Source organism: Alistipes sp. AM16-43 (genome assembly GCF_003435745.1).
GTDB lineage: Bacteria > Bacteroidota > Bacteroidia > Bacteroidales > Rikenellaceae > Alistipes > Alistipes onderdonkii.
Map to the genome: position 1 here is coordinate 16645 of NZ_QTUQ01000010.1, position 48789 is coordinate 65433.

Below are 48789 nucleotides of genomic sequence, written 5' to 3' on the forward strand. Positions count from 1 at the left end.
GTGGTGGTGCTGGCCGAAACGCTCGAAGGCGGCACGGTCGAGTTCCTCCTGGGCCGACGGGTCGGCTACGGAGATGATCAGGCGTGCGCGCTCCTGCAGCGTCTTGCCGTAGAGGTCTACGGCCCCGTGCTCGGTTACGAACCAGTGGATGTGGTTGCGGGTCGTGACGACGCCTGCGCCTGGCGACAGTACGGGGGCGATCTTCGAGATGCCTTTGTTGGTCACCGAAGGCATGGCAATGATGGCCTTGCCGCCCTTCGACAGCGATGCGCCGTATACGAAGTCGATCTGTCCGCCGACACCCGAATAGAACTTCGTGCCCAGCGAGTCCGCGCATACCTGGCCGGTAATGTCGACCTGCAGCGCCGAATTGATGGCCGTCACGCGGTCGTTCTTCGAAATGATATAGGGGTCGTTCGTGTAGCCCACGTCCATCATCAGCACGGCAGGGTTGTCGTCGATGAAGTCGTAGACGCGCTGCGAACCCATCAGGAACGTCGATACCATCTTGCCCTTGTCGATGTTCTTGGCTTCGCCGTTGATGACGCCGCTCTCCACGAGCGGGAGTACGCCGTCGGCGAACATTTCGGTGTGGATACCCAGGTTCTTGTGGTTGCCCAGCTGCGCCAGTACGGCGTTCGGGATGGCGCCGATGCCCATCTGGAGTGTCGCACCGTCCTCGATCAGGGCGGCGCAGTGTTTGCCGATGGCTTCTTCGGTGGCGTTCGGCTGCGTGAAGTGCGCCTCCATCAGCGGTTTGTCATCCTGTACGAAGATGTCGATCTTCGAGGAGTGGATCATGGCCTGCCCGAATGCGCGGGGGACATATTTGTTTACGACGGCGATCACGTGCTCGGCGGTCTCCACGGCGGCCAGCGTTGCGTCGACCGACGTGCCGAGCGATACGAAGCCGTGCTTGTCGGGCGTCGACACCTGGATCATCGCCACATTGCAGGGTACTGCGCCGCAGCGGTAGAGGCGCTGCGTCTCGCTCAGGAAAATCGGAATATAGTCGGCATAGCCGCTCTGGGTGACTTTGCGGACGTTGCCGCCCACGAAGAACGAATCGAGCTGGAATACGCCTTCGAACTTCTCGTCGGCATAGGGTGCCGGGCCTTCGGTGTGCAGGTGGTGGATGTGGACATCCTTCAGTTCGCCGGCCTCGCCGCGTGCGCACATGGCGTTGATCAGGCATTGGGGGGCCGAAGCCACGGAGCTCAGGTGGATGTGGTCGCCCGATTTGATAACCTTGACGGCCTCTTCGGCGGTCGTAAATTTGATCTGGGTAGTCATTTTTACTTTAAGTTTGTATTTTGGTTTTGGTTAGCGTTTCCTTTCGCCGATTTTTCGCGGACAAAGTTCCTGATGGCCTTGTCTGTGTAAGTCCAGAAAATCGGTACGTTACGCATCGTGATGATGTTCAGCGTATTCAGGGCAAGGCCCATGCTGATGTCCACGCGATCGAGCGTGTCGATACCCGGGGCAATGTTGTAGAACATGACGACGACGTGTTCGGGTTGTCCTCCGCGCATCATGTAGACCCGGCCGTAGTGGTCGGACGAAGGATAGGCCGCGCCTTTGGCATAGGCGGCCGTGCCGTTGCGCTCGCCGCCCATATAGAGGCGGAACCCCCCGTAGAGGGGTGTGATGTCGAAACGGAGCATCACGTTGCCCGTGATGTTGTCCCCGGCGCAGATGACGTTCGAAATGCGGAAGTCGTTTACGAACGAGGGGGTACTGATCTCCGAGGGCTGGTGCCCGCGGGCGAATTTCTCGACGGCTTCATTGCGCAGGGATTCGAAATGCCGCGCTTCCCGGCGGAGTTTTTTCTTCTGGGCCTTTTGCAGCGCCTTCTGTTCCTTTGCGGTGCTACCCTCCCCGGGTTGCATGGCCGATGCCGCTCCGCACAGCGTGCAGAGCGACAGCAGCAAAACGGTCAGACGTTTCAGCATGGCGTTGCTATTTGCGTTTCACCTCTACCTGTTCGTATCCCTCGACGATGTCGCCGACACGGATGTCGTTGAACGATTCGATGTTCAGGCCGCAGTCCTGGCCGGCCGCAACCTCCTTGACGTCGTCCTTGAAGCGCTTGAGCGAACCCAGCTTGCCGGTGTAGATCACGATACCGTCGCGGATGACGCGGATCGGGGTGTTGCGCTGGAGCTTGCCTTCGCGGACGATACAGCCGGCCACGGTGCCGACCTTCGATATCTTGAAGATCTCCAGTACCTCGACCGAAGCGACGATCTCCTCCTTCATCACGGGTTCGAGCATGCCCTCGATGGCATCCTTGATGTCGTTGATCGCATCGTAGATGATCGAGTAGAGGCGGATTTCGATCTCCTCCTTCTCGGCCAGCTTGCGCGCCGCAGCCGACGGGCGTACCTGAAAGCCGACGATGATGGCGTTCGAAGCGGCGGCCAGCAGCACGTCCGACTCCGAGATCTGTCCCACGGCGGCGTGGATGACGTTGACCTGCACGGTCTCCTTCGAGAGCTTGATGAGCGAGCCCGACATGGCTTCGATCGAGCCGTCCACGTCGCCCTTGACGATGATGTTGAGCTCCTTGAACGATCCGATGGCGATACGGCGGCCGATCTCGTCAAGCGTCACGTGCTTCTGGGTCATGATGCCCTGCATGCGCTGCAACTGCTCGCGTTTGTTGGCGATTTCGCGTGCCGAGCGGTCGTCCTCCATCACGTTGAACGTATCGCCGGCCTGCGGCGCGCCGTTCAGTCCCAGCACCTGTACCGGCGTCGAGGGGCCGGCGGATTCGACCTTCTTGCCGTTCTCGTTGAACATGGCCTTTACGCGGCCCGTGTAGGTGCCCGACAGGATCACGTCGCCCACGTGGAGCGTACCGCTCTGCACGAGGATCGTCGAGACGTACCCGCGGCCCTTGTCGAGCGTCGATTCGATGACCGTGCCCTGCGCCTTCTTGTCGGGGTTGGCCTTCAGGTCGAGCATCTCGGCTTCGAGCAGCACCTTTTCGAGCAGTTTGTCGAGGTTCAGGCCTTTCTTGGCCGAAACTTCCTGATCCTGGTATTTACCGCCCCACGACTCCACCAGATAGTTCATCTGCGAGAGCTGCTCCTTGATGTGGTCGGGGTTGGCATTGGGCTTGTCGATCTTGTTGATGGCGAAGACCATCGGCACGCCTGCGGCCTGCGCATGGTTGATGGCCTCGATCGTCTGCGGCATGACGCTGTCGTCGGCCGCCACGATGATGATCGCGACGTCCGTTACGGCGGCACCGCGGGCACGCATGGCCGTGAAGGCTTCGTGGCCCGGCGTATCGAGGAACGTGATTTTCTGGCCGTTGAGCTCGACGCTGTACGCACCGATGTGCTGCGTGATACCTCCGGCCTCGCCTTCGATGACGTTGGTTTTGCGGATGTTGTCCAGCAGCGAGGTCTTACCGTGGTCGACGTGTCCCATGACCGTGACGATCGGCGGACGGGGCACGAGGTCTTCCTCCTTGTCTTCGCCCTCGTCGTTGATGGCCTCCTGGATCTCGACCGAGACGAATTCGACCTTGTAGCCGAACTCCTCGGCGACCACGACGAGCGCTTCGGCGTCGAGGCGCTGGTTGATGGAGACCATCAGTCCCAGGTTCATGCAGGCCGTGATGACCTGCGTGGGCGACACGTTCATCATCGTCGCCAACTCGCTCACGGTCACGAACTCCGTGACTTTGAGGGTCGAGCGTTCCTGTTCCTCGCGTTCGAACTCTTCGTTCATACGCTCGGCAACGGCGTCGCGTTTATCCTTGCGGTATTTGGCACTCTTGCTTTTGGCACCCTTGGCCGTCAGGCGTGCCAGGGTGTCCTTTACCTGCTTCGAAACCTCCTCGTCGCTCACTTCGGGGCGTACGATCGGCTTGGGTGCGGCCTTGCCTTTGTTTTTGTTGCGACGGCCTTCGCCCGGTTTGGGCTGGTTCTGGGCGCCGGGACGGTTTTGCCCGCCCTGTCCGGGACGGTTCTGGCCGCCCTGGCCCCCTTGTCCACCCTGCTTGTTGCCGCCGCCCTGCGCATTGCCCCTCGGGGCCTTGCTGACGTCGACTTTCTCCTTTTGCAGGCGCTTGCGCTTGTGCTTGCCGCCGGCCACGAATCCCGACACGTCCATCGTACCGAGTACCTGCGGCCCGGTGAGGGTCACGGTCTCCGGACGGAAGATGTTGTCCTTGGGTGCGGCCGGTTCCGGCGCGGGTGCCGGAGCTTCTGCGGGTTTGGTCTCCGGTTGTCCGGGAGCCTGCGCTGCGGATGCCGGCGTGGCCGGTGCTGCGGGTTTTGCAGGTTCAGCGGGCGCAGCTTGTGCTGCGGGCGCCGGCGTGGCCGGTGCGGCGTGGCTTGCCTGTGTAGCCGGGGCTGGCTGTGCCGGACGGGCTTCCGGGCTTGCAGGCATGGCAGGTGCGGGCTGTGCGGCAGCTTTGGGCGCCTGGGCAGGTGCCGGTGCAGCGGGTGCCGCAGGATGCTGTGCGGCGGGTTTTTCAGCTTCTGCCTTCGGGGCGGGGGCAGCCTTGGGTTTGGGCGACAGGTCGATCTTGCCGAGGAACTTCGGCTGCTGGATTTCGTCCTTGACGCTGATTACGTTGCTTTTGATGACCACCTCTTTTTCCTCCTCGCGCTCCTGCTTCTTAGCTTCTTCGAGGGTGATGGTCGTCTGCTTCAGGGAGATACGCTCGCGGATCGACTCGCGTGCATTGCCTGCGGCGCGGTTCGCCCCGAACTCCTTCTCCAGGACGGCATAAGTCTCCGCGTCGACCAGCGTATTGGGCGACCCGTCGCTCTTGATGCCCTTCTTCTGCAGGAAGTCCGTGATGGTATTCAGTCCCACCTTGAACTCCTTTGCAACCTGAATGAGCCTTAATTTTCTTTCGTTACCCATATCTTGTGTTTTCCTTTCTTGCTTATGTTACTCTTCAAATTCGGCCTTCAGGATTTCGACGACCTTCTGTGCCTGTTCCAGCTCCAGGTCGGCACGCGCGGCGATCTCCTCTACGGGCAGTTCCAGCACGCTCTTGGCCGTGTCGCAGCCGACGTTCTTCAGAGCGTCGATGATCCATCCGTCGATCTCGTCGGCGAATTCGGTGAGGGCCACGTCCTCTTCTTCGACCTCGCGGTATACGTCAATGTCGTACCCGGTGAGCATCTTCGAGAGGCGGATGTTCAGGCCGCCCTTGCCGATGGCCAGCGACACCTGGTCGGGCTTGAGGTAGACCGAAGCGGTCATTTTCTCCTCGTCGATGGTGATGCTCGAAATCTTGGCGGGATTCAGCGCACGCTGGATCATCAGCGACGGGTTGGCCGTGTAGTTCACCACGTCGATGTTTTCGTTGCGCAGCTCCTTGACGATCGAGTAGATGCGCGAACCCTTCATGCCTACGCATGCGCCTACCGGGTCGATGCGTTCGTCGTAGGACTCCACGGCGACTTTGGCGCGCTCGCCCGGGATGCGGACGATCTTCTTGATGGTGATCAGCCCGTCGAAGATCTCGGGAACCTCCTGCTCGAAGAGGCGTTCGAGGAACTGGTTGGCCGTGCGCGAAAGGATGATACGCGGCTGGTTATTGTTCATCTCGACCGACTTGACGATGGCCTTGATGGTATCGCCCTTGCGGTAGAAGTCGTTGGGAATCTGCTCCGCCTTGGGCAGGATCAGTTCGTTCTCCTCGTCGTCGAGGATCAGCACCTCCTTTTTCCACACCTGGTAAACTTCGCCGGTGACAATCTCGCCGACCTTCTCCGAATACTTCTCGTAGAGGCTGGCCTTCTCCAGGTCGAGGATGCGCGATGCCAGGTTTTGGCGCAGCGACAACACGGTGCGGCGGCCGAACGAGGCGAGTTTGATCTCGTCGGCATATTCGTCGCCGATCTCGTAGGTCGGGTCGATGGCCTTGACCTCCGACACGGCGATCTGCGTATTGGGATTCTCGACTGCGCCGTCCTCGACGACGGTGCGGTTGCGCCAGATTTCGAGGTCGCCCTTCTCGGGGTTGATGATGACGTCGAAATTCTCGTCCGTTTCGTACTGTTTCTGCAGTGCGTGGCGGAAAACGTCCTCCAGCACACCGATCATCGTGCTCTTGTCGATGTTCTTCAGCTCTTTGAACTCGGCAAAGTTGCTGATAAGATTGAGATTGTCCATTGTGTCGTTTATCTTGTTTTCAGTTTATGCTTGTTTTTGCCTGCGGCTCCCCGCCGTTTGTCCGGGGTTGTCCGGCGCGAGTGCCTATTTGAAATCCAGCCACTCCCGCGCGGACTTGATTTCGCCGAAGCCGTAACGGCGCGTCACCGTCACCAGTTGCTTGCGTTTTTTGCCTTCGACGGCCTGCTTCTCCTCGTAGGAGAGGGTGATGCCCTGGTCGTCGGCCGCGTCGAGTTTCGCCAGCACCTTGATGCCCGAGGTGAGCAGCACCTCGACCGTGCTGCCGACCAGCTTGCGGTACTGGCGCAGGCACTTGAGCTCCGACCCGATGCCGGCCGAAGCCACCGTCAGCGAGAAATCCTCCTCGTCGCGATCCAATTCCTCCTCGATCGAGCGGCTGAGCCTGACGCAGGCGTCGATGGCCACCGAGGTGTCGCTGTCGATGAGCAGCTCGATATCGTTGCCGGGCGTGCAGGTGCATCCCACGACGTACATGTCCGTCCCCTGCAGGTTGCGCTCCGCCGCCTCGATTATCTTTTTTGTGTCGATCATAGCTGAATACCGGTCGTGAATATGTATAAAATAAGGGGACTCCCCGTCCCCTTACCACTTGCTTTGTCTTTCGACATTGCAAATATAGTGAAAATTTCTAATATACCAATATTTATACGGAAATTTTACTCCTCTTTCGATACGCTTTCATAGGGCTTGATGATGCCGCGCTTCGATTCGCGGATGAATTTCACCAGCTCGTCGCGTTCCTTGCTTTGGGGTACCTGCTTCTCGACCTCCTCGCACCCCGACATGTAGTTCAGGCCGCTCTGGAAGAGGATGCGGCAGGCGTCGTGGATCTCGCCGATGCGCTCGGGGGTGAAGCCGCGGCGCGAGAGCCCGATCTTGTTGATGCCCGCGAAGCGCATCGTGTCGTTGCGTACGATGACGAACGGAGGGGCGTCCTGCCCCAGCAGCGCCCCGCCCTGGATCATGGCGTGGTCGCCGATGCGCGTCCACTGGTGTATGGCGGCATGGCCGCCGATCACCACCCAGTCGCCGATCTCGACCTCGCCGGCCAGCGACACGCGGTTGGCGATGACGCAGTTACTGCCGACCACGTCGTCGTGGGCGATGTGGACGTAGGCCATGAGCAGGTTGTGGTCGCCCACGACCGTCTTGCCGCGCGACGCCGTGCCGCGGCTGATGGTCACATACTCGCGGATGTCGTTGTAGTCGCCGATCTCGGCCGTCGTGACCTCGCCTGCGAATTTCAGATCCTGCGGCAGGCAGGAGACGGAGGCTGCGGTATGTATCCTGCACCCTTTGCCGATGCGCGCCCCGTCGTGGATCACGGCGCCGGGCCCGATCCAGCAGTCGTCGCCGATCACGACGTCGCCGGCGATATAGGCGAAAGGTTCCACCGTGACATTGTTCCCGATTTTGGCGTCGGGATGGATGTATGCCAGATTGCTGATCATCGCTTACTTGTTGTTTTTGTTTTTAACGACCTGGGCCATCAGTACGGCTTCGCAGGCGAGGGTTTCGCCTACAAAGGCCTTTGCCTCCACGACGGCCACGCCGCGGCGGATCGGCTCCATGAGGTGGATTTCGAACTGGAGCGTGTCACCGGGGACGACCTTGCGCTTGAACTTGACGCCGTCGATCTTCATGAAATAGGTCGAGTAGTTCTCCGGGTCGGGCACGTCGCCCAGCACGAGGATGCCGCTGCACTGGGCCATCGCCTCGACGATCAGCACGCCCGGCATGACGGGCTCTTCGGGGAAATGCCCCACGAAGAAGGGTTCGTTCATTGTGACGTTCTTGATACCGGCCACGTCCGTCGCGTCGCGGTGGAAGATGCGGTCGACCAGCAGGAACGGCGGACGGTGGGGCAGCATGTGGCGGATGTCGTTGATGTCGTGGAGCGGCGGCTTGCGGCAGTCGTACTGGAAACGGGGTTTTTCGCCGGCCCGGCGGATGGTGTGCTTGAGCTGCTTCATGAACTCGGTGTTGGCGAAATGCCCGGGGCGGGTGGCCCAGACGCGGCCTTTGATGCGGACGCCCAGCAGTGCGAAGTCGCCCAGCAGGTCGAGCAGCTTGTGGCGCGCCAGTTCGTTGTTGCAGCGCAGTTCGAGGTTGTTGAGGTAGCCCGCCTTGATCTCGATGTCGGGCTTGTTGAAGATCTTTTTCAGGTGTTCCAGCTGGTCGGCCGGGACAGGGTTTTCGACCACGACGATGGCGTTGTCCAGGTCGCCGCCCTTGATGAGGTTCATTTTGATGAGCGGCTCCAGTTCGTGCAGGAAGACGAACGTGCGGCAGGGCGAGATTTTCTCGGCGTAGTTGTCACCCGGGTTGAAGGTGGCGTACTGGTTGCCGATGACCTTCGAGTTGTAGTCCACGTGCACCGAGACCGAAAACTCGTCGTCGGGATAGAGGATGATGGCCACGCCCTTCTCGGGGATCGTGTAGACCATCTTTTCGGTCACGTGGTAGAATTTGCGTTCGGCGTCCTGGTCGGCGACGCCCGTTTCGGTGATGGCCTTGGCATAGGCGCAGGCCGAACCGTCCATGATGGGGGTCTCGGGGGCGTCGATGTCGATCACGGCGTTGTCCACGCCCAGCGTCCAGAGCGCCGACATGATATGTTCGATGGTGCTTACGCGGTGGCCGCCGCTCTCGATGGTCGTGCCGCGCGAAGTGTCTACGACGTAGTCGCAGAGTGCGGGTATTATGGGTTGCCCTTCGAGGTCGGTGCGGCGGAATACGATCCCCGTGTCGACTTCGGCGGGATTGACGGTCATGGTTACCTTGACGCCCGTGTGGAGGCCCTTGCCGGAGAATGAGATCGGGGCCTTCAGCGTTTGTTGTTTTGTTGACATAAGCAGTGTTTCCGATTATTTACGCGCAAAGATAAAAATTTTTTCTTAATAAAAAGTACCTATGCGGTTATTATAAAAAGTAAGGGTTTATAGCGACATCACCGCGGGCGTGGGTGGATATTTCGGAAAAAAACAGTATTTTTGTGCGGAAAAAACAGGAAACACGCCATGCCGACGCCGGAACCGGAAAAACGAGTCAAACGCCCCCGCCTGCGCCTGCCTTTCGAGAAACGGAAGCAGGATGCCGGTTCGTGGACGTACGACCACCGCATCGGGTTGTGCGTGACGCTCATCGCCTACCTGGTGCTGATGATCGCCTTCGTTTCGTCGAAGATCGTCGTCGGCCGCAAGCCCCATACCCAGGGGATGTATATCGACCTGCAGACGCTGGCCGAGCTGGAACAGGAGCGCGACAGGCTGGAACGGCTGGCGCGCGAACGGCAGGAGAAAGACCCGATCGACTGGCGGAGCATCCAGAACCAGGTTTCGAACGAAAACGCGCTGAACGAAAAGCTCAGGGACGACCGCGGTACCAATGCCGCGGCGCTCAACGATGCCGCAGCTGCGGCCGAGGAGCGCATGCGTGCCAACCGCGAGGCTTACGAACAGGGGCTCGCCGAGGAGCGCGCCATCCGCCAGCGCCGCGGCGCCGGGGAGGATTCCGAGCACCAGGATCGCAAGGTCAAGGGGCGCGTCACGGTTTCCTTTTCGCTGACCGACCCGGTGCGGACGTCCCGCTACCTGGCCGTCCCGGCCTACAAATGCGAAGGCGGCGGCGAAGTGGTGGTCGAGATTACGGTCAACCGTGCGGGCGACGTGACGAACGCCCGGGTGGTCGAAGGCGGGGACGAGTGCATGCGCTCTTCGGCGCTCGGTTCGGCCCGCAGGTCGCGTTTCAACATCGACGACTCCGCCCCGGCACGCCAGCAAGGGACGATTACGTATATTTTTATCCCCCAATAAGTTCTTTTTGCCCCGCAGAGGCGTGATGTTTGCCGGATTTTTTTTATCTTTGTTGCCGATCGAAATTCAGGCATGCGTAAAATCGCGATCATACTGTCGGGCTTGCTGTGTTGCCTGTTCTACGAAACGGGCGGCAGGGAGATTCCTGCGTCCGGTGCGGAGCATGCCGCCGTCACGATTTCGGTCGACCGCGCTTCCCACGACCAATGGCGTTGCGAGCGCGAGTACAATGCCGACCTGAATTTGCCCCGCGCGGCGGGGGAAGTATCTCCTGCCCCGGTCGTGCCCGTTTCCCAACGCGGCGGATCCGAAACCGGCCAGAACGCCGACCGTTTTGCGGCGAACCGGTTCGAGGCGGGTGTCGTGAAAGTAACCTCGGAATTCAAATCTTCTGACCTGTCCGTCGGCCTGCATGCCGTAGACTACTACGTCTACCGCCTGCGCCGGCTCATTATTTAGCGTGTTGTATTTTACCGGTTTACAAAGGAAATACAAACGATTAATAATGAAAAAGATATGGATAGGAATAAAATTTGCGAGGCGATGTACGCCTTGCCCGGGGGCGTTGTGGTAAAACGCCGTAAGTCCCAGTTGCGCGCTGCCGTGCTGTTCATTGCCGGCGTTGCGTTGGTGGTAGTGAACAATATGTACGGGGCGGAGCTCACGAACAACATGCGTTCGGCGATCGTTTTCATCGGCGGGCTGCTGATCCTCTCGGGGATGGTCATGGCTGCGATCCGGCTCTTCGGCTCGGGGGGCGTGCCCTTCCACAAGGACAAGCATTGCTACCTCGTTTTCGAGGAGCTCTACTTCGACCGGGGCGTCCGTGCCGATGTGGTGCAGTCGGTTGAGAACGGCGCCGTAGACCGGCTGCTCGGCCTGGCACGCGCGAATGTCCCGGCGCTCACGGTGGCCCTCTACCGTACGCCCGACAACCGTTTTGCAGCCATGCAGGCGTTCGAGTACGCCGACCTGGAGTACAAGCCCCTGACCAGGCTGAACATAGTAGATAAAGCATAACGTAACATAAACGGAGAAGAATGATAGACATCAGTGGTGAAAACGTAGTATTGGTAGGCGCGTTGCTGCTCTTCGTGGCGGTGATGGCCGGTAAGGTCGCGTATCGTTTCGGGGCCCCCGCGCTGTTGCTGTTCCTCGGGGTGGGCATGTTGTTCGGTTTGAATTTCATCTCGTACCGTTCGGTCGAGATGACCCAGTTCGTGGGTATGATCGCCTTGTGTATTATCCTCTTCACGGGCGGTATGGACACGAAGTTCTCGGAGATAAAACCCATCATCGGCCCGGGCGTCGTACTGGCTACGGTCGGCGTGGTCATGACGGCGTTCGTGCTGGCCGGTTTCGTGTGGCTGGTGGCTCCGTGGCTGGGGATCGAAATACCGTTCGCGCTGGCACTGCTGCTGGCCTCCACGATGTCCTCGACCGACTCGGCGTCGGTTTTCTCCATCCTGCGAAGCAAGAAACAGGGGCTCAAGCAAAATCTGCGCCCGCTGCTGGAGCTGGAGAGCGGTTCGAACGACCCGATGGCATACATGATGACCATCCTGCTCATCAGTGTCGTGTCGAATACCTCGTCCGGCGTCGGCCTGGGCATGAGCGTAGTCTTTTTCGTGGTGCAGATGGTCGTGGGCGCCCTGTCCGGGTACCTGATCGGGCGGCTGGCCGTATGGACGATCAACCGCATCAACCTGGTCAACCATTCGCTCTACTCGGTGCTCCTGCTGGCATTCATCTTCTTCTCGTTCGCCTTCACCGACCTGATCAAGGGCAACGGCTACCTGGCCGTCTACCTTTCGGGTCTGGTTATCGGTAACCACAAGCTCCAGCAGAAACGGCCGCTGACGGTTTTCTTCGACGGGTTCACGTGGCTCATGCAGATCGTGATGTTCCTCACGCTGGGCCTGTTCGTGAACAGCAACGAACTGCTCGAACCCCGGGTGCTGATCCTCGGCGGGCTGGTGGGGGCGTTCATGATCCTTGTGGCGCGTCCGCTGACGGTCTTCGCTTGCCTGCTCCCGTTCCGCAAGTTTACGACCAAGGCACGGCTTTACGTGTCGTGGGTCGGGTTGCGCGGCGCTGTGCCTATCCTCTTCGCCATCTATCCGCTGATGGCGCATGTGGAGAATGCCGGGCTGCTGTTCAACGTGGTTTTCCTGGGGACGATCATTTCGCTGCTGGTGCAGGGCACTACGGTGAGCGGCATGGCCAACCTGCTGGGGCTGGCCTATGAGGAGCGCGAGTCGGCCTTCAGCGTCGACATGCACCAGGACATGAAGTCGGCGCTTACGGAGGTCGAGGTCAACGAGACGATGCTCGAAAGCGGGCATACGCTCAAGGACATCACCCTCCCCGAGAATACGCTGGTGATGATGGTCTGCCGCGACGGCGAGTATTTCGTGCCGCAGGGTAAGACGGAACTCAAGCTGGGCGACAAGCTGCTGGTCATTTCCGACCGCAGCGAGGAGCTGGCAACCACCTATAAGGACATGGGCATCGACGATGTCATGAAGTTAGGGTAGGCTTCCCGCGGAGGAGGGTTCCTGTTCCGTCGGGAATTCAGGAGCCGTTCCGCAAATCCCTTCCGGAGGGACAGGTATGTCCGGTATCCGGTGACTTGGAGCCTGCCGGACACAGGCAGATCCCGGCGAGCGAATCGCCGGGATTTTGTTTCGCTTTGCCGGACGAAAAGCCGGACGGCGATTTGCACCGTCCGGGATTTTTTCCTATATTCGATGTGCCGTATCGGGGGCTGCCCCGATTTCCGTACCTCTATGAAAACCGAACGAATGAAAATAGGGCTGTTTGCCGCGCAGCTCGTCTTGCCCGCCCTGCCGGGCCTTTATGTCATCCTGTTCCGTCCCGGGGTGTCGCTGCTTACGCCCCGGATGCTTGTCCCCTCCATGCTGTGCATCAACCTGCTGGCCCTCCTCTTGGGGTGGCGCAGGCTCGGATGGTCGCGCAACGAACGGCTCGATGCAGCCATGCTGCTGGTGATGTTCGCCCTGTTTCCCTGGCTGGAATACCGGGTGCTGCCCGTCGGGGCGTTCGAGGGAAATTTGTGGGCGCAGGTCGGGTGTTACTGCGCGGGACAGGCGATCGGGTATGTCTCGGTCGTGCTGGCGCCTGACTGGTTGGGAAGGCTCAGACAGCGGCGTTATGAAGAGCGGGTCTTGTCGGGGCGGGAAAAGTTCCGATCCCGCAAGGAGGTGCTGGAACAGCGGGCCGAAGCGCAGGAGGCGCAGCGCAGGGCGAAAGAGTTGCGCAGGGCGAAGAAATAAAAACATCCCGGACATTCGTAGTTCGGGATGTTTGTTTTCGGGGCGTATGCCGGAGCCGTTTCCCCGGCTGTCAATCTGCCAATCCATCGGTTTGTCCGTCCGTCAACTCATCAGTCCGCCGGCCCGCCAGTCCTTCGGTCTGCCAGTTTGCCCGCCCGTCAGCCCATTGGTTCGTCTGTCTGTCTGTCTGTCTGTCTGTCTGTCCGCCGGCTCATTAGTCTGTAAGCTCGTCAGCCCGTCAGTCCGCTGCTCCGCCCGCAGGGAGGGCGGAATCGCGGCCTGCTGCCGTTTTACAGGGAGCGCCGGATGTTGAGCATCCAGGGGTTCTCGATGTTGCGGATGCCTTTCTGGAAGATCAGCTGCGCCAGCGTCAGCCCCATCTGGCGGAAGTCGGTCGAGAGGGTGGTGATCCCGCCCGCGAGGATCTCCTTGAGCGGCGTGTCGTTGTACGAAATGATGCCGAATTCGCGGCCGGGCGTCATCTGCTGCCGCTCGGCCTGCTTGAGCAGCGTCACCAGGTCGCGGTCGCTGACGAGGATGAACAGGTCGCCTTCGCGGATTTCGCGGTCGCGGATCGAGGCGAGGTATTCGTGCCCGAACCCGTGTTCCGCACAGAAGCGCACCAGTCCGTCGTAGCGCTCCTGCGGCTCCTTTTTTTCGTGCTGCACCATCAGCAGCCGTTCGTATTTGCGGATATGCCGCAGCCCGTGGCAGAGCGCCTCGTAGGTGTCCTTTTCGAAGTTTTGCGCAACGGACGAATACCTGCCCAGCAGTTCGGGGTGGAAGTGGTCGAGCAGGAACACCCGCCCCGAGAGGCTTTCGAGCAGCGGCGCGATGCCGGTGAACTTGCCCGGCATGATGATATAGGTGGTGTATTTGCCGTTGGCGTCGGTCACCAGCGCGTCGAAGACCCTGCGGTTGTAGTTGTGGAAATAGAGGTCTACGCTTACGCCTTTGCCGACGTGCTCCATGAACGAGTTGTAGAGGTCTTCCTTGAATTCGTTGAATTCGTTGAAGAGCAGGAAAATATTCTGTTCCGAGGGGATTCGCGCCGAGGCGATGTAGTAGCCCACGCCGGGCGTCGAGGCGATGATGCCGCGCGATTTGAGTTCGCTCAGCCCGGCGAACACGGTGTCGCGCGAGAGACGGTAGTTCTCGCGGAATTCGTTGATCGAGGGTATCCAGTCCCCCTTCTGGAGCTTCCCTTCGGCGATGCCGTCGATGACGAAGTTGACGACCTGTTTGTATTTCGATTCGTTGTTTTTCATGGCTTTGCACACGCAATGTCGTGCAAATATACATAAAATCGGGTAATATCGGTACGAACCGGTACGAAAAATAAAAAAAAACATACCAGTTCGTACCAGTATGACGAAATTTTGTTTATATTTGCCCGAAAGATCGTACAGCGCAATGGAGAAAGGGATTGTTTTCAGCATCGAGGAGTTCGCCATACACGACGGGCCGGGTATCCGCACCACCGTTTTCCTGAAAGGGTGCCCGCTTCGCTGTGCCTGGTGCCACAATCCCGAGGGCATTTCCCCCGAGCCGCAGTATATGGATCGCCGCGACGGCCGCACGATGTGCGGGTACGCGATCTGCTCGGGGGAGCTGGCCGGCAAACTGCTGCGCAACAAGGCGGTATACGCCATGAACCGCGGCGGTGTGACGCTCACGGGCGGCGAGCCGCTCCTGCAGGCCGCATTTGCGGCAGAGGTGCTTGCCGCGTTGCAGGCCGCGGGGGTGCATACGGCCGTCGAGACGAGCGGCTATGCCGCGCCGGATGTTTTCCGCCGGGTGGCGGGGCACGCCGATCTGGTGCTGTTCGACGTGAAGCACGCCGACCCGGTGCAGCACCGCCGCTGGACGGGGGTGGACAATGCCCCCATCCTGCGCAACCTGGCATGGCTGTGCACTTCGGGCCGGCCGTTCGTCGTCCGCATCCCGCTGATCCCCGGGGTGAACGATACGCGGGAGAACATGTTGCAGACCTGCCTGCTGATTAAGGATGCCCCGGGGCTGGAGCGGGTCGAGATCCTGCGCTACCACAAGACCGCCGGGGCGAAGTACGCCATGATCGGCCGGACGTATGCCCCCGGTTTCGATACCGGGGCGGAGCCCCGTGTCCACGACGTTTTCAGCGACTACAATCTTAAAACACTCATACAATGAATCCCAGAATCGAAAACCTGCGCGGCTATATCCTCCGCAAAGAGCACCATGTCCTGCGCCGTACCCCGGCCCGGCTCGGGCTGGACAACCTCAATATCGGGTTTGCAGCGGCCGGAATGCCGCCCGTGAGGCGCTCGGCGGAGATGCTCGCCGCCCTGATGCGTGCCGAACAGCCCGTGATCCTGCCGGGCGAGAAGATCGTATTCACCCGCACCGTTACCGAAGTGCCCGAAATCTTCACCCCGCAGGAGTGGGACGGGATCAAGGCGTCGCACTACATCCACGAGCGCGGGACGGTCTGCAACATATCGCCCGACTACGAAACCACCATCCGCCTTGGGCTCGATGCCCGGAAGGCCGAAATCGCTTCCCGCCTGACGGACGATTCGCTCGACCAGGAACAGCGTATCTTCCTGGGGTCGGTGGCGCTCTGCATCGAGGCCGTGCAGGAGCTTACGGGGCGTTACGCCGTCCATGCCCGCGAGGCGGGGCAGGCGGATACAGCCCAAGTGCTCGAGGCCGTGCGTACGCGCGGCGCCCGGTCGCTGCGCGAGGCGCTGCAACTGCTGCGCATCCTCCATTTCGCGATCTGGGAGGCTGGCAATTACCACAATACGCTGGGGCGTTTCGACCAGTACATGTACCCCTATTTCCGCCATGACATCGACAGCGGCGTGCTGACCGAGGAGGAGGCGTTCGACCTGGTGGAAGAGTTCTTCCTCGCATGCAACAAGGACAGCGACCTCTATCCCGGTATGCAGCAGGGCGACAACGGCCAGAGCATGGTGCTGGGCGGCCGCGCCGCAAACGGCGACTACCTTTTCAACCGCCTCTCGGAGATGTGCCTGCGGGCCAGCTGCGAACTGGAGCTGATCGACCCCAAGATCAACATCCGCGTCGACGCGGATACGCCCGACGAAATCTTCTTCCTGGGGTCGCAGCTCACCCGCAAGGGGCTGGGATTCCCGCAGTACAGCAACGACGACGTGATCGTCCCGGGGCTCATGAAGAAAGGGTACTCGGAGCAGGACGCCCGCAATTATGTCGTGGCCGCCTGCTGGGAGTTCATCATCCCCAACCATGCGATGGACATCCCCAACATCGACGCCGTGTCGCTCATCGGCTGCGTGCGCGAGGTGTTGCCCGAACTGGAGCAATGCCCCGATTATGCGGCCTTCTACGGCCGTGTAGAGCGGAAGATCGCCGAAAAGGCCGACGCCATCTGCCGCAAGCACCGCAACCTCTACATCGCCCCCGCACCGATGATGTCGCTGTTGATGGACGGCACCATAGAACGGGCGCAGGACATTTCGCTCGGCTCGCGCTACAACAACTACGGCCTGCACGGCACGGGCATTGCCACGGCGGCCGACTCGCTGGCGGCGCTGCGCAAATTCTACTTCGAGGAGCGCCGTTTCGATGCCCCGACGCTGCTCTCGGCGCTGGAGGACGACTTCCGCGGCGCACCCGAATTACAACGCCTGCTGCGCCGGGAGGCTCCCAAGATGGGGCAGGACGACGACTATGCCGACTCCATCGGGCGCGACCTGCTCGCATCGTTCGCACGTGCGCTCGAAGGGCGCCGCAACGAGCGGGGCGGCATCTACCGCGCCGGCACCGGTACGGCCATGTACTATGTTTTCCATGCCGCAGGCCTCGGTGCCACGCCCGACGGCCGCAGTGCCGGGGAGATGATCCCCGCCAACTATTCGCCGAGCCTGTTCATCGACCAGCGCGGGCCCGTATCGGTCATCAAATCCTTCACCAAACCGCGTCTGGAGGATGTGGTCAACGGCGGGCCGCTGACCCTCGAGTTCGACCAGTCGGTCTTCAACAACGAGGAGAGCGTCCGCAAACTGGGCATGCTCGTCAAGACCTACATCGCCCTGGGCGGCCACCAGTTGCAGCTCAATACCGTCAGCCGCGAAAAGCTGCTCGACGCCAAGGTGCATCCCGAGCGGCACCGCAACCTGATCGTGCGCGTCTGGGGCTGGAGCGGCTATTTCGTCGAACTGGACGAATGTTACCAGAACCATGTGATCAACCGGATCGAATTCGGCCTCTGAACCGTCGTGAACCGAAACTGAAAACCAACTAATCCGACCTGATATGAAAACATCCGTTAAAGGCTTCATGTTTTATGTCGCCTTCGTCGCTTCGCTCGGCGGCCTTTTGTTCGGCTTCGACACGGCCGTGATCTCCGGTGCCGAAAAGGCGATCCAGGGGATCTATGCGCTCTCGGACTTCGCGCACGGCTTCACGATCGCCACGGCGCTTATCGGCACCATCGTCGGCGCCCTGGTCTGCGGCGGCCCAGCCGAACGCTACGGGCGCCTGCGCTCGCTGAAGGTGATCGCGTGGCTCTACCTGATCTCGGCCGTGGGCAGTGCCGTGATCGTCAACTGGTATTCGTTCATGTTCTTCCGCTTCCTGGGCGGACTGGCCGTCGGCGCCTCGTCGGTCGTGGGGCCGATGTATATCGCCGAGATCTCCCCGTCGCACTGGCGCGGGCGTTTCGTGGCCTTCTTCCAGTTCAACATCGTGCTGGGCATCGTCATCGCCTACCTGACCAATTACTGGATCGTGGGGATTCCCCACGACTGGCAGTGGATGCTGGGCATCGAGGCCGTCCCGGCACTGGCCTTCGGCCTGTTGCTGATGACCGTGCCCGAAAGCCCCCGCTGGCTGCTTATCCGCAGCCGTGACGCCGAGGCGCGCCGTGTACTCGAACGCACCACGCGCGAGAATGTCGAAGCCGAAATGGCCGAGATCCGCGCCTCGCTCGCCGGGGCGGGCGATACGGGCGAGCGGCTTTTCCGGAAAAAATATTTCATCCCCATCCTGCTGGCGTTCCTCATCTCGACGTTCAACCAGCTCACGGGGATCAACGCCATCCTCTACTATGCGCCGCGCCTGTTCGAGATGTCGGGCGTCTTCCGCGAGGGGGCGATGATGCAGTCGATCATGATCGGCATCACCAACCTCACGTTCACCATGCTGGGCATGTTCCTCATCGACAAGGTGGGGCGGAAGAAGCTCATCGGCGTAGGTGCCGTGGGGATGTTCGTCTCGCTGGTGCTCGTGGCGCGCGGGTTCTGGCTCGAACGCTTCGAAGGTTACTACATGCTCGTCTGCCTGATGGGCTACATCGCCTTCTTCGCCGTGTCGCTGGGCGCTACGATCTGGGTGGTCATTTCCGAGGTCTTCCCCAATTCGGTGCGTGCCAAGGGGCAGGTGCTGGGCAGCATGACCCACTGGGTGTGGTCGGCGCTGCTGTCGTGGTTCTTCCCCGTCTTCCTTTCGGTCGGCGGCACCTATATCTTCGGATTTTTCGCGCTTATTGCCCTCGGCAGCCTTATCTTTGCGATAAAGCTCCCCGAGACCAAGGACAAATCGCTCGAACAGATACAGAAAGAACTGGTAAAATAAAAACCCGGACATATGAACCGTTTCCTGAAAAAAATTCCCCTTGCGGCCTTGTGTGCCGCCATGGCCGCCGCCTGTGCGGGCGGCGCAACGGACGCCACGATCACGGTCGATGCGTCGAAAGTCGAGGGCAGCGTCACCCCCTGGCTTTACGGGGCCTGCATCGAAGACGTCAACCACGAGATTTACGGAGGCCTTTACGACCAGCGGATCTTCGGCGAGAGTTTCGAGGAGCCCGTGCCCAACCCCCTTTTCGACGACTGCTCGGCCTACGAAGGGGAGTGGCAGGTTGCCGGCGACGAGCTGCTCTGTGCCGCTCATGCGGGCGCCAAGCTGGTCTATGACCCGCTGGAGATGGCTGCGGGCGAGGTCGAGACCGAACTGAAATTCACCCGCGGCGGCGGTGGCGACAATGCCGGCCTGCTGGCCGGGGTTTCGGAGCCTGGCAACGGCGCCGACAATTTCCACGGCTACGAGATAAGCCTTGCGGCCGACGGCCGTAAGGTCGTGCTGGGCAAGCATAAGAACAATTTCACGCCGATCGCCGATGCTGCCGTGTCGTGCGACCCCGCACAATGGAACAGGCTGGGATTCAAGACCGACGGCCGCACGTTGCAGGTTTTCCTGAACGGGGCTTGCGTGCTCCGTGCCGAGGACGACGATCCCGTGCTGGCCAGGGGCCGGGTCGCCCTGCGTACGTGGAATTCCGAGGCACGGTTCCGCAACGTGAAGGTTACGGCCGACGGTGCGTCGCGCAAACTCGTGTTCCGCACGACGCCGGCCGTGCAGGTCAGTCGGCAGTGGGACGCCTTTTCGACGGGCGGTGCCGTGGCTGCCTACCGCCACGAGGCGGGGGACGCCTATAACGGCGCCTGCTCGCAGAGCGTGGAATTCGTCTCCGGGACGGGAACCGTCGGCATCGCCAATGCCGGACTGAACCGCTGGGGCATTGCCGTGCGCAAGGGGCAGACGTTCGAAGGGCGCCTCTACCTGCGCGGGTCGGGCGATGTGGTCGTGGCGTTGCAGAGTGCCGACGGCACGAAGGAATATGCCTCGCAGCGTATCACGGGCATCGGTGCGGCCTGGAAGAAATTTCCGTTCGAACTGACTGCCGCCGCAGCGGACGGGGATGCCCGCTTCGCCCTCTACCTCGACCGCCCCGGCAGGGTGCAGGCCGATCAGGTGACGCTGATGTCCACGGGCGAAGACCGATTCCGCGGCCTGCCGATGCGTAACGACATCGGACAGGCGATGGTCGACCAGGGGCTGACCTTCCTGCGTTACGGAGGTACGATGATCAACATTCCGGGCTATCGCTTCAAGAAGATGATCGGCGACCGCGACAAGCGGCCGCCCTACCACGGACACTGGTACCGCTGGTCGACCAACGGTTTCGGCATCGAGGATTTCCTGCAATTCTGCGAGAAGGCGGGCTTCACGGCGGCCTTTGCGGTCAATATCGAAGAGACGCCCCAGGATATGGCCGACATGATCGAGTACCTGAACGGCCCGGTGACGTCGGAGTGGGGGCGCCGGCGTGCCGAGAACGGCCACCCCGAGCCTTACGGCGTGAAATATATCGGCATCGGCAACGAGGAGGTGCTCTTCAACGGCGACCGTGCCGACGAATACGACCACTATGTCGAGCGCTTCAACCTGCTGCACGACGCCATCAAGGGCAAAGACCCGTCGGTGAAACTGATCTCCACGGCGTGGTGGCGTGCCGATTCGCCGAGCATGGAACGGACGTTCCGTGCCCTGGACGGCAAAGCCGATTATTGGGACTACCATCCGTGGGCCGACCAGCTCGCCAGCGGCCGGGAGGTCGAGGCCGAACTGCGCCGTATGCGCGAGCTGTTCCTCAGGTGGAACCCCTCCACCACGATGAAATGCGCCATCTTCGAGGAGAACGGCAACCGCCACGACATGCAGCGCGTGCTGGGACACGTCACGCTTCAGAACGCCGTGCGCCGCATGGGCGACTTCGTGCTGACCTCCTGCGCGGCCAATGCCCTGCAACCCTACCGGCAAAACGACAACGGCTGGGATCAGGGGCAGGTTTTCTTCACCCCGTCCCAGGTGTGGGGGATGCCCCCCTATTATGCGCAGCAGATGGCTGCGGCACACCACCGTCCCCTGACGGTCGGCTGCGGGGTCGAGGGCGCCGATGGGGTGCTCGACGTGACGGCAACCCGCAGCCGCGAGGCGGGGAGCGTCGTGCTCCACATCGCCAATACGGGTGCCGAGCCGCTGCGTGTGGGCCTGCGCGTGGACGGGATGGGGAAGGTTTCCCAAGCCCGCATGGTTTCGCTCTCGGGCGACCTCGATGCAGTGAACACCCCCGAAGAGCCGCGCCGCATCGCCCCCGTCGGGCGGGAACTGCCGGCCCGGGCTGCGCAGACTGTCGACATAGCGCCCTACTCCTATACGATCGTGGTGCTGGATGAATAACTCTCAAAAACCGAAGACTATGAATCTGAAAAGAACCATGCTGGCGGCGCTCGTGGCCGCCGTGCTGATCCCCGGCGGGCTTTGGGCGCGCGGGAAAACGGGCAATGCCCGAATCAAGGTCGACATCGAACGCCAAAAGGGCGAAATCGACCGGAATATCTACGGCAACTTCGTCGAGCACCTCGGCCGCTGCATCTACGGCGGGCTTTACGAGCCCGGATCGCCCCTTTCCGACGAGAAGGGCTACCGCCGGGACGTGCTCGAAGCGACGCGGGCGCTTCGCACATCGCTGGTGCGCTGGCCGGGCGGCAACTTCGTCTCGGGCTATCACTGGGAGGACGGCATCGGCCCGCAGGCCGGACGCCCGACGCGCATCGACCTGGCATGGGGCTTCCGCGAGAGCAACGCGTTCGGCACCGATGAGTTCGTCGAGTGGTGCCGCCGTGCCGCGGCCGAGCCCTATTTCTGCGTGAACCTCGGCACGGGGACGATGGACGAAGCCCGCAACTGGGTCGAGTACTGCAATGTCGAGAAAGGTACCTACTGGTCCGACCTGCGCCGCCGTAACGGCTACGAGAAACCCCACAAGGTGAAATACTGGGCCCTGGGCAACGAGATGGACGGCCAGTGGCAGATGGGGCACAAGAACGCCGAGGATTACGGCAAGTTCGCCCTCGAGACGGCCAAGCTGATGAAGTGGATCGACCGGGACATCAAACTCGTCGTGGCCGGGTCGAGCGACTACAACGGCAACTGGATCGACTGGAACCGTACCGTGCTGGAGTACCTGAAGAACCACGCCGACTACATCGCCCTGCACAACTACGTCGAGAACCGGAGCGACGATTATTACAAGTTCATGGCCACGACGCGCTTCGCCGAGAAGGCTATCCGCATCACCGAGGGGCTGATCGCCGAGGCGATGACCAAGGCCGAACGCAAGGATCCGGTCTACATCGCCTTCGACGAGTACAACGTATGGTACCGCGCCAGGGGCGAGGAGGGCAACGAGGAGGTCTACAACCTCGAAGATGCGCTGGTGGTATCGACTTTCCTCAACATCTTCGTCCGCAATGCTCATGTGGTCAAGATGGCCAACATGGCGCAGCTGGTCAACGTCATCGCCCCGATCTTCTCCACCAAGGAGGGTTCGTGGTACCAGACGATCTTCTACCCGTTGCAGCTCTTCGCCACGCATTGCCACGGCACGTCGCTCGACACCTTCGTCGACTGCGACACCTATGCGCTGGGCGGGGAGCGGATCCCTTACCTCGACGTATCGGCGGCCTATGACAGCGAGGCCGGCGAAGTGGTCGTGAACGTCACCAACCGCCACCGGGAGCAGGCCATCACGACCGACATCCTCTGCCAGACAGGACGTTTCGGCGGCAAGGCGACGGTATACGAGGTCAACGGCCCCGACATCAAGGCCGAGAACTCGATGACCCGTCAGGCCGTGAAAACCGTGACCAAAGAGGCGCAGGCGCGGGGCGACCGGTTCACCTATGCCTTCCCGGCGCACTCGTTCACGCTGATCCGCATCCCCGTCGTAACCGACTGATAGCACCCTTCCCGGCGGCAGGCGCCGTCGGCCCCGGGCGGGGGCTCCCGAACCCGAATAAAATGAAACAGAACTTATTAATCGTATTTTTTATGGCAGGAATGCTTTCCGGATGCGGCTCCGAGCGGCATTCGCAGGTCTCGCGTGCCGCCTTCCGCTCCACGATGGACGGCAAGGCGACCGACCTTTACACGTTGAGGAATGCCCGCGGGCTGGAGATGACGGTGACCAATTTCGGCGGCCGCGTCGTCGAATTATGGGTGCCCGACCGCGACGGCAATTTCGCGGACATCGTGCTGGGGCACGACAATCTCGGCGCTTACGTCGATCAAACCGGAGAGCGGTTCCTCGGCGCCACCATCGGCCGTTACGGCAACCGTATCGCCGCAGGGCGCTTTACGCTCGACGGGAAGGAGTATACGCTGCCCCTGAACGACGGCCCCAACAGCCTGCACGGCGGTGCCAAGGGCTTCGACATGGTTGTGTGGGATGTCGTCGAGGTGACGCCGCAGAAGATCGTATTGGCCTGCCTCTCGCCCGACGGCGATCAGGGATACCCCGGGAACCTGAAGGTTACGATGACCTACGAGCTGACCGACGACAACAGCTTCGTCGTCACACACGAGGCCACGACCGACCGCCGTACGGTCGTCAACCTCACGCACCACTCGTTCTTCAACCTGCACGGGGCGGGCGGGCCGCCGATCAACGACCATGAGCTGATGATCGCAGCCGATTTCTTCACGCCCGTCGATTCGACGCTCATCCCCACCGGCCGCCTGATGCCCGTCGAAGGCACGCCGATGGATTTCCGCCGTCCGGCACCGATCGGGTCGCGCCTTGATGCCGATTTCGAACAGCTCTGCCACGGCCACGGCTACGACCACAATTGGGTGCTGTCGCGCAGGAGCACCCATGACCTGGAGCTGGCGGCTACGGTCTATGAACCCGCTGCGGGGCGTTATATGGAGGTTTGGACGACCGAACCGGGCATCCAGTTCTACGGCGGTAATTTCTTCGACGGCTCCCTGGTCGGCAAGGGCGGCAAATCCTACGGCCGCCGCGCTTCGCTGGCGCTCGAAACCCAGCATTTCCCCGACAGCCCCAACCATCCCGGCTTCCCCTCGACGGTGCTCGGCCCCGGCCAGCGCTACCGCCATGTCTGTGTCTACAAGTTCAGCACCCGGTAGGGGATATCCATATCATAGACACCCCCGGGTTCGTCTTGCGAGTCCGGGTGTGTCGTAGTATCGTAATAGGGGAATGCTCAAAATATTTAAGGCCGGATGCATTTCCGTTATTCGGAACCCATTTTAATCCTTTGGGAAGCGTCAGGTCGTGTAATCGTTATGCCGCAGGTCTTGCATGCGGATGTTGGCCTTTCTCGGCACGCTGTCGCGTTGTTCGGTGCTGACTGGGCCTATGATCCTGTCATCCCATGCGCCGTTCAAATAATCGTATTCCCGGGGTTGGATAATATACCATGTAGGCTGTTCCAAGGAGTCTTGCTGCGCCACAATAATTTTATCGTTGTAATAGACATGTTTAATTGAGCCGGCAATGTAATCCGTAAATTCTTTATGGAAATTAACAGACAACTCTATAATTATCACTCTTTTTCCATATTGATACAATCTTGCAGCATCAGATTATTTAATTTTTTATAATAAATTATCCTGATAGCACACCTTCGTACCACGTTTGCAATCGAGCCTCCGGATAGTTCGGCCTGGGCGGCGGTGGCGATGAGTTCTTCGGCATCATCGCCGAGCCATTGTTTCGGGAGCATATTGCGCCAGAGGACGGCACGAAGTTCCACATCAGGCATCGGAAAGTAGATGATGGACTGGAACCGGCGGGAAAAGGCTTCGTCGATATTGGATTTCAAGTTGGTGGCAAGGATAACCGTGCCGGGAAAATCTTCAATGCGCTGTAACAGGTAGGCTACTTCCTGGTTGGCATGGCGGTCGTTGGACGTGTTGGTCGAGGTGCGTTTGCCGAAAAGGGCATCCGCCTCGTCGAAGAAGAGAATCCAGTTGCGGTTCTCCGCCATATCGAATACCTTGGCGAGGTTCTTTTCCGTTTCGCCGATATACTTTGATACAATCATAGACAAGTCCACGCGATACACATCCATGTTGTTCTTCTTGCCGAGCAAGGTGGCGGCAAGGGTCTTACCTGTTCCCGGAGGGCCGTAGAACAAGGCTCGGTAGCCGGGTTTGAGGATTCTTTTCAAGCCCCAATCCTCCATGATGGTATGCTGGTGTTCCATCCATGTATTGATTTCTTCCAGCGCCTCATGCGTATTGTAATCCAGTATTATGTCTTCCCACTCCAAAGGCGTGGTAATACGCTTGGCAGGGAAACCGATGCTGTAATCGGGCTTGTACTCTCTGTCAAGCAGCACATGACTCAGGAACTCTTCCGACACTCGCAGTTGTCCACTAAGAAATGGTTCTCCTTCGTTTGCTCCCTCCAATCGCAAAATATTTGAGGTATAGAACCAATGGTTGCGCTGGAACATACGCACAACATCGCAACGCTTTATCGTGTCATCGCCTGCAATGATGAATGCCGCAGTTTCTCCTGTTGGCAGAAAGCCTCCGTGCGACAGACCTTTCCAGCCGCCGAACTGAGTAAACTGCCTGTCGAGAGTCCCATTTTGAAGAAAGAAAGTATCGAGAGCCTGGGGCTTGATGTGCGGCATCAAGGCAAGCATCACAACGACCCTCTCATCAAATGAAATATCTTTACGGTCGGTCAACTCTTCCAACCATTTTCCGGAAGGCAGTCCCAACTGACTTACGGAGGCATTCTCAAAGCCCTGCTGCCGAAAATATACCCCGACCGTCACATTAAGCACCGCTTCAAACCACTCGATATGCTCAGTCATGGATTATAATGATTACCTGTTAATATTTCATATTCTTTTACTGCTCCAATATGTTGCTGTGCATGATACATAGGAATAGTGAGAATCATATCGCAGTTATAGTTGCCTCTGTTATAACGGACTCCTTCAATATGATGCCAGATAAGGTTGCCTGGATTTTGGTAAAACAAATTAGCTTGCTGATAATCTGCATTTCTGCTCCCAGTCATATTTATAGTACATCTGCTGTTATTAATCATATAAAATAGATTAATAGGCAAATGTCTGTTCTGTTGCGGAATTACATTAGCAATAATGTCATTATAGGATGCAAAGTAAAAGTCATTGTAAAATGCAAGAACAAGATAATTCCATATCAATTGAGGAATCTCCCAGTTTCTTATTCTGAAATGCTTGGCAAATGCCTCCGTGAAATCCGTAAAGTAATCGTATATATGTCCTCGCATATTGACATGCCGCTGAATTAAACTAATATTAGCGTGTGAAAAATGATTTTTCCTTTTCCCAGCATCTATGGTTCTGCTTGATTTATGCATCAAAACAGACTCTTTCATAACCTCTGAATTTTAGTAGTTGTTCGCTCTCGCACCCATCACATCGGCCTCGTGTTCGAGTTCGATACAGTCGTTCACCGGCAATCCGCTCACTTCGGTGGTAGGCTCTACACGCCCTGCCATCTGCTGCGCAACATGCCATGCCTCGTGCGGCAGGTGCTGTTCCTGTCCGGGAGCGACATAAATATCCGTTCCTTGTGTGTAGGCTAATGCCTGTACCGTAGCCGGTTCCGGAGAGTTGTAATGCACCCGAACATCGTCCATTGCAAATCCGGAAAGGTCTTCGATACCGGCTTTCAGGTTGTCGGACATACCGGTCTCGTTCCTTTTCTGTTCGGGAGTTTCAAATTTTCCCTGCATAAGTTCATCATCTTCTTCATCGCCCAAGCGTTGTGCCGGTTGCTCGAACTTGCCTTGCAGAAGTTCGGCTTCGTCCTCCTCCCTTTGTACAGGATTTTCGAACTTCCCTTGTAACATTTCATCCTCGTCTTCGAGGCGCTGCACCGGTTCGGCTAAGGCCTGAAGCATCCTGTTCTGACGGTTGTCCGCAAACTCCAATGCGTTCTTGCCACCGCGCTTTTGCTGGATGATGCGTGCCACTTTGTTCCGATACGTTTTTTCCGCTTCCATGATTATAAATTTTTAGTTTATTTATATATGATCAAAAATCGAATTCTCCCTTGTCGCGCCATACGACGTTTATCCTCTTTTCCAGCCACGGCAACTGGACAAGCCGGTACGACCACGGCAGGAAGTCGAGCAGCATATCGTAAGAGCGCCCTTCCACATACAGCACCCATTTGTCCTCCCGTTGTTCCAGTCTGCCCGGACGCTCTATGAAGTTGAGCTGAAATCCTTTTGCCGAAATATTTTTAAACTTCTCACAGTTATTCTTGATTCCGATAATCATTGACTCGATGGTCATTATCTCATAGTCGGCCAGCTTCAATGTCTTGGGTAACGGTACCTGAAAAGGACAACCTGTCAGGATGCGGTTGAACGCAAGCTCCTGCTCCTTGTATTCCTGTGGCTCGTCCGTCACCAACCGTTGCAGGATGAATATCGCCTTGACACGTGCCTCGGTATCTTTCAAATCGCTCCCGTCTTCCGTCAGCAGGCTGAGCATATTGAACAGACGGGGGAGCCATATTATCAGAAGGCAAAGCCCGGCATTCGGAACTTCGATGTACTGCGGCTGTACCGCGTCCTCCAATGATTGCTCGCTGTCGGCAATGTGCAGCCGTGTTTCCACTTCTTTAATGATATTATCCAATGCAAGTTGCCGTTCAGCAGTATTATGGTCTGCCCCGGATGGCCGTTTTCCGGATTCGGGATCGCCTGTCCCGGTAATTTTATTCTTCATATCGCCTTGTGTGTAATGATTATTTGCTGGTAAAATTCTGTCGGATTCCCTATGTTCAGAGTGGTTACTATCTGTTATTCCTGCCTGTTCCTGCACAAGTGCCGGTATTCCACCTTTCCATGCAAGTGGAGCCAGTGTGGAAATATACTTTCTGACAATGATCCGGTTATCTGCATAAGATACCTGTTCGTCCGGATAACCGGCAATAAACCGGATCAATCCTTCCGACAGTACGGATTCCGGAACTTCATATTTATCCGAAACGGCTTCTGTGATTCGGAGCAATGTCCCGCCCAAAGAGAACGATACACCCCCGATCATCTCCAGCCATTCCTCCTTGTCGAGCCAACCGCTCCATTGCCGGAACGGAATGTTTTTCCCGGTTGCACCGTCAGTTGAATAACGGACAAGCGACCACAGCTGCTTCGGCTGCCAACGGGCATAGTGCCGCAACACCTGCGACTTTGCCGTGTCGCTGACAGACGGGGAGATGAGCCAGGCCGCCCAATCATCGAATGTTTCTTCATCGGGATTATCTTCCCGGTTCGTTACTGAAGACATGCCGGTTTCTGTGAAAGCACCGGTTTCGGCATCACCGGTTGTTATCGGGGAACCCGATGCGACCGTATTGATAACTTGCCTTTCAGCCGTTCTCCATTGCCCCTGGCCGGCAGCCGTATATTCCTTGCTTCCGGTAAGGACATAGTGCCAATGAGAAAGAAACTGCCGGATAATTTCCTCCGTATCCATATCACCAATACGCTGCCCCGTAGCCACCAGAAGCAGCAGGGCTTTTGTTATGGAATTGTCCCGTTCCGCGCTGCTGCCCGTAAACAGATTCGTCCCTATGGGTGTGTGTGCCACAATCCTAATGACCAGCATCAAGGTTCCCGAAAGGGTATTATCCGTGTACCGGATAAAGTCCGAAAACAGTTCTCTGTCGGTGATCTCCGCCCATAGGGTAACTGTATTTTCTTCCGATGTGACAGTCGCTTTCACTAAACGCATCGCATTTTCCGGATTCTCATTCATATAACGGCGGAACACATCCCGTTTCTGTGCGGAAGAAAATGCTCTGTTCCGCAGCCATTCGGTAATTCCGGAAATGTCATCCAAATGCTGTTCAAATGCCGTTCGGACTTCGTTCAAGTCCATATCGTTTGTTTGTATTGGCAAATCTTTCTCTGCTGTTGCACTGCAAGCCGTTGTTACATCTTCCGGATTGTCGGTAGTAATTTCAGAAATTACCTTTTCTGACGCTGTTCCGGAAATATTCCGTTCCCCGTATGTCGGTTCCGATATGCAAGTATTCAGTTTTTTCGAACGTATATATTCCCGTATCCGAATCAGCAAAGCCGTTCCGGCAAATAATGAAGTCTGTGACGACTGTCTGATAAACAGCTCGACGACAACTTTAACCTTGTCGTTGCCTGCTATAGCGGAAAGTAACCGTATGGCAAACTCTACATTGTTAGCCGCCGCTACGGTAACGGAATCATTATTCCCGTAGGAAAGTGACACAAACAATGCCTGCCACAGTTCCTTTGCCGGACGGGAGACAAGTCCCGCAACCTTCCCGATATTCTCCACAAGCAAACCTGCGAACTGCATTGCGGAAGTTGCCGCATTCTGGCCGCCTGTCCCGAATGCGTATCCGGCTAACCGCATTGCGATATGCCGAAGCACGATGTCATCAAGCAAGCCGATAACCTTTTCCAGCAACTTTTCCGACTGCAAAGCGAGAACCAGTTCGCTTTCCTTGCCATGATACATATCGAACCATTGCAGGACAAGCATCCTTTGGACTTCTTCGGGAATATCTCCTTTCGACAAAACGGTGTGCAAAACAGAGAGCCGTCGCGTATCGGTGTTTTTTTCATTCTTCATCAACAGGGGTGTTCCCTTTGCAACCGCACAGACAAACTCCCGCAGCGATGCCGGAATATCAATGCCGTCTGCTGCTACCGCACCGGATGAAGCTGCCGCAAATGCAACCGTCCTTCCCGTGATTTCCTGGTGTAACAGTCCTGCAATCCGTACAACCTGCATTGGAATGGATTCCGATGTATGGAACATTCCGGCACCTATGCCCTCCAATACCGCAATATGCAATGCCTCTGTCAACCGGGCACTGTCCGTACCTTTCAGCCAGGAGACGGACGTGGAAGCCCCGTAGAGTACTTGGGACACGGCAGAAACCGCCTCCGACAGTTGCAGCGAGACATGCCCGTTGAGTAGCAGCACGGACGGTTCGTCCATTAAATCCGCCAACAGCGATATATATCGTCGTTTAGGTTGTGCTTCCAGCCACCGTACCAACAGTTCCGGTTCCTCTTTGACAAGCCGTCTGAGAAATGTCCTCTTGGCACTTTCGGGCAGTTCCGTATTCTCCAGCCACTCCCCGAAAGAGGCGATATGCTTCCTTAGGACGGCCGATGCGGCTGAATACGGGGATATTTCATCTTCTTTCTCACCTGCGGATTGGCGGTCTGCATTTTCGTCCTTTCCCTGTCTTGTCTTAATCAGCGACAGTTGCAGCAGCATATGGTAGAGTTCCCATGCGTAACTGTCCCCGGTAACGGGCGAGCCGTCGGCGTTCAGCCGCTGGTTGTGGTAGATGATGTCCAGCACCGTCAGGTAGTAGTCTGTTCCGAATACTTCCAGCAGGAACTGCACCGTCAGTTCCGCTTTGGAAAGATAAGTGTGGTAGTCCCTTTTCCGGATGAATGACAGCAGCCGCCGGTTCAGGTGAAGCCGGAAATGCCGTTTGTCGCCGAACATCGGCACACCGTTGAACGGGTAGTATTCCAACAACCAGCCGTAGAGCCTGTACCAGTATTCCGGTACGTCGATCTCCGCATGGTTTTCCGTCTCGGCCGCCATGATACGCCTGACAGCGGGATTTTCAAGAAGTTCCGCCATTGCTTCCGTGCTGCATGTCTCCTTTGTCTCATGGATGAGGCGGATGACGGATTGCGGGGCTCTTTCCACCGCCATCGACAGATACCGCTGCTTCTCGTATTGACCGAGTGTCGGGGACAGGAGCCATACGCCAAGCGGCAGGATCTCCGCCAGACGTTCCCTATCCGTTTGCAGGTACAGCCGTTCCATGATATAGGGCTTGGAGGCAATCACGAACAACAGCCTCTGCGCATGATCCTTATCCCTGAAATACCGCAGTTCCTCATGCAGGTCGAAATCCCGCACATCCCATTCGGGCATGCAGAAGCCGTATTCCAGATAATGCAGTAGATTTTCGAACCGTTTTTCACGGGAATATAGACGGGATTTGTCCGTTTCGAGAGATGTCCTGTTGTCCGCACCGTCCGGGAATGAAGGCTGCAAGACTTTCGTCTCTTTAATCTGCCGCAGGAACTCCCGTTCCAGTGCCTCGCGCAACCGCACGGGGAAGCTGCCGTAGAACTCCTCCTGCGGTATGCCGCCCAAATCCAAGTCCAGACGGCCTATCTCCATATAAATATCTTTCTTGTCGTACCGATAGAAGAACTCTTCCAATACATCGGTGACACAACGCTGACAAAAGCCGTCCCAGTCCGCATAAAGTTCCCTGGCGAACAGCTCGTCCGTCATCCTGAACCGGAACGATATGTTGTCAATCAGGGTCATACGCTGTCCTCCTTATGTGCTGTTCCGTCTTCCTGGTCTTTTCCCTCTCCTTTGTGTACCGGGATGAAATCCATCGAGAGGGCATCCGTCATCTTCTTCAGGTATCTGGCACGGATGTCCGCCGGGGCATTCTCCCTTATGCTCTCTCGCCACCTCTTATATCCGTCCTCGAAATACTGCATCTGCAAGGCGCCGAGCCAGCAGGTCTCCATTTTCAGGTGTGCCGGAATTACCGAACGTGCCAACCGCGTGCACTCTTCGCGGAACCGTGGGGAATGTGTCCTTGCCGTCCAGCCCGTAAACGCCAGCAGCACCGTGAACGGCTCTGCCGGAGTGAACAGGCTCTTTTCCACCACATACACCGCCTCGCACTGCCTGTTCAGCTCACGCAGGTAGCGGCACAGCGTGTTCGCCCATTCGGTGAGTTGCTCCCTGCTGTCCGACCGGCCGAGGTTCATGCGTTTCTCCTCCTCCCTGCCACGGAAGACCAGCAGCCATTCGCTGTTGCCCAGTCCCACGAGATTGTAGTTGCCCAATGCGATTCCCTCACGGAACAGCGAGCCGTTTATCCAGTTCGAGTTGAATATCGGCAGGTTGCGCCTCAGGTTCTCGTCCCGTTTCAGTTTCTCCCCTTTCGTCTGAGGTGGATTGTCCTCCTTTATGGCTTCCACCGATTCGGAAATGAACACGTCATCGTCTATCATCTGCGAGCTCATCAGTCCGCGCAGCCGTTCCCCTTTCTCCCCGTCGCCCATCAGTATCAGATTATGTCCCGGAAGGATATTGCCCACGGTCGTTTCTTCGTCGATGTCGAAATCCAGCAGCAGGGAGAGGTACTTCTTCACGACCGGGACGTTTTCGCCGCCGAATGTTCCCGTCAGGTCGAATGAGCGGGCACGGTCGCGTATCAGGACGGGAAGGGCTTTCAGAAAACGCATCCTGCGGCGCAGGCGGTCGTCCGCCGTCTGCCCGTAGCAGTAGAATTCCGTCAGCCACTCCGGGGCGCTGTCCACTCCGTACAGATTGTCGAGGAAATCCATGTAAAGGTTCCGTAATTCCTCGATGCGGCGGTACCTGTCGTTGGGCTTGGACAGGCCAAGTACTTTCTCCGGCAGGGTTTCCATACGGGAGGGAGTACTGTCCGCATCGTCTATTGAAAGCAGCCTTTTCAGTCCGTTCAGTTCGTTCAGTCCGCGCTGCATCAGCAGGTCGAAAAGTTTCAGGTAGCTGCCGAAATTACGCGCCTCCGCCTTCTGTCCGGCTGGGGTGTCGCGCATGAAATCCCCTTCGGACGTGCCGTAGCACGACGGCAGGTCGCCTGCCAGCGGGCTGTGGCCGTACACGTCACGATAGGTGGATTTGTATGGGGTTCCTTGCTTTTCCCCTGCTTCACGGCGTTTGCCGTCTCCGGTCATTTCGGTGCCGGGCCCCTCCATTTTCTGCATAATCTGGCGCATACGGAACGTGCCGCGCATGAAATATACAGCCTGCATCCGTTCCAGAAAGCCTTTGATATCCGTGCCCGCCTTTTCCCGCCCCATCCTTACGGTTACGTCCCCGAAGTCTTCGGGTATGTGGAGCGAATAGCCTTCCCTGAAGTCTGTTACGGGATGCCCGATCCTGTCCTTCAGGTAGAGGGTCTTGAACGATACTATGCCCGGTATGCCCTTGAGCTTCCAGTACAGTTCGTTTTCGGTGTCCTTCTGTCCGGGAATCTCCGCCCGTATGTCCTTCACGGGCCCGTCGTACCATTCGTCCTCCCTCACGGGCTGCAGGCTGTCGGATGTGGAGCGCATGATTTCCACGGAGCCGGAAAGGTACTGCATCACCGTCCGGTACACCTGCACGAGTATCTCCGTGGCATCCTGACCGGTCTCTATTTCAAGGTCGGCATGCAGGAAAAGTTCCACGGGCTGTTCCCTCCTTATCTCCCCGAACTGCTCGCAAAGGTTGCGGTGACGGTTCAGGAAACCGCGTACCTTGTCCTCCACGGTACGGTCGTTCCGGAAGAACGGGGAGAGGCGCAGGCTGACATCATACCATCCATGCCTGTCAGGTATGACCTTTACATTCTCCACCATCGGGAAACGGGTCAGTATCGCCTGGCGGTAGTCCTCTGCCGTGACCGGCGCAGAAGGATACACCACTCCTGCGGGAAAGAGGCCGTACCTTTCTCCCATCCATGTGCCGTCTCTACCGGCAAGGTAATCCTCCGGCGCGAAGTTCAGCTTGTAGTCGATTTCCGTTAGGGCGTAGTTCGCCGCATCGGCGATGGTCACGCCTGGATCGCCCGAGTTATAGTCCGTCCACACTTCTCCTGAGAGGCGTTGCAGCTCGGTAAGTGTCTGCCGTTGCAGTTCCGTGTAGAGTTCCTCCCCTTCGGGCGGACGGGTGATGTATAGTTGTCTTTTATCCATAGGCGCGGTCTCCTATAATTCCCAGAGGGTTTCGATACGGCAGTAGATGGCCTCCGCACCGCTCTCTGTCCACCGGCTTCTTATCTGGAGACGGATTTTCCCGCCCGTGCGTTGCCAGCGTATCCTGACACGGCCAGACCAGCCCCACCAGTGTTTCCGGGAAGAACGGACACGCCGTTTCCGGCCTTGTGAATGCGAGGCGACGGCTTCACATGCGGAGTACGTGCGGCTATGCCTGTTCAGGTAACAGACGGACAGGCGGTACATCCTGCATCTGTCAGCCGGTTGTCCTGCCGCATCTTCCACGGGCAGGTCGTGCCACAACCCGTCGGCTTTTATCTTCAGGATGCCGGAGCCGGGACTCTCTTCCTCCCCGTCTTTCCCCGAGAGGTATCCGGCCGCTTTCAGCGTGCCCTCCACGGTGACGTTACGGTCGCGGTCTATCGTCAGCACCGTTTTGCCTTTGTCATCCTGTATTCTCAGGCCGTTTTCGCCGTCGAGAGCAATCCGCCACAACGGTTCCGATCCGCCCTGGTCGGGGTCGTCGGTAAAGACGGTGGCTGCCACGCCGCTCTTGCCCGCGGGAAACAGGCGCACGCCGTCGGAGGCTGTGGCTGTCACCTTCCCGTCCTCGTGTATGTTGGTTACGGAGTCTATCAGTTCGGCGAACTGGTCTTCCGTGGGGCTGTCTCCCCGCTGGAAGTACGATTTCAATGTTTTCCTGTCCCTGTATCTGCTGTCCATCGTATCTTGTTTTTAATAGTCCTATCTTATCACGAACCCAGTCCCGATTCCCGCTTCGCCCACGCCGGAACGGCCATTGACCAGTTTCACGTCGAGTTCCTCCACATAGAGCACCCCGCAGTCGCCCGCGGCGGAAAGCATCAGGTCGTCCCTGCCGCCTTCTCCGGTTATGCGATACGTCCTGTCTCCTGTGGTGATATCCAGCGAGATGAAATCGCCGATGCACTCGTCGTTGACGATGCGGGACAGAAGCGCGTCGCATGAATACCGCACACCCAGATCCGGCAGCCTGCCGTCCATATACCACGCCATGAAGAATACGCGGATACGCCTTTCCGTGCGCCGTTTCACGCTGCCGGGGTCGCATGTGTCCGGTTTTAGTACCGCCTTGAAACTTATTTTCAGCGGCTCGTACACGGGGTTGAACGCATGTATCGCCGCGAACGGCGGGGCGTATTTCCGAATGAACCGCTCTATTTCCGACAGTTTCCATCCAGGCAGGGACGGGTATTTCCGCTTCTCAGGTTTGGGGAATACCACGACATGTACGCCGCCGTCCTCTCCCGCATCCGGGATGCAGCATGCCTTTTCTATTTCGGGGAAGCGTTCCAGTATCATTTTCTCGTAGTTGCCGCCACATACGGCGCGGTTGCGTGAGGAGATGCGGATGCGCTGCCTGACACCCGTGTCCGCTTCCGTCTCGGCAGGCTTGCCTCCGCTGCCCGGCATGGGCTGGGTCACGGTGAGGATGCGGCTGTCCGCCATTGCCGGAGCCTGTATCGTCCCGGCAGGCAGGGCGTTGCCGTCGCCGTCTTCAGCCGTTACCCGGAAGCAGTTCAGATAGATGCCGTTCACAATCGTGCTTTCCGGAACTTTTCCGTCCTTGAAAGCGAACCGCAGCCACAGCCCGTTCCCTTTCTCCTTTCCCGAAGCACTTACCTCAATGAAGCCGCTGCGGGTCAAACCGTCCGTTTCCTCGCACAGCACCTCCTCCTCCGGCACTCTTTTCCAGATGCCGTTTCCCATGTACCTGCCGATGGTCAAGGCGCAACCGGACTGTTCCCTGACCGGTTTCCAGTCCTGCACGGCATAGCGCAGGTCGAGATAGAGCCGTACACGGTTCGTGTCGCCCATGTCATCCAGTCCCACCAGCAGGGAGGGATATTCCATTTCGGGCTGGAATGTCGGAGCCGGTTCATAAGAGGACAAGCATTGCTCATAACCGTTTATTCCCGTGAAACGGTACAGGCAGCCGTCGCCCGGCCAAATCGTTTCCTCGGACTTATAGCCGAAAGTCACGTCGCTAAGCATCGGTACTTGCGGCTGTTCGGGTACGGGTTTCCAATTCTTCTTTTTCTCCCGTCCGTTGTGCATCATCACTTCGGAGAACAGGCGGTAGTAGGCGTTCATGCCGAAGCCCATATCGGGAGCGTCCAGTGTCAGGCGGTAGAAGCCGTTGCTGTCACGGCGGTAGGGCGTCAGGCTGTTGGCCTCCGTGTTCCCCCTCAGCGTAAGCTCAAAGGAGGCTTCCTCGGAGAGCTTGCCTTCTTTGTCCTTGTGGAAAAGCGGTTGCGGAGAGCCGGAGCATTCGTACCAGTGGCTGTTCTCCTGCCACTGGCAGCGCACGAGAAAGCTCTTTTCATCGACGTGTTGCCCGGTGTCGTAGTTCCTGTATATCGTGCCGAAACCGTTCTCGGGCAGCTTCGTCCAGGCTCCGTTCAGAGTTACGGCGGTTATCTCTTTCAAGGCGGCTTCTTCGTGGCCGAAAATCAGCCGGTTGTCCCGTTCGCCCGTCGAACCGAACGGGTAGAACGGTTGCGAGGGGTCAAGCTGCCCCGACTCCCCGATAAGGGTGAAGTTGTGGATGCCCGTCACTTCGGTGGCAACGGTTATGCTTTCGATACGCAGTGTCTGCGGCAGTTCTCTGTCGGCGAACAGGATGCGCAGGGACGGATGTCCGGTGGTAATGCCGTGCAGTTCGTCCGTGCAGGCAGCCGGGGCCTCGTCGCCCTCGCTCAAGGTGAATGTGAGCCGGAGTGAACGGGTCTCTTGCCCGTAGTCCGGTGTATATGTCGTCTGCACCCAGCCCTCGCTGCCGCTGATTTGCAGGATAAATGGCGTGCATGCCGGAAGGTCGGGCATCGGGGTATCTTTGGGGGTAGCCAGACGGAAACTGACGGTTACGGTGCGTCTGCCCTCCGACAGAACGAGGCTGCGCGAAGTAAGCAGCCAGCCGTATTCCAATGCCCTGGCTGCGGGATTGGCGGCATCGAACAAGGGGCAGGCGCTTTCCTGCTCCTTGTTCAGAAGAGGTGTGATGTGCAGGCGATTGCCTTTGGCCGACAGGGCGTATGCTGCAAGGATGCGTGCCGGGATGATGTATGCCTTTTCCGCGGTGGCATAGCACAGGTCGGAGCCGTCCGCCTTTTTGCCGGCGGTGAACTTCGTGCCTTTCGGCAGCGGGAAGGTTTCCGTGATTTTCTTCCTGTCCGGGTCGATGACGATGAGCGTGCTGTCCTGCACCGCCGTTTTCGGGGTGTCGTGCAGGATATTCCGGCGGTAGAACTCCGCCCAACTGCAGAAGCGGGCGTTGAAGCGTTCCGCGATACCGCAATAATTTCTGACGAAGGTGAGCAGCAGGGCGAGCGAGGCATCCAAATCGCCGCTTTGTTCAATACGTGTAATGTATTCGCCGCCTTTCTTCTGTATGTCCGCCACCGTGCCGAGCATTCCGTAGTAGGGCCGGTTCATGTCGTTCAGCGGGGTGAAGAAAGATTTTGGGCGGGGTTCCGTATTCCGGGGAACGGCTTTCTCCAGTTGTTCGAGCAACTGTCCTGCCACTTCCACGGCAGGGCTTTCCGTTGCCTGACTGCGGCTCCGGTCGATGTATTTCCCCAGGCGGCAGGCCCATCCCGTAAACTTGTCTTTCAGGTCGTTCGTGTATTCGGTCTGGGCCGAGGTGCCGCGTCCGTCCACGAAGGAGTCCACATAGCCACACACATCCTTTTGCAGGATGTCCACCAGTACCGTCAGCACATGGTTCTCCCACAATGACGACAGCCTGCCGTTCTCCTTGTCCGTGCGGTCATAGTAAGGTAGGTTGCCGCTTACCGACATCAGCCAGCGCAGCAACTCCCGCCAATCGCTCTCCAAGGGGCGGAAGCCGTCCGGCATGGCGGTGTCCTGCATGCACTCCTCCCGCAGCGTGCCTTTCTGTTCGTATGTCGTCTTTTCTGCCATTATGACATCGTTTATAAATTACCATATCATTGGAGGCTCTTGTCCGATACCGGAAAAAAGAAAACCGCTTTCCTCGTGCGGCCTTGTGTCGCAAAGGGGAAGCGGAATAATGGAGTTATAATAAATCTTACGGTAAGTCCGTAACGGCGGTTGCAGGTATTTCCAGTTTGGAGAAGGCGAATATCTTCTTGCCGAGATCTTTCAGCGAGGCTCCGGTATGACAGATATCCGCACCGTCGGTAATAAGGATGCGGCCATGGCTTCTTTGGTATATGTGCGCCTCTATCGGAGGGTATTGGCGGTGTGCCGTTCCAAGTCCAGCTGGAACCGGCGGCTTGTCGTCTGTGTGCAGATGTCCCTTCACTCCGTCGTTTCGTTTGCAGAACATCACAATACCGTTTATTTCGTTTTTGAAAAGATAAAGATACTATAATTATCCGTCTGTTAATCAACCGTACAGCTTTTTCTCATTATTCCTTTTTCTTTTCCCAGCATGTCAAAGAGCGATTTGTATCTTTAATTATTGATCCTTTACAACCCGGCAAGGTCGGTTCCTTCATTCAGGTAGAAAGGATAGACCATGTTGGTGCGCCTGTTGGTTTGCCGAATAGTGTAGTCCAAAGTGATATTCAGAATGCCTTCCTTGTCGTTCACCTCGAAATCCACCCGGTTCAAGTCCACCCGCGGCTCGAACATCACCACCGCATGTTCTATTGCCTCACGCAGCAAAGTCTGCGTGGAGATGTCCATTGCCTCGAACACATACCGCCGCACAGGGCAGCCGTAGTCATAGCGGTGGACACGCTCGCCGGGTGAGATGCTCAGCAGCGTCCACAGGCTCTGGCGTATCTTCTCTTCATAGGCAGCCATTCTGGTAGGAGTGCCGACCCTTTCCAATGCCGGAGGGAAGCTCCAACCGTTACCGAGGAATGTTTTGTTATCGTTCATATCTGTTCTATAATTATCATTATTGTTTTTCGTTATTGCCATTTAATCGTATCCTTGTATGCGGGGGAAAATAGCACCTCCAACAACACCTATTATAGCTTCTATTCCTCCTCCTGTTAACCCGCCAAGCAAAGCACCTTAGAACCTCCCGAAAGAAATCCTGTACCATTTCCAGCTCCTGCAAATTCTAAACTACCAGCCAATCCCATTTTTTATCCAATCATCTCTTCTCTGAATTGTTTTGTCACATTATTATAGATTGATATGACATTTCTTCCATCTTCAATCACTACCCGTTGTCGTACTCCGTTGACACAAAATTGTCGGGAATTTTATTTCCAACAGATTCCTTATGTTCGCTTGCTTCGTACATGGTTGCTGGATTTCAGCGTTGATACTTCGGTTCGTTTATCCCTGTTTCACCTTTATCCTATCGGATTATGAATCCTTGTACTCTTGACCAGAGCGGATAACATATCCGCCGGGACGGAATTTTCATATTTTATTCCACTTGTATCCTAATTTCGCCCAAATATACCATCTTCTTAGTTGCCTTTCATTTGAGATTTTAAACCAATTTCCCCTGTCGCAAAGTGCTATTGGGAAATCAGGATGTAATAACGCCTCAATAATTGGCTCGCCGTGCTTTTCTGCAAAATCTTTAAAATTGACTTGAGCGCCATGCTGGAATCTCTTTTGGTCGTTACTATATCCCATTTTATCATTAATGTCCATCAACATACCTGTGTCTCCATGTCTTTCCCCAGAGTCCATATCACTTGCTTTGGGAACTCTTGGATAACCTATCTCGATTCTTTTTTGATTGCGTCTGTTGAGCTTTCTAAATTTAACAATATCATGCACATCGTAGTCTCCTGTTATAAAATTTCGATGCCAACTTGGTTTTTTTTCATTCTTGGTGTCTTTTCCTATATTCTTACATGAGGCCAAAGACAAGTATGTTCCCTCAGCTTGTATAATCTTCTTTTGGGGAACTTTCTTGTATGATTCTACGCCCTCCTGAGTTAAATAGAAACCATCAATTGTTCCGTTGCTCCAATGAGGAACCATCCCCGACATCTCTTTCGGCAAGTCAAGTTCCTTCAAAACTTTTTTTAATGCTTCTCTTCTATTTTTATATCCGATATTCATTTTATCCGCAATCAGAGGTGCTGTTTTGGGCTTTAGCGACTTGTCCAATATCGAATGAGGCTTCGTGCCAGCACCTTGTGCTAACCTTGATAATGATTCTCGCCCGGTTTCTCTAATACTGATAGCACATCTTTTTTCTTTTGTATATTGTTCTATTACAGCGGCATCCTTCGGTAATGTGAACATAGTATGTAATTCGCCATAATACATCAGGGGCGGACTGTCATCTTCTCGAATCGGTTTAGATGGGCCGGCAGATTTCCATTTTCTATTATCGATGCCCAGCAATCCTATCAACTCGCTAAATAAGTAATGTTTATCAGATTCGATCAAGTGTTTCAGGAATGTAATTTGTTTTATATTCAATTCTAATTTCATGCGCTCAAATTCTTTCTGAGCCCTGTCGATCCCTATAACTTTACCATTCAAGAATACATGGCGTTGAATTGCTTGAGGGGGGCGATTATATCTGTTACGCACAGTTGAAATAGTGCGTGGATAAACATTTATATTTTGTCTCGCTTCGTACATAATCATCCGATTTTGAAATTTCGAGATATTTTTCTTGTCTCTTTCGCAGAGGCTACTGCTTTAATTCAGATTTACCTCAGCAGATCGGGATCACCGACGAAAGGTGTCTTAGCCAATTAAGTTTATTTTATTAGGAAGAGATTGCGGTTCAGTCCCTACAAGATGGTCGAAGCATGGTATATTACCTTCTTTCTTGACCATTACTTTTACCTTGGCGTTGCCGTATTCAAATTCAGCTCTTGAATATTTATCATCATGTTCATTATAACTTCTTAAAATCGTAATGGCAGGATATTCATTTGTCGAAATATATTGTTTACCATAAGACACATCTTCTGCATCATTTATGGTACTCAGTAAATTCTCACAAAGAACAGTGGAAGTGCAAAACAGCATAGTGTGTTTTGGCTTACGGTCTTTTTTATCCCGGTGATAGTAAATTGCTTCAAGAATATTTGCGTTATTTTCCTCTGTTCGCATTGAAGGAAGAACACTGCCTTCTGCAATATGTTTTGCCTTAAATTCTTGTCCCATATCATTATGCAAGTCGCATTTTTTAATAAACTGAAGTGCGGATATTGACTGGTTTCCCTGTACACGTTTTTTTTGCGGTACAGATCTTTCTCTGTTGTCATTCATTCGTAATTGTTGTACACTTTTCTTCTCTGTAACGGAAAACTTATGGGAAACCGCAGCTTTATGTTGTTTTGCTTCGTACATGGTTTTCAATTTTTAATGGTTAGAAATTACTGTTCTGTGGCATTACCGTCCGTCGCTTCATCTTTCAAGCAAGCGGCGAGGGGCAGAAGCGATGCTCCGAAAATCAGTCTTGATAAATTCCTCTTGCTCATACCATTATTCTTTTTATATTGTTTTACTGTTATCCTCCAATCTGTACCGTGGGGCATCCGGCGACTATTACGCCTCCGTGTGCCGTGGTGTCGCCCATGCGTGCGGCAGGCTTGCCGCCAATCATCACTGTGGCCGATCCTTTGATGATGCTGTCGGGCGGTCCCGTACATATGCACATATCACCCATGACTGCCGCAGGCAGTTTGCCTATCAATACCGTAGGTGCTCCGGGACCTATGACCGGGCCGCCTGCATGGGGGATGGGTGGCAAGCCCGGTGTCTGCATCGGGCAGGTGTGCATGTCTGTTATTCTTGCAGCAGGCGGCATAATACTATCTGCTTAAATTCTTATAATTTGCTATTTAGTTAATCATCACCATTGCACCCTTTACGGTGGTCTGGCCGCTTGCCGAGAGTTCCGCTGTGGCGTTGCCCTTGACGGTGGCTCCCACCTTCGCCTGTACCTTGACATTCAGCCCTTCGAGGCTGACATCCTGCTTGGCTGTACCGCTGATTTTCATCGTGGCATCCATCGTGATGTTGCCTTTGGCTTTCAGCGTAATATCTTTTGCGGACGAGAGCGTGATGCCGTTCTTGTCCATCATGATTTCATTCTTGTTTTCATCAGTCAGACGGATGTGCTTCCCGTCATCGCTAATTTCCACCGTATTCTTTCCGGGGGTGGAGACCGTTATGATTTTCTTCTCCTCGTCGAACTCGATGCGCATCTTCTGGCGTGTGACCAAGGCTTTCTTGTTGTTCTCCGCCTCGTATTCGTAGGGCGGCTTGTGCTTTTCACCATAGATTGAGCCGAGAATGACGGGATTGGCCGGGTTGTTATTCACGAAACCCACCAATACCTCATCGTTCGGTTCGGGCAGCCAGAAACTGCCTGAACCGTTGGTAGCATATAATGTGGAGAGACGTGCCCAAAGCAGTTTGTCCTGTCCCTCCATCCACGGCAGTTCCACCTGTATGCGGTACTGCTTCTGTGGGTCGCCGTCCAGTTTTTTCACCACCGCCGTATGCAGCCCTTCCATGCCTGGCAGCAAGCCTGCCGCAGGGGGGCTTACCACATCCGGCTCGTCTGTGATATTGCCGGGGTTGATGCCGATTCCGGCTTTGGTAATCCATTCATTATGCTCGATGATATGCTCCACCGAACCGATGAAGGCGTTGCCGCCGAACCGCCTGCCCAAGCCTTTCAGTTCGATGATGCAACCCGGTACGGCTTCTGCTGCCCCGTAGAAGCTGAACGAACCGTGATAACGTGCAAGCCCGGCTTTCAATGCCATGCTGTCTGCCCATACTTTCAGCACTTTGCTGTCCGCAGGGGCATCGGTTTGGAGCAGCATATTATCGGCTGCGGCTATGTTCTCCGGTTCCAGGTCTCCCTGCTTGTTCAGCTTGGGAACGGAAGCACTTTCCTTGACGGACTTCTGTTCCGAAGGGTTCCACGACACGGCATCATACCCCGAAAACTGGTCGCTTGCCGATAGTCCGCCGTCAAAGTCTATCAGGTCGTTGCCGTAGGTGACGGTCAGCACGGGCAATGCGCCCGCTGCCGGCTTGAATGCCTTGATGTCGCTGCCCGTGGTGAGAATGAACATACCGCAGGCATCGGCACGCGAGAGGGCGAAATCCCAGTCCGTACAATAGTATTGCACCATATCGGGGTGCTGGTAGTCCGTGCTGTCTGCCGACACCTTGCCATATGCGGAAAGGACTTCCTCTATCATGTCTGAGTCTTTCTTCTTCTCGAAGATACGGTTCTTGCGCACCTGTGTGGCAGCGTAGGCGTTATCACGGCATTCCACCGTCATCAGGGAACGGTGTCCCTTGCCGATGCGTATGCCCGTATCCAGAATGATGCCATCGAACAAAGTCTTCAAGTCATTCAGTTCGCCTGCGTCGATACGGATAGCAGTGCCCGGCTTGAAACTGTCAGAGTCGGATTCGTCGAAAGTCTGCTTATCCATGTCTCCGGCATTGAAACGCAGGGTGGCTTTGCCGATGCGGTTCAGCTCCAGGCGGACATGAGCCGACACCAGTTCGAAGGCGTCCCCCAATGCCTTGCCGTTGCAAAAGACTTTGCACGCAAGGTTGCGGCCTGCATATTTTGACGGTGAGTCTGCCATATATTTCCCCCTTTCTTCTATTCCTTTTTTAGTGGCGGAAACAGGAGTTCCGTTCCTGCCGGTATGTTTCTGAAACTGTTCAGGTTGTTGAACCTTGCCACCTGCCGCACCAGCAGGGAATCCCCGTAAATCTTGTGGCACAGGTAAGGAAGCGTTTCCCCCTCCTTGACGGTGATAAGGCGGGACATGTCGGGCGACTGCTTGTGGAACTTCTTACGTTCCTCCTCACTGCACCGGAAGCCCGTAAAGGTCAACTCGACAGAGGCACGGAGCGGAACACCGCTGTTGCTGAACAAGGTGTATTTCACATCCATCTTCTTTATCTGGCCTTTGAACAGCAGTTCGACATATTGGATAAGGACGTAAGAGGGACGGTGTCCGTCACTGTTATATATATACAGCAACTTCTCCAACTCCTGTATCTTGTTATATACCTTGTCATTATCTCCGGTTCCCTCTATGATGCCCGTACAGTCAACGGTTATCTTGAATGAAAGGTTTTCCGGTTTGTAACGTTCGAACCGGGTATTCCCGCCTATGGCACCAAGCTGTCTGTCCTCACGATACACGATTTCTTTCCCGAACTGTAGGGTGTCTGGATCCATCAATACCGTATAGTCATCACCTATTTTGCTCCTATACTTTGCATCGGTATATGCCGTGAATTTCAATTTTTCCATCTTACCGGTTCAATGTTGTTCAACGTTCTTTCTTTCCTCTTTCTGCACGAATGCCCGCGCCGTGTTCCGAAAGTTCCTCCACCACCTTTTGCTTGAGGCGTTCGTAAGTCCTTTCAGAGATTTCTTCGGGAAGAATGACTTTTTTCTCCACTACAGTGCTAACATGTATTTCCTTTATGACTATCGGCATTATTTGCTCCTCCTTATTTCTTCGTATTTCAAGGTTATCGTTTCAATGGCTATTTTGCTTTCCGACGCATTCAGTGGAGCCATAGACCATTTTACAGGAATGACACGTGTGCAAATCCAGCTTGCAGCTATTTTATTCTTTTCATCAAGAAGAGTAACGGTCATGTTGCACGGCTTTATTTTTGCCCCATATTTGAACCGGAATGTATTCTTCACCCATGCGGTGATTTTCTCATTGATAGCTTCAAGCGCACGCCTCAGCACCAAATCGTTTACCCTGACATCTTCCGGGAGTCTTATTCCTGCCTGGTCTTTCCCGTTTTCAAACACAAGCTCCTGACCAAGGCCATCCACCTCTGCAAAAGAGGCGGATGCCTTGTTGCCCTCCCATTGAAATTCCACCTGAAAGTGAAATGCTACCGGCGGTTTCCATGTCTTGCTGTCAGGAGCCATATCTCAACGTTTTCAAGGTTATGCCGGTGTCACTCCTTCATGTGCCAACACAATCGTTTCCATAGATACACCATTACCATCGGCCTTGAAGCCTTCCACGGTGTACTTTTTCGGCCATGCGTTGGTCAGTTTCCAGCTCTGTACCGGACTTCCTGCCTCGTCCAGCAGGGCAACGGTCACGGTTCCGCGTTTGATGATGTTCATCTTCACCTGGTTGATCCAGTCCCATAGTTTCTTGTCATCCTTGAACATTGCTTTCTTCAGGGTTACATCGCCGCTCTTGCGCAAGCCCGGCATCTTCACCTTGGTAAAGCCCGGCATGTCGCCCGAGCGGTATTCAATCACGTCGAACTCGATATCGAGTCCCGACACTTCCTTGCAGGAGATTTTTCCCACATCCGTTATATCCACGCTGAAATGAAATTCAGGTACGGGCCATGTCTGAGCGCTCTGTGCAGCTCCATTTTCGTCTGCCATAATCTTTTATGTTTTAATTGTTTGTTAATGAATTCAAGATCAATACATTATTGCCGTCAGCTCTTCTGCATCTGCTGCTGGAAGGTGATTTCGATGAATTCCGCCGGACGGGTGATGGCCACCAGCACGGTGATGCGCATGATGCCGTTCAGTATGTCGTCGCCGGTCATTGTGTCGCCCAGTCCCACATGAATCTCGTAGGCCTCCTCCGGGGTGGAGCCTGCCAGTCCGCCGCGTTTCCATATGCTGCGCAGGAAGCTGTCCATCATCGACTTCATGTTCATCCAGGTGGATGCCACATTCGGCTCGAACACGTATGCCTTGGCTGCGTTCTTCAAGGACACTTCAAGGAATATCATCGTGCGGCGTACGTTCACATAACGCCAGTCCTGGGAGTTGCCGTCCAATGTACGGGCACCCCATACCTTGATACCCTCGCCGGTGAAGGAGCGGATGGCGTTGACCGCCTTGCCGTTCATCGGCATGTTAAGGTCTTCCTGGAGGGCGTTGTCGATATTCTCGGTCGGACTGTTCACGTAGTTCACGGACACGTTTGCGGGGGCTTTCCATACACCGCGCGTGTTGTCCACCATCGTGTATAGTCCTGCCATGGCCGCCGAAGGAGGAAGCAGGTTCAGCCTTTCCCTTACTTTGTTCACGATGTACTGATAACCGGGAAGATTCTGCAACAGGGCGTTGTGCAGGTTGTTCTTCATGGCGGCAAGTTCATCCCAAGTATAATCAGCCGTTTCTGCCGGAGCTGTTTCCGCCCCCGTGTCGTCCAGTTGTGCGGGTCTTACGATTTTCTTGCCCTTAGCTATTTCTGCAAAAGAATCGGCGAAGAATTTCGGGAAGCCTGATTTCGGGTCAAAGAACGCCGACAGGTCGGGAGCGGCAGCGTTGTAATCCCATGCCAGCACCGTGCCGTCTATTTCCTTGTCGGAGAGCACGGAGGTATTCAGCCACGGGTAGTAGGCGGCACCGTATGAGAGGAAGTTTGCCCCGACATTCGTGCGGAATATCTCTATTTGTTCCGACATCACCTCGTTCTCTTTTGCTTTCGGCTGCACGTCAAGGATAGCAAAACGGTTCATCATCTCGCCGCAGTGTGCCAGCACCTGGGTCTGGATGTCCTTGCACTCATCCACCGACACGGCTTCGGGGACGAGCACCATCGTGATTTCCTGCTCCTTCTTCAAGGCGGTAAGTGCCGCGACGACTTTCTCCTTGTCAATCAGGCTCTTCTGGTCATAAGTGCCTGCGGAAACGATATAGCAGGTACCGCCGCCGTTGGCGAAGAACATCACCATCTGGTAATAGAGCGAGAATGTCACTTCCGGAGCTTCCACCCGCAAGAGCTTGCTCTTGTCCGGAGAGGGGATGCCGTAGAATGTTTTCGATGCATCCTTTTCCGGATAGTCCACCACGGACAACCTGAACTCCGGAGCCGGTGCTCCGCCGAAATACTGTTGGAATTCCGTCATCGATGTAATTTTCCAGGGTTTGCCACTTAGCGAGTCCGCACCGTTCACGGCTTTTTCGGTGATGCCGATGAAAGCGGGGATGGCGGTCGGGGCTTCGACTACTGAGTTGGGAAAGGCGCTTTTCTCCACGATGTAAACACCGGGTGTCTTCATTGATGCCATGCGTTTTAGTGTTTTAATGGTTTAACAATCGGGTTATATGTAATGGATTACAATCTAAAAATAACATAACTGCCGGAGTAACTCCGGGGCTTTGCTCAGGAAAACGCCCGGCTTGGGCAGTGCCACATTGCGCAGCAACACCTGTCTGGGGCGGTTGTCTCCTTCGGTGACGGATGTCAGGCGGAGCCGGAACCCGTACTGTTTCCGCAGGGGAATCCTTTCGAGGGAAACGGTACGCAGCACTTCCCTGCCATATTCGGCCGCCGCCTCGAACGGCCCGAATGTCAGTTTGCCGCCGCATTCCTCCAGCCGGAGTTTTTCCGGAGAGAATTTTTCGCCGCCACGGGAGACGAAAAGGTATTCCCACCGGTATTCGGGGACATGGAACTGCAGACAGGCGGTCTCCGGCGTTCCCGCCTTGGCAGAGGAGAATACCTCTTCTGTCAGGCGGAGCAGTACCGTGCAGAATCCCTTTCCTATCTGCCGCTTGGCAGACTGCTCCACGATGGCGCCCGTCGCTTCCAGCGTTTCCTGCCCGACCGGAAGCTCCAGCCGATAGGCTGAGGACGGCTGGAAACCGTTCCACTGCGTATAGAGCACAAATGCAGGGTCGGCCATCACCAGTTCCAATGCCAACACATCGGAAAGGGTGTCAACGCCCGCACCTGCATCATCATACAGTATCGTCCATTCGTTCGTTCCGGTTTGGCGGAACAACAGACCGCGACGATGACACAATGCCTGTCCCGAAGGGGATATTCGGCACTGCATGGCACGGCAGATGTTCCCATCGAAATATTCGTGCTCTATGCGGATGTTGTATAACGGACGATAGGTTCCCATATATGTCTTGTTTTACGTCTTTACACTTGTTTCTCCAGCCATGCTTCCGCTGGAGATAATCTCGGAGGAGTCGATGGCCAGCCCGCGCAGCTTGCAGATTACCGACGGATAGTACTGCCCGCCCATGGTCGTCCAGATATTGTGGAGATCCATGGTGGACATCGGCACGATTTCCATCGTATAGACGTATCCGTCTACCTGGAACTTCGGCGTAGAGCGGATGAACGCCAGTGTCTCCGAGAGGACGGAGAGGGACTCCCCATAGCGTTTGCCGTCATAGACTGCCGCCAGCATGACGTGCATGTTCATCATCAGCGGTGCTCCCTTGCCGACGAATCCGCTGCCGCTGCGCTGCATATACGTCATGTCGCCCGAAGTCTCCTTTTCGAGGTTGACCAGCGAAATGACCACCTTGTTGGGGCATTCCTCTCCGGCAGAACCGATAAGCCCCACGGTGGCGAGTCCTTCGGGCTGGCGGTGCAGGCGGGAGAGGTATTCCTCCAGACGCTCGGCGTAATATGTCAGGATACGTTTTATCATTTTCTTACTTTTTATATTTATGATCGGACTCTTTCCAAAGCCCGCTTTTTGTTATGTCATCTCGACTATTCAATGTTCTGAGCACGGCTTTACACCGAATAGATAAATCAAATCAGAAACTTAACACACACCTCACCTTTAAATGGCATGCCATTAGAGGCATAGTACGGAAATTCAGATTTATTGGTGCTCGCATCCTTATCCGCCGGTGTGCCGTCCGGACGTACAGAAGTCGCTTTTAGCAGCATCTTTTGCCATTTTATTGTGCAATAAACGTTACGCAGCCCGAACCGGAAGCTGCTCCAGCAGTGCTCCGGCAGATGCTCGTCCTTGTGGTAACGGAAAGCGTGCTGCCTTCGATGGTTATATTATAGGTGTATTCTGTACCGCCCCGCCATGTTATTTCCGATTTCGGTTTATAATAGAATGGTGAATATTCTGCTATTCCTGTTTTGATTAGAGAACTGCCGTTGCTTATTTTCTGTGGAACAGCCAATGCCTGATAGGTGGCAAGTGCTTTTTCTTTTTGCTTGTCTTTTTAAAGCGGGGCTGCTCGACTTCAGATATGTGGTGTCATCAGCAATTATGTCGAAAAAATCCAATAGTCTGCCTG

General features: G+C 56.2%; 38 protein-coding genes and 2 pseudogenes. 11 read left to right on the forward strand and 29 right to left on the reverse strand.

Translation table 11 applies throughout. From position 1 onward, the window contains the following. From DW189_RS13035 to DW189_RS13065, 7 genes are all read right to left on the reverse strand, one after another. Positions 1-1293, reverse strand: a 1293-nt coding sequence (locus tag DW189_RS13035) for an acetyl-CoA hydrolase/transferase family protein (protein ID WP_147326498.1), incomplete at its 3' end; no start/stop codon positions are given. 2 nt (positions 1294-1295) lie between these two features. Next, entirely contained in the window at positions 1296-1952 is a 657-nt protein-coding gene (locus DW189_RS13040) for a hypothetical protein (RefSeq protein WP_117508489.1), read from the reverse strand. Positions 1953-1959: 7 nt separating this feature from the next. Beyond that, positions 1960-4887, reverse strand: a complete 2928-nt coding sequence (gene infB / locus DW189_RS13045) for a translation initiation factor IF-2 (RefSeq protein ID WP_117508490.1) — start codon at positions 4885-4887, stop codon at positions 1960-1962. 27 nt (positions 4888-4914) lie between these two features. Then, a complete protein-coding gene (nusA, locus tag DW189_RS13050) occupies positions 4915-6147 on the reverse strand; it encodes a transcription termination factor NusA (protein WP_032134262.1) in 1233 nt (410 codons plus the stop codon). 84 nt (positions 6148-6231) lie between these two features. After that, a complete protein-coding gene (rimP, locus tag DW189_RS13055) occupies positions 6232-6699 on the reverse strand; it encodes a ribosome assembly cofactor RimP (RefSeq protein WP_117508491.1) in 468 nt (155 codons plus the stop codon). A gap of 125 nt (positions 6700-6824) precedes the next feature. Continuing rightward, positions 6825-7619 (reverse strand): acyl-ACP--UDP-N-acetylglucosamine O-acyltransferase, encoded by a 795-nt coding sequence (lpxA, locus tag DW189_RS13060; RefSeq protein WP_117508492.1) that lies wholly within the window; start codon positions 7617-7619, stop codon positions 6825-6827. 3 nt (positions 7620-7622) lie between these two features. Beyond that, the gene (locus DW189_RS13065; protein WP_055204929.1) at positions 7623-9020 is read right to left on the reverse strand and encodes a bifunctional UDP-3-O-[3-hydroxymyristoyl] N-acetylglucosamine deacetylase/3-hydroxyacyl-ACP dehydratase; all 1398 of its coding nucleotides are present in this window, start codon (positions 9018-9020) and stop codon (positions 7623-7625) included. A gap of 168 nt (positions 9021-9188) precedes the next feature. On the opposite strand from DW189_RS13065, the gene DW189_RS13070 reads away from it, so the two are divergent. The 5 genes from DW189_RS13070 to DW189_RS13090 all read left to right on the forward strand — a co-directional run bounded on the left by DW189_RS13070 (position 9189) and on the right by DW189_RS13090 (position 13279). Beyond that, positions 9189-9983, forward strand: a complete 795-nt coding sequence (locus DW189_RS13070; protein ID WP_018696796.1) for a TonB family protein — start codon at positions 9189-9191, stop codon at positions 9981-9983. Between the two features lie 72 nt (positions 9984-10055). Beyond that, positions 10056-10442, forward strand: coding sequence for a hypothetical protein (locus DW189_RS13075; protein ID WP_117508493.1), 387 nt, complete (start codon positions 10056-10058; stop codon positions 10440-10442). 57 nt (positions 10443-10499) lie between these two features. Continuing rightward, positions 10500-11003 (forward strand): hypothetical protein, encoded by a 504-nt coding sequence (locus tag DW189_RS13080; RefSeq protein ID WP_232045519.1) that lies wholly within the window; start codon positions 10500-10502, stop codon positions 11001-11003. A gap of 20 nt (positions 11004-11023) precedes the next feature. Continuing rightward, complete coding sequence (locus DW189_RS13085) at positions 11024-12520, forward strand: potassium/proton antiporter (protein ID WP_055212613.1); 1497 nt, start codon at positions 11024-11026, stop codon at positions 12518-12520. Between the two features lie 252 nt (positions 12521-12772). Further along, complete coding sequence (locus tag DW189_RS13090; RefSeq protein WP_232045521.1) at positions 12773-13279, forward strand: hypothetical protein; 507 nt, start codon at positions 12773-12775, stop codon at positions 13277-13279. A 290-nt stretch (positions 13280-13569) separates the two neighbouring features. Here DW189_RS13090 and DW189_RS13095 read toward each other — a convergent pair whose 3' ends face one another. Beyond that, complete coding sequence (locus tag DW189_RS13095; RefSeq protein WP_117508496.1) at positions 13570-14547, reverse strand: GntR family transcriptional regulator; 978 nt, start codon at positions 14545-14547, stop codon at positions 13570-13572. 145 nt (positions 14548-14692) lie between these two features. On the opposite strand from DW189_RS13095, the gene DW189_RS13100 reads away from it, so the two are divergent. From DW189_RS13100 to DW189_RS13125, 6 genes and pseudogenes are all read left to right on the forward strand, one after another. Next, positions 14693-15451, forward strand: coding sequence for a radical SAM protein (locus tag DW189_RS13100; RefSeq protein WP_022331785.1), 759 nt, complete (start codon positions 14693-14695; stop codon positions 15449-15451). After that, positions 15448-17517 (forward strand): pyruvate formate lyase family protein, encoded by a 2070-nt coding sequence (locus tag DW189_RS13105; RefSeq protein ID WP_117508498.1) that lies wholly within the window; start codon positions 15448-15450, stop codon positions 17515-17517. Before DW189_RS13100 ends, DW189_RS13105 begins: the two co-directional genes overlap by 4 nt. Before the next feature lie 28 nt (positions 17518-17545). Then, positions 17546-18880: pseudogene (locus DW189_RS13110) on the forward strand (sugar porter family MFS transporter); the annotation flags it as partial. A 12-nt stretch (positions 18881-18892) separates the two neighbouring features. Then, complete coding sequence (locus DW189_RS13115; protein WP_117508499.1) at positions 18893-21328, forward strand: family 16 glycoside hydrolase; 2436 nt, start codon at positions 18893-18895, stop codon at positions 21326-21328. A 19-nt stretch (positions 21329-21347) separates the two neighbouring features. Continuing rightward, complete coding sequence (locus DW189_RS13120) at positions 21348-22889, forward strand: alpha-N-arabinofuranosidase (protein ID WP_117508500.1); 1542 nt, start codon at positions 21348-21350, stop codon at positions 22887-22889. 62 nt (positions 22890-22951) lie between these two features. Then, positions 22952-24079, forward strand: coding sequence for an aldose epimerase family protein (locus DW189_RS13125; RefSeq protein ID WP_162508148.1), 1128 nt, complete (start codon positions 22952-22954; stop codon positions 24077-24079). Positions 24080-24220: 141 nt separating this feature from the next. On the opposite strand, the gene DW189_RS13130 is transcribed toward DW189_RS13125, so the two are convergent. The 21 genes and pseudogenes from DW189_RS13130 to DW189_RS14795 form a co-directional block, all read right to left on the reverse strand. After that, the gene (locus tag DW189_RS13130) at positions 24221-24502 is read right to left on the reverse strand and encodes a hypothetical protein (protein WP_117508502.1); all 282 of its coding nucleotides are present in this window, start codon (positions 24500-24502) and stop codon (positions 24221-24223) included. After that, positions 24499-25782, reverse strand: coding sequence for an ATP-binding protein (locus tag DW189_RS13135; RefSeq protein ID WP_117508503.1), 1284 nt, complete (start codon positions 25780-25782; stop codon positions 24499-24501). Before DW189_RS13135 ends, DW189_RS13130 begins: the two co-directional genes overlap by 4 nt. Then, positions 25779-26336 (reverse strand): hypothetical protein, encoded by a 558-nt coding sequence (locus tag DW189_RS14290; protein ID WP_141417948.1) that lies wholly within the window; start codon positions 26334-26336, stop codon positions 25779-25781. The genes DW189_RS13135 and DW189_RS14290 overlap by 4 nt, the downstream gene beginning before the upstream one ends. Before the next feature lie 12 nt (positions 26337-26348). Further along, positions 26349-26966, reverse strand: coding sequence for a DUF4157 domain-containing protein (locus tag DW189_RS13140; protein WP_117508504.1), 618 nt, complete (start codon positions 26964-26966; stop codon positions 26349-26351). Between the two features lie 31 nt (positions 26967-26997). Beyond that, positions 26998-31326 carry a contractile injection system tape measure protein gene (locus tag DW189_RS13145; protein WP_117508505.1) on the reverse strand — a complete coding sequence of 1443 codons (4329 nt, stop codon included), beginning with the start codon at positions 31324-31326 and terminating at the stop codon, positions 26998-27000. Next, positions 31323-33743 (reverse strand): hypothetical protein, encoded by a 2421-nt coding sequence (locus DW189_RS13150; protein WP_117508506.1) that lies wholly within the window; start codon positions 33741-33743, stop codon positions 31323-31325. The genes DW189_RS13145 and DW189_RS13150 overlap by 4 nt, the downstream gene beginning before the upstream one ends. Positions 33744-33755: 12 nt before the next feature. Further along, complete coding sequence (locus tag DW189_RS13155; RefSeq protein WP_022332788.1) at positions 33756-34487, reverse strand: hypothetical protein; 732 nt, start codon at positions 34485-34487, stop codon at positions 33756-33758. A 21-nt stretch (positions 34488-34508) separates the two neighbouring features. Next, positions 34509-37727 (reverse strand): baseplate J/gp47 family protein, encoded by a 3219-nt coding sequence (locus DW189_RS13160; protein WP_117508507.1) that lies wholly within the window; start codon positions 37725-37727, stop codon positions 34509-34511. Between the two features lie 531 nt (positions 37728-38258). Then, positions 38259-38597 (reverse strand): GPW/gp25 family protein, encoded by a 339-nt coding sequence (locus tag DW189_RS13170; protein WP_310590949.1) that lies wholly within the window; start codon positions 38595-38597, stop codon positions 38259-38261. Between the two features lie 573 nt (positions 38598-39170). Next, complete coding sequence (locus DW189_RS13175; protein ID WP_141417949.1) at positions 39171-40358, reverse strand: hypothetical protein; 1188 nt, start codon at positions 40356-40358, stop codon at positions 39171-39173. Between the two features lie 108 nt (positions 40359-40466). Beyond that, positions 40467-41078 (reverse strand): hypothetical protein, encoded by a 612-nt coding sequence (locus tag DW189_RS14295; protein ID WP_141417950.1) that lies wholly within the window; start codon positions 41076-41078, stop codon positions 40467-40469. A gap of 160 nt (positions 41079-41238) precedes the next feature. Then, on the reverse strand, positions 41239-41538 hold the full coding sequence (locus DW189_RS13185) for a PAAR domain-containing protein (RefSeq protein ID WP_117508511.1): 300 nt from the start codon (positions 41536-41538) through the stop codon (positions 41239-41241). 34 nt (positions 41539-41572) lie between these two features. Continuing rightward, a complete protein-coding gene (vgrG, locus tag DW189_RS13190) occupies positions 41573-43348 on the reverse strand; it encodes a type VI secretion system tip protein VgrG (RefSeq protein ID WP_117508512.1) in 1776 nt (591 codons plus the stop codon). Between the two features lie 17 nt (positions 43349-43365). Next, positions 43366-44028: a CIS tube protein gene (locus DW189_RS13195; RefSeq protein ID WP_117508513.1), complete on the reverse strand. Its 663-nt coding sequence runs from the start codon at positions 44026-44028 to the stop codon at positions 43366-43368. Positions 44029-44047: 19 nt separating this feature from the next. After that, entirely contained in the window at positions 44048-44179 is a 132-nt protein-coding gene (locus tag DW189_RS14675) for a hypothetical protein (protein WP_259295443.1), read from the reverse strand. Positions 44180-44217: 38 nt separating this feature from the next. Further along, a complete protein-coding gene (locus DW189_RS13200; RefSeq protein ID WP_117508514.1) occupies positions 44218-44670 on the reverse strand; it encodes a phage tail protein in 453 nt (150 codons plus the stop codon). A gap of 18 nt (positions 44671-44688) precedes the next feature. Continuing rightward, positions 44689-45147, reverse strand: a complete 459-nt coding sequence (locus DW189_RS13205) for a phage tail protein (RefSeq protein ID WP_117508515.1) — start codon at positions 45145-45147, stop codon at positions 44689-44691. Positions 45148-45203: 56 nt separating this feature from the next. Continuing rightward, the gene (locus tag DW189_RS13210) at positions 45204-46793 is read right to left on the reverse strand and encodes a phage tail sheath family protein (protein ID WP_117508516.1); all 1590 of its coding nucleotides are present in this window, start codon (positions 46791-46793) and stop codon (positions 45204-45206) included. A gap of 54 nt (positions 46794-46847) precedes the next feature. Continuing rightward, on the reverse strand, positions 46848-47636 hold the full coding sequence (locus DW189_RS13215; protein ID WP_141417951.1) for a hypothetical protein: 789 nt from the start codon (positions 47634-47636) through the stop codon (positions 46848-46850). Positions 47637-47648: 12 nt separating this feature from the next. Next, positions 47649-48176 carry a DUF4255 domain-containing protein gene (locus tag DW189_RS13220; RefSeq protein ID WP_117508518.1) on the reverse strand — a complete coding sequence of 176 codons (528 nt, stop codon included), beginning with the start codon at positions 48174-48176 and terminating at the stop codon, positions 47649-47651. Between the two features lie 259 nt (positions 48177-48435). Beyond that, a pseudogene (locus DW189_RS14795) lies at positions 48436-48681 on the reverse strand (fimbrillin family protein); the annotation flags it as partial. Positions 48682-48789: the final 108 nt, after the last annotated feature.

Excerpts from the sequence above, each read along its gene's own strand:
- DW189_RS13115 (WP_117508499.1), top strand. The coding sequence starts at position 18,893 with ATGAACCGTTTCCTGAAAAAAATTCCCCTTGCGGCCTTGTGTGCCGCC.
- DW189_RS13040 (WP_117508489.1), bottom strand. The coding sequence starts at position 1,952 with ATGCTGAAACGTCTGACCGTTTTGCTGCTGTCGCTCTGCACGCTGTGC.
- DW189_RS13125 (WP_162508148.1), top strand. The coding sequence starts at position 22,952 with ATGAAACAGAACTTATTAATCGTATTTTTTATGGCAGGAATGCTTTCC.
- DW189_RS13170 (WP_310590949.1), bottom strand. The coding sequence starts at position 38,597 with ATGGCTGCCTATGAAGAGAAGATACGCCAGAGCCTGTGGACGCTGCTG.
- DW189_RS13070 (WP_018696796.1), top strand. The coding sequence starts at position 9,189 with ATGCCGACGCCGGAACCGGAAAAACGAGTCAAACGCCCCCGCCTGCGC.
- DW189_RS13195 (WP_117508513.1), bottom strand. The coding sequence starts at position 44,028 with ATGGAAAAATTGAAATTCACGGCATATACCGATGCAAAGTATAGGAGC.
- DW189_RS13200 (WP_117508514.1), bottom strand. The coding sequence starts at position 44,670 with ATGGCTCCTGACAGCAAGACATGGAAACCGCCGGTAGCATTTCACTTT.
- DW189_RS13150 (WP_117508506.1), bottom strand. The coding sequence starts at position 33,743 with ATGGATAAAAGACAACTATACATCACCCGTCCGCCCGAAGGGGAGGAA.
- DW189_RS13065 (WP_055204929.1), bottom strand. The coding sequence starts at position 9,020 with ATGTCAACAAAACAACAAACGCTGAAGGCCCCGATCTCATTCTCCGGC.
- DW189_RS13105 (WP_117508498.1), top strand. The coding sequence starts at position 15,448 with ATGAATCCCAGAATCGAAAACCTGCGCGGCTATATCCTCCGCAAAGAG.
- DW189_RS13120 (WP_117508500.1), top strand. The coding sequence starts at position 21,348 with ATGAATCTGAAAAGAACCATGCTGGCGGCGCTCGTGGCCGCCGTGCTG.
- nusA (WP_032134262.1), bottom strand. The coding sequence starts at position 6,147 with ATGGACAATCTCAATCTTATCAGCAACTTTGCCGAGTTCAAAGAGCTG.
- DW189_RS13135 (WP_117508503.1), bottom strand. The coding sequence starts at position 25,782 with ATGACTGAGCATATCGAGTGGTTTGAAGCGGTGCTTAATGTGACGGTC.
- DW189_RS13185 (WP_117508511.1), bottom strand. The coding sequence starts at position 41,538 with ATGCCGCCTGCTGCAAGAATAACAGACATGCACACCTGCCCGATGCAG.
- vgrG (WP_117508512.1), bottom strand. The coding sequence starts at position 43,348 with ATGGCAGACTCACCGTCAAAATATGCAGGCCGCAACCTTGCGTGCAAA.
- DW189_RS13210 (WP_117508516.1), bottom strand. The coding sequence starts at position 46,793 with ATGGCATCAATGAAGACACCCGGTGTTTACATCGTGGAGAAAAGCGCC.
- DW189_RS13205 (WP_117508515.1), bottom strand. The coding sequence starts at position 45,147 with ATGGCAGACGAAAATGGAGCTGCACAGAGCGCTCAGACATGGCCCGTA.
- DW189_RS13075 (WP_117508493.1), top strand. The coding sequence starts at position 10,056 with ATGCGTAAAATCGCGATCATACTGTCGGGCTTGCTGTGTTGCCTGTTC.
- DW189_RS13085 (WP_055212613.1), top strand. The coding sequence starts at position 11,024 with ATGATAGACATCAGTGGTGAAAACGTAGTATTGGTAGGCGCGTTGCTG.
- DW189_RS13175 (WP_141417949.1), bottom strand. The coding sequence starts at position 40,358 with ATGTACGAAGCGAGACAAAATATAAATGTTTATCCACGCACTATTTCA.
- DW189_RS13160 (WP_117508507.1), bottom strand. The coding sequence starts at position 37,727 with ATGGCAGAAAAGACGACATACGAACAGAAAGGCACGCTGCGGGAGGAG.
- DW189_RS13090 (WP_232045521.1), top strand. The coding sequence starts at position 12,773 with ATGAAAACCGAACGAATGAAAATAGGGCTGTTTGCCGCGCAGCTCGTC.
- DW189_RS13215 (WP_141417951.1), bottom strand. The coding sequence starts at position 47,636 with ATGGGAACCTATCGTCCGTTATACAACATCCGCATAGAGCACGAATAT.
- DW189_RS13220 (WP_117508518.1), bottom strand. The coding sequence starts at position 48,176 with ATGATAAAACGTATCCTGACATATTACGCCGAGCGTCTGGAGGAATAC.
- rimP (WP_117508491.1), bottom strand. The coding sequence starts at position 6,699 with ATGATCGACACAAAAAAGATAATCGAGGCGGCGGAGCGCAACCTGCAG.
- lpxA (WP_117508492.1), bottom strand. The coding sequence starts at position 7,619 with ATGATCAGCAATCTGGCATACATCCATCCCGACGCCAAAATCGGGAAC.
- DW189_RS14290 (WP_141417948.1), bottom strand. The coding sequence starts at position 26,336 with ATGAAAGAGTCTGTTTTGATGCATAAATCAAGCAGAACCATAGATGCT.
- infB (WP_117508490.1), bottom strand. The coding sequence starts at position 4,887 with ATGGGTAACGAAAGAAAATTAAGGCTCATTCAGGTTGCAAAGGAGTTC.
- DW189_RS13140 (WP_117508504.1), bottom strand. The coding sequence starts at position 26,966 with ATGGAAGCGGAAAAAACGTATCGGAACAAAGTGGCACGCATCATCCAG.
- DW189_RS13145 (WP_117508505.1), bottom strand. The coding sequence starts at position 31,326 with ATGACCCTGATTGACAACATATCGTTCCGGTTCAGGATGACGGACGAG.
- DW189_RS13100 (WP_022331785.1), top strand. The coding sequence starts at position 14,693 with ATGGAGAAAGGGATTGTTTTCAGCATCGAGGAGTTCGCCATACACGAC.
- DW189_RS14295 (WP_141417950.1), bottom strand. The coding sequence starts at position 41,078 with ATGTACGAAGCAAAACAACATAAAGCTGCGGTTTCCCATAAGTTTTCC.
- DW189_RS13095 (WP_117508496.1), bottom strand. The coding sequence starts at position 14,547 with ATGAAAAACAACGAATCGAAATACAAACAGGTCGTCAACTTCGTCATC.
- DW189_RS13155 (WP_022332788.1), bottom strand. The coding sequence starts at position 34,487 with ATGGACAGCAGATACAGGGACAGGAAAACATTGAAATCGTACTTCCAG.
- DW189_RS13080 (WP_232045519.1), top strand. The coding sequence starts at position 10,500 with ATGGATAGGAATAAAATTTGCGAGGCGATGTACGCCTTGCCCGGGGGC.